A 57,671-nucleotide genomic window follows, 5' to 3' on the forward strand; every position below is an offset into this window, starting at 1 on the left:
TTTCGTTTATTATTGTCCTTTTTTCTATAGCAACAAGTGGTGCTATCATGATCCATAACCTTTCGGGTGCATTTGAGAAAGAATTTGGAGCACGAGCCATTGCTATCGCGAGAACCGTTTCACAACTGACAGATGTACAAAATAATGTTGGGAAGCCGAATGGATTTGAAGTTATTCAACCTATTGCGGAGAGAATTCGTTTAACAACTGATGTTGATTATATCGTGATTATTGATATGAATAAAATCCGCTATTCTCACCCTTCCGAGAGCAAACTCGGCACAGTTTTTGAGGGTGGAGACGAAATAGAAGCTTTTTCACAGCATGAATACATATCAAAAGCTCAGGGAGTGCTTGGCTATTCCATCCGTGCATTCGTTCCTATAATGAATGAAGAAGGTACACAACAAGTTGGTGTTATTACAGTTGGGTTACTCACCCCAAAATGGTACAACCTACTAGATGAATATCAATTTGATATATTGATTTCTCTTTTTTGGGGACTAGCTATTGGATTAGGTGGTTCAGTCTGGGTGGCTAATCACCTAAAGCGTCAAACATTTAACTTAGAACCATACGAAATCGCACGCTTAGTCGAAGAGCGATCTGGCATTATACAGGCAATGGATATCGGTATATTAGCAACTGACGAAAGCGGTAATGTATCATTTATTAACCGTCTCGCAAGGCAGTATACTCATTTCTTTGAACAGAGAATTTCCCGCAAAGAATTATTTAATGGGACATGGCTTGCGGAAGACATTTTACAGCAGCATGAAATATATAGACCTTTACTTATACATGACCAGATGTATTTAGTACGCACATTCCCTATTCGAATTTTAGATCAAAATGCTGGATACCTTATAATGTTAACGGATCGTAAAGAGGCAAATATGTTAGCTGAAGAATTAACAGGGATTAAAATGCTTGTGGATTCCTTACGAGCTCAACAGCATGAATATATGAACCGTTTACATAGTATTGCAGGATTAATTCAACTAGATCGTAATGATGAAGCTTTGAGTCTTATTATTGATGAAATTACGGATGAAGAGGAAATTATACAAATTTTACATGATAAAATACTTGATTACTCGATCCAAGGTTTATTGCTTGGGAAGTACTCGCGAGCAAAAGAACTCGGCGTGGAACTGACCATTGATGATGATTCAAAACTAGACGATATTATGAGCGGTTTTTCTAGTGGTGATTTGGTAACAATAATTGGGAATTTGCTGGATAACGCGATGGAAGCATGCTTTGAGTGTACGTATAAAGATGTACGATTAACGTTAATTGGCGATAAGCATTATCTATATATAGAAGTACAGGATAGTGGCTTGGGGATAATAGGTTTACCGCATCGAATTTTCGAATATGGTTTTACTACCAAACAAAAGGAAGGACATGGTATTGGCCTTGCACTTGTTAAACAAATTGTAGAATCTAATAACGGAAATATACAAGTTGAATCAACAGTCAATATCGGTACAAATATTACTATTGAGGTAGGGATGATAGAAGAACAATGAGCATACTTTCAGTTTTTATTGTAGAAGATGATCCAATGGTGCTTGAAATAAATAAAGGTTTTTTAAATAAAATGGTTGGTTTTCAGCTTGTAGGCGAATCGATCACTGGTCGTGATGCTTACGAAAAAATTAAAGTGAAAAAACCAGATTTAATTTTACTAGACATGTTTTTACCAGATATGACTGGTATGGAATTATTTTTAAAACTCCGTTCAGAAAGGATTCCCTCAGATATTATTCTGATAACAGCTGCGCGGGATGCTCCGACTGTTCAAGAGGCTTTACGATTTGGTGCAAGCGATTATCTCATTAAGCCCTTCCGTTTCGAACGTTTTGAAAAAGCTTTACAGCAATATAAAAATAGCTCTAAGTTATTTTCTAATTGCACGGCCTTAAATCAAGAGGATATTGATAATTGGCTAGGTATACAACAAGGGTCAAATGAATTACCTAAAGGCTTAAACAATTTAACGATGAAACAAATATTAGATTATTTAACAACATATCGAGTAGCTATAACCTCCGAGCAGCTGGCCCAAAATGTTGGAATGGCAAGGGTCACAGTTCGAAAATACCTAGATTTTTTAGCAACTAAAGGAACCGTTAGCATTGAACTACAATATGGAACAGTTGGACGACCAACGAAATATTATTCTATAAAATAGTTGAGCACAAATAGTTATTAAAATAAAAACTCATATAGAATCTGCTATTTTTCTTATTATGCATAGCTTTATGATGCTTTACTATGCACATTAATAAAAGAAAAGTAAGCAGATTCTTTTTTCTCTAGCAATCATCTTGTATTATAACAATTTATCAATATAACTAATTGTTATATACCATAAATACCAAAATGTTCATTAAAACCATAATATTGAATATTTATTCGTATAAAATACAATAGAAAGCGTTCACATCTTATACAGTTAGGAGTGAATTGACATGTGGCGTAACCCTATAAAAGTACTTTTCTTAAACTTATGTTTTTTAACCATCCTTATAGGCTGTCAACAGCAAACCTATCCAACTGACAATGAGCAATTAAGTCATGAAGAACAAATTGTCATTCGCTTTTCACATGTTGTTGGTGAAAACACACCTAAAGGAATGGCAGCAATTAAATTTGCGGAGCTTATTAAGGAACGAAGTAATGGTCATGTAGAGATTCAAGTTTTTCCGAATGGTGTACTGTACAAGGATGGTGAGGAGATGAATGCTCTTTTAAGAGGAGATATTCAGATGATTGCCCCTGCCATTTCAAAAATTACTACGTTTGTACCCGAATGGTCTGTCATGGATTTACCTTATGCATTTAAAAATGCACAAGAAGTTCATACATATGTTGAAAGCGAAGTTGGACAATCATTAATGAAGAGATTAAATAAACACAATCTAATCTCGATGGGCATATGGGATAGTGGCTTTAAACAGTTAAGTAATAGTATTCGTCCCATCCAAAACTTAACTGATCTACAAGGCTTACGCATGAGAATAATGCCAAGTGATATTTTAGCCGAGCAATTTTCCATTGCCGGTGCCTATCCTAGACGAATCGATTTTAATACGGTCTTCCATCAACTACAAAAAGGCAATGTTGATGGGCAAGAAAATACGCTCACTAATATTACAAGCAAAAATCTACATTCACTTCAAGATTACTTAACTATTAGTAATCATGGCTATCTAGGCTATTTGTTATTAATGAATAATGAATTTTGGAATTCCCTCCCTAAAAATGTACAGGAGCTTTTGATTGATACTCTTGAGGAAGTACAAACATGGGAGTGGCAACAAGCAGAGAATTTAAGTGCAGAAAGACTTCAGGAAATGGAAGCATGTCAATGCATACAAATTCATTATTTAACGGAGGAAGAAATAGAGGATTGGGAAAACGCCTTTAAACCTGTATACGACTATTATACAGAAAATTATGGTTTTAAATATATTGAGGCACTTCCTAAAAATCAATTTCATTAGCTAGGGTTTAAAAGGTTGCCCTTTTAACTATAAATATATATTTTAGGGGGATATAGAATGAAAAAATGGCTTTTCATGTCATTCATGGCTTTGCTTTTACTAGTACTTGCGGCTTGTGGTGGCGACAAAAAAGAACAAGCTTCTGCTCCAGCAGCTGAGGGAGATGGTGGCTACACCAAAGAAAAACCTCTTGTTATTAAATTCTCGCATGTAACTTCAATTGATAGTGTTAAAGGTAAAGCAGCTGAGGCATTTGCAAAATTAGTAGATGAAAAAACAGAGGGTAAAGTGAAAGTTGAGGTTTATCCATCCTCGCAACTTTATGGAGATAACGATGAATTAGATGCCTTAGTATCAGGAAATGTGCATATGATTGCTCCTTCTGTAACGAAAATGGTAAAAATCGATCCTCGTTGGCAATATGTTGATATGCCATACCTTTTTGAAAATCAAGAGCATGCTCGTAAGTTCTTTAATTCAGATGTTGCAAAACTGATTCTAGAATCTGACCAACTAGCAGCTAACGATATTAAAGGTCTCGTTTTCTGGGAAAATGGCTTTAAACACTTTTCCAATAACAAACACTCACTTGTGACAGTGGACGATTTTAAAGGACTAAAATTCAGAGCACAAGCAGGTAAAGTTTTAGAATCGCAGTTTAAAGCTTTGAATGCTGGTTCTGCGACAATTGCATTTGGTGAAACATACGCTGCCTTACAACAAGGAACAGTAGATGGACAAGAAAACACTTTTAATAACTTTGATACTCAAAAATATCAAGAAGTTCAAAAGTACTTCTCCGTGTCTGAACATGGTCGTCTAGACTATGCCATCTTTGTAAACAAAACATTCTGGGAAAAAATACCTTCGGAGCTATTGACAGCAGTTGAAGAATCATTAAATGAGGCAACAACGTTAGCTTGGGATTTAGCTGCGGAAGAAAACGAAAAATCATTCGAAAACATTAAAAACTCTGGTATTGAAGTCATTGAGCTATCAGATGCTGAAAAAGAAGCCATCAAAAAACAACTGGAACCAGTTTATGAAGAGTTTACTGATGTTATCACAGAAGAACTCATTAATGGTATTCGTGATTTAAAATAAACAGAGTTCTTAAAAAAACTTACTATTCCAACAATTGGTTGATGTAAGAAAATCGTAACAACTTCTTGGGTATTCTTTGTTAGGAAGTTGCACTGTAGTAGACGATTTATCGTCAATATCAATAATTTTATTAGTATATCGCTTACTTACAAACGGGTGCTAAGAAGCTCACTTCAAACTGCAACATTTACAGTGGGAATAAAAGCATCCGTTTTTAACTTTAAATAAAGGAGGCAACAACATGAAGACCGTTTATAAAATATGGGGCTACTTAGAAGAAATTCTTGCTGGAATTTTTTTCGTAGCAGGTGTTGTACTCATTTTTTATGGGGTTATTATGCGCTACATATTCAATGAACCACAAGCATGGGTAGAGGAATTAGCACGCTATTCTATAATTTGGGGTACATTTTTGGGGTTCGGGTTAGCTCTTCGCCACAATCAGCATATACAGGTGGATATTCTATATGACAAGTTAAAGCCATCAAAAAAACGTCTATTAGATTTAGTAGCAACAGGTTTGAGCATCGCCTTTTGCTTAATTTACACGTACTATGGTTTTGTTTTAGTGGAAAATCGCTATACATCTGGTATGGTTTCACTTGATATAGGGATTCCAATGTGGATTGTCTATTTAGTCCTACCTCTTTCAGGTATTTTATTTTTACTAAGATTCGTAGAACGATTAGTTAATATTCTACGAGGAAAGGATGAAGAATATGCTAATCCTCTTACTTAGTTTCTTTTTGCTATTATTTCTACGAGTTCCTGTTGCTATTAGCTTAGCACTATCAACAATTCTAGTGTTCTTCCAAATAGATTTTAATATGAATATGATTCCACAGCGCATTTTTACTGCATTAGATTCCTTCCCTATGATGGCCATCCCTGGATTCGTGTTGGCTGGCGTATTAATGGCGCGCGGTGGAATATCAAAATATTTAATTGAAGCTTTACGTGCATGGATTGGTCACCTGCCAGGTGGTCTTGCAGTTGTTACAATTGTTGCCTGTGCTATTTTTGCCGCTATTTCAGGCTCTTCACCTGCCACAGCAGCAGCAATCGGCTCTATTATGATCCCTGCAATGATTTCAGCAGGCTATAAAAAACGTTATTCGATGGGACTTGTTGCAGCAGGTGGTACATTAGGAATTTTAATTCCACCGAGTGTTCCATTAATTATTTATGGTATCACCTCGGAGCAATCAATTGGTGAATTATTTATGGCTGGGGTTCTTCCTGGATTAGCTTTAACAGGCATTTTAATTATTGCTGCCATCTTTTATGCGAAACGCAATGGATTTAATGGAGATCAACCAGCTTCTTGGGAAGAACGTGGGCGTAAATCTTTAAAAGCCATTTGGGGAGCCTTTTTACCTTTTTTAATTTTAGGAACAATCTATTCAGGAGTTGTGACACCAACTGAATCAGCGGTGATTGCAGTTTTCTATGGCCTTATTGTATCCTTATTTATCTATCGTGAAATGAAGCTAAAGGATTTCCGCGAAGTATTAGTAGAATCTATTAATATTACCGCTATGATTTTCTTAATAATAGGTGCCGCTTCTTTATTTGGGCTTTATTTAACTAATGCACAAGTACCACAACAAGTTGGCGCATGGATTGCTGAAAGTGATTTAAATAAGTGGATTTTTATGATCATTGTCAATATTTTGTTCTTTATTATGGGTATGTTCTTAGAAGCTGTCTCTATTATTTTAATCACTTTACCAATATTATTGCCAATTCTTGCACACTTCGATATCAATCTATTACACTTTGCCATTATTATGACGATTAATATGGAATTAGGTATGATCACACCACCAGTTGGATTGAATCTCTTTGTGGTAAGTGGGATAGCAAAAGAAAAACTTGGGGAAGTGGTAAAAGGCGTTATACCGTTTATCATTTTAATGATTATCTTCTTAGCACTTGTTGTCTTAATCCCACAACTTTCTCTCTGGTTACCAGAGCAAATGAAATAAGGCTTTAAGATGGGTATAAATACAAAGGGTTATTCAATAAGAGATCGCTCTTTTTGGACAATTGTCATTAGTTTGGGCGGGGCTTCCGTTTTTGTCTTTGCTGCAATGTATTCTGTTCAGCCCCTGCTCCCTTTCTTTACAGAGCAATTTCATATTTCTGTATCCGTTGCAAGTCTATCCGTATCTATGACTACTCTATCAGTAATTGTTGGATTAATCGTGCTAGGTTTTTTATCAGATCGTTATGGAAGAGTTTTGTTCATTCATTTATCCATAGTTTTTACTGTCATACCTTTTTTTTTCATGCCACTAACTGATTCTTTTTCTACTATTATTTTATTACGCTTTATTCAGGGCTTTGCTATTGCAGGTGTACCTGCAGCAGCACTTGCCTATCTTAGTGAAGAAATTGATCAACAATCAATGGGCTTTGCCACTGCATTGTATATTTCTTGTAATGCACTAGGCGGAACAATTGGTAGACTCATGATGGGGTATATCACTGAATATTTATCATGGAAAATGGCATTTGTTTCATTAGCCATTATGGGGTGCATCGTTATGGTAATTGTCTGGTGGATGCTACCTAAATCCAAAAATTTTTCGGTACAACAGCGTACGATTCAACAAGATTTACAAGGCTTTTGGTTCCATTTGAAAAACCCTCAATTATTAATACTTTTTGGTTTAGGAGTTATTTTACAATTATCCTTTACTGGGGTTTGGTCATTTATTCCCTATTACTTAACAGCGCCTCCTTTTCTATTATCTTTACAAAGCATTTCTTTTATCTTTTTAGCCTATGGTTTAGGTATTATTGGTTCGCCTATTGCTAATGCACTTGCAGGAAAAGTTGGATTAAATACCATTCGAACATTTGGTGTTTGTTTATTAACTGTGGGAATACTTTTTACATTAAGCAAGTCACTTTTCATTATTGTAATTGGACTTTGTCTAGCATGTTTAGGTTTTTTTACTGCTCATGCATTAACTTCCTCATTGGTAAGTCGGCTAGCTCTTTATCAAAAAGGAAGCGCCTCTAGTCTATATCTGGTCGCTTATTACCTTGGGGTGGCCTCTGGAAGTACAATACTAAGCCCTGTTTGGTCATTATTTCAGTGGCATGGTATCGTAATCATTACTGCTTTTCTGCCAATAACATACCTATTTATTTTAAATTCGCTACAGAAACAGCAAAAAAGAGATGTACTCAAAAAATGAGCATCTCTTTTTTTGCTAATTCATTGTTTTTTTACAAGGACAATTGCTTTCATTTCTTTATAATAAATACACAACAAAATTCCTACTAAAATTAATAAAGAGCCATATATTTGAACACTTGTAGGGAATTGTTTTAAAAATACCGCACTCAATAGCATGGCTATAGCTGGCTCAAAGTTTAACAACAGTGACGCATTTGTTGAGCCAACCTCCTTCATTTTTTGATTCCATATTAAATTGCTTACCCCGTGGATAATAATCGCTGATAAAATGAGCAAAAACCAATAGGGCATTGCAACTTGCCAATTCGTCTGCGGCAAAATAGTAAATGAAAACGGCACGAGCACCAGTAAACCTATTAAATTTGTATAGAACGTAATCGACTGGGCTGACATTTTCTGACTAAGATGATTGACAATAATGAGGAACAAAGCAAAGCTTAGCATTGTAATTAAGCTCAACACTTCACCCAAACCGATTGAAATGGTGATAAGTGCCCCTTTTGTAATGATGAGGCCAACACCAACAAATGAAAGTATTGCACCTAGCCAAAAAATGCCGTTCCGTGATTCATGATAGATCATTTTATTCAGTAGAGATGTAACAATCGGTGCACAGGCTAATATTAAAGCGGCAGTGATAGGAGAAGTGTGCTGGAGACTAGCATAAAAGCTATAGTGATTAATGGAAACGCCTAGTATTCCTGCAAGGATCAATAACAATAAATCATTTCTTGTAAATGTTGTTCGGAAAATTATTTTCCAACTAATACTTCCTAAAAACAGAACAATGACAATCAATCTAAAAATGGCGACTGTTAAAGGATCCCAATGGTCTATTAAAATAGAGCCAATAATGAAGTTACTAGCCCAAAAAAATACACAGCTAAATAAAATCATATAGATTGTTAGTTGTTTCATATTTTATCACACCCGCAAATAAAGAGATTTCTACATAAGTAATGGTAAATCTACTTTCCTTTATTCATCTTTTCTATTAAAACATAAGTATAGCAAACTAGAAAATTTCTAGTTTGCTATGTTATCTAAATAAGGGGGATTTAGATTTATGCTTTGTTGATAAACTTACCTTTAGACATAACCACTCGGTTGGATGGTTTACGTGCAATAACTTCAGCGCTTGAAACTGCGTCAAAGAATACAAAACTTGCTTCGTCCTTCACATTCGGCCAAACCTTCTGACCATTTGCATCCAATGATGTGATACCATTTGTAATATATTTTAATGTTTGTCGAATCGAACGTTCGTCAAGTTTACGAGAAATGTCTGCAAAAGTAGTCGCTTTTTCTAAAATATCTCCTGAGCCATTAGGACTCCAAGAATCATAAAAGCCGTCACAACCAAAGTGGACATCCACGCCGCGCTCTGCTAGTAATTCAATTGGTGGAATTAATCGTCGCAAATCAAATGGCACCGTTGACATTATTTTCACTTGTTGTTGTGCTAAACGATCTGCAATTTTATGCTGCTCCATGATAGATACATCACCAAGTGAAAAGGCATGACTTATCGCCGTTCTCCCCTGATATTTGGCATCCTCCACGATATCTATCCATTTATCGATTGTATAATACCCAACATGCCCACCATCATGTAAATGAATATCGACATCAACATTAAATTCCTGTGCAATATCCATCACTTCATAAAGAGAAGGCTCAATCGAGTTATCGATGCCAGCTGGATCTAGGCCGCCAATCATCGTCGCTCCATTGCGTAAAGCTTCACGCAATAATTTAGGGACATCATCTCTTAATAGACCATGCTGTGGAAAGGCAATGACTTCGGATGTCACGACATCTTTATAATCGTCCAATGCCGCTAGTACACCTTCTAAATTTTTCAAACCAATGTATGGATCGATATTGACATGTGTACGAATATGATTCGCACCATTCTTAAGGATTTTTTCAATCATTGCAGCCGCACGTTGTTTACCTGTTGTAGCAAGAACGGATAACTCTTGTGCTTCACGATCAAGTCGTTCCTTTAAATTCTTTACGGGCACACAAGCCTTCCACGGTAAAGATAAGTATGTTTTATCTAAATGATTATGCATTTCCTTAAAGGCAGGTAATAGCAGCTTCCCTTTCATATCTGTGACTTCGTTTTGAGAATCGATTGCGTCTGTTGCGGATACAATTTGCGAAATGAAGCCATCTGTAATTTCAAGGTGAAAAAGCTCCACTTTCGTTCCAACTGTATTATTTTCCTTTAGATATTCTCCTGTTTCAAGTAGAACATTTGTCAGCCAGTGCTTCATCTGAATTCTCCTTTCAACTCTCCTACATCCTGTTGGTGAATCATTTTGCCTTGTGAAATGACCGTAGTAATTGGGCATCTTCTTGCTATCACATGGGCAGTGCTCACGCCATCCACTAACAGCATATTCGCTTTATCACCAACTTGTGGCCAAACCCGTTCTCCAGCATCATTCAATGGTGTGATACCGCCCGAGGCGTATTTCCAAGCTCGACTTAATGAATATTCATCAATAAAACGGAATCTCTCCGCCATGACATTTAATTTCATAATCGTATTACCAGTACCATAAGGTGACCAATGATCTGTTAAGCTATCATGTCCGACTGATACCTTTACACCATTGTTATAAAGATAAGGAATTGGTAGGGTCGAACGGTTCAAATCGATTGGTACAGTTGTTGTTACATCCATTTGTACCTCAGCCATGGCTTGAACTAAATTTTCTAAACGTGACTGTTCTAAATCAGCTAGTGCCATCGCATGGCTAATTGTGATTTGACCTTCTTTTTTCGCCTGTTTCGTTAACTCAATCAGTTTATAAAATTCAAATTCGCCTAGTGTGTTCGCTGTGTGAATATGAATATCGATCCCTGCATTATAGTCTTGGGCAATACCCATCGTTGTTTGCAATGACTTTTCGATATTGCGATCTACAATGGATGGGTCAACGCCTCCAACAAGCGTTGCTCCCATCGCCATTGCCTCACGGATTAGTCCCTCTACATTGGAGCGTAATAAGCCATGCTGTGGAAAGGCCACAATATCATAGGTGATTTGATCTTGATAGTTTGCTAAAACCTGTTTTGTCATTTCAATATGCTTTGTCCCAATTTGTGGGTCAACATTACAATGGGAACGAATATGTGTGTGTCCTTGGGAAATGAGCCACTTCACCATTTCCTCAGCTCGATAAGCAGCTGTCGGCAATTGTTTAGGTAGTAGTGTTCTTTCTTCTTCAATGCGTGTTAAAATCCCTTTAGTAATGGGTCTTGGTGCCTGCCATTCTCCGCCGAAATACGTTTTATCAATATGAATATGCATTTCTCGGAATGAAGGGACTAATAGTTGCTGCTGTGCATCTATTACTTCTACATCTTCATCAGCCACTATATCCTTATCTACTTGTTGAACATGCCCATCTTCGATTAGAACATCATAAATACCTGTACGAGTAGCAACAATGTGTTCATTTTCGCGCTCATATGCTTCTTCTAATCTCACATTTTTCAGCAATAGTTTACTCATAGTTTCCTCCCAATTGGTATTTTTTCGTCTATCACCAAATTTGATTACTCTACAATTTCAACGCCACTGATCATCGTGTAGTTAGATGCATCTAACCAGAAACCTTTTACAGCATTGCTGTAAACTGCTAAATGCTCATAGTTACGCACTGGAATATACACAGCTTCGTCTAACTCGATTTGCATTGCTTTTTTGTAGATTTCATTACGTGCCTCTTGGTTTGCTTCAGAACGCCCTTGCTCAATTAGCTTGTCTACTTCTGGATTTGAATAGTAGAAATGGTTTCCTGGAGGCCCCATAGATGCAGTGTGGAATAGATTGTATTGGTTATAATCAGCATCACCCGTTGCATTACCCCAACCACTAATAAAGATTTGATGCTGTTCTTTCGTAATTTCAGAAATAAATGCACCATACTCCATTACTTGAATATCAACATCTAATCCGATTCCTTTTAATTGAGATTGAATAACCTCCGCCATGTTGATACGCTCTTTACGGTCACTTGTCAGTAATTTAACTTTTGTTCCCTCTTGAACGCCAGCTTCTTTTAACAATTCTTTAGCTTTCACTACATCATAGTCATACGGTTTCGTTTCACTAGAATATCCAATAATTTTTGGACTCATTGCAGAATTTGCAAGTGTTCCTACATTATCATAAATACCGCTAATAATTGCTTCACGGTCAACAGCATAGCTAATAGCTTGACGTACTTTTACATCCGATAATAACGTATCTTTCACATTGAATCCGATAAATTCTACAGCTAGTCCTTCTGCACGGAATAAATTCATTGTTGAAGAATTTTCAATACGATCAATCTCTGTTACAGGTACTTGTTCAGCAATATGTGCTTCTCCACTTTCAATCATTGCTAGACGAGTAGAATCCTCTGGTACAACTTTAAATGTTACTTTATCTAGTTTCGGTACAGTTCCCCAATAGTCTTCATTCGAAGTTAAAGTAATTTCTTGACCAGATTTCCAAGTTTCAAATACAAATGGGCCTGTTCCTACTGGATGAGTTGCTAATTCGTCCGCTGCTTCAGCAATCGCTTTTGGGCTCATCATACTCCCCTCTTGACTGGCTAAAATAGATAGAAGCGGAGCATATGGTTCTTTTAATTTCAACGTTACAACATATTCATCATCTACCACTACTTCACTAATCATAGATAATTTATCACGCTGTGGTGATCCAGTTGCAGGATCTAGAATTCGGTCAAATGTCGCTTTTACAGCCTCTGCATTAAAATCTGCTCCATCATGGAATTTAATGCCTTCATTCAATGTAAATGTCCAAGTGACTTCATCTTTTTGCTCCCACTCTTTTGCAAGTAATGGAACAATTTTACGATCTCTATCAAAAGCGACAAGTGTTTCATATACCTTGCCATGAATAATATTTGCTGATGGAATATCTGTAATAAAGTGAGGATCAAGACTTGTCGCATCTGCTGCTCTTAGAACAACTAATTCTCCTCCTACGCTTTTTGATCCCTCTTTGGAACCTTCTGTACTATTATTGCTAGCAGTAGAGCAGGCTTGCAGAATAAGTACAGTCATTAGTGCCATGAATAAAAACAACTTCATTTTCTTCATCAACATTTCCTCCTTGTGTGATTTGTTCCTTACATTTCGAATTATAAAGAAATAAAATTCACTTGTTTTTTAATATTTTTACGTGTTTTTTAAATTTTCTGACTAATAAGCCATAAAATATTTACATTCTTTACGCTTTTCACTAAATTGAAATCAACTCAAATAGAAAAGGAGTATTCGATATGAATAAAGTAGCAACTACTATTGATCGTTCTGTTTTAGTGAATGCACGCAAGGCATCTAGAAAAAAGAATCTTGTGTCTTTCCTAAACAAAATCAAAAAAAATAAAGCAGCTGTCGCAGGAGGCATCATCATTCTTCTATATATATTGATGTTTCTTCTCGGGCCCATTTTAGCCCCCTACGATCCCTACGACGTACAATTAGATCAAAAATTACAAGGGCCAAGCGTTGACCATCTAATGGGAACGGATGACAAAGGGCGAGATATTTTAAGTCGAATTTTATATGGAACCCGTTTATCAATTGGTGTTGGTATTTCAGCTGTTTTATTCGGCGGTACAATCGGCACTTTCTTAGGCCTTATTGCTGGCTATTATGGCAGATGGGTTGATTCTATTATTAGTCGAATTTTAGATATCATGCTTGCCTTCCCTGGTATTTTGCTAGCTTTAGCGATTGTCAGTGCATTGGGACCAAGCCTTATCAATGTCACAATTGCTGTTGGGTTTTTCTCTATTCCCATGTTTGCTCGTATAGTACGTGGTTCAACAATGGAAGTTAAAAAATTAGAATATATCGATGCTGTCAAAACACTTGGAGCAAATGATATGACGATTTTAATTAAGCATATTTTTCCAAATATTTTATCACCTATTATTGTACAAGCATCTATGCGCTTAGCAACCGCTATTCTATCTGCAGCAGGTCTATCATTTTTAGGTTTAGGTGCTCAGCCACCATCTCCTGAATGGGGTGCCATGCTTTCTAACGGACGAGATTTCCTATTTACCGCTCCTTATATGGCGCTATTCCCAGGTATTATGATTTCTATACTTGTATTAGGCTTTAACTTATTTGGTGACGGTTTACGCGATGCACTCGATCCAAGAATGAAAAATTAAAGGAGAGAAGACACATGACATTATTTATCTTAAAACGACTAGCTCAAATTATTCCTGTGACACTTGGTGTAACGCTTGTTGTTTTTCTAATTATGCAGATGATTCCTGGAGACCCAGCGATTATTTTAGCAGGAGAAGGAGCTTCTCAAGAAACAGTGGCAGAATTACGTGAAAATTTAGGACTCAATAAACCATTAGCAGTTCAATATACAGACTATATTAAAAATCTTCTACAAGGAGATATGGGTAACTCTTTAAAAAATAATCAACCAGTATTCGAGGAAATTACCTCCCGATTACCAATTACAATAGAGCTAGCCTTTTATAGTATTTTAATCACCATTGTTCTGGGGCTTATTGCGGGTATTATCTCCGCTATCCGTCCTTATTCATTGATGGATGTAGGATTAATGGTTGTCGCCTTATTAGGAATTTCCCTTCCAAGCTTCTGGTTAGGAATTTTATTAATGTATGTATTCTCTGTACAGTTACACTGGCTTCCTGTAGCAGGCTGGGATAGTGCCAAACATATTATTCTACCAGCTGTCACACTTGGTGCTGGTGGAGCTGCCATCGTCGCTCGTATGACTCGCTCTAGTATGTTAGAGGTTGTAAACCAAGACTATATACGAACAGCGAAAGCAAAAGGCTTAAAAGGGTACATCATCATTTTAAAACACGCATTACGCAATGCCTTGATTCCAGTTATTACAGTAGTAGGCTTACAGTTTGGTAGTTTACTTGGTGGAACAGTTTTAGTTGAATCGGTTTTCGCTGTAAACGGATTAGGACGAATGATTGTAGATGCCATTCGAACACGTGATATACCAGTCGTACAAGGTGGCGTTCTTGTTGCCTCATTAATATTTGTTTTCATTAATCTTTTTGTAGACATAATGTACCGATTCTTTAATAAACGAATGGATTTAAACTAAGGAGGGGATAAACGGATGAAACAAGAAACCGTGTTGGAAGTAAAAAATTTACAAACTTATTTTTATTCGAGTGAAGGGGTTGTCAAAGCTGTAGATGGGGTATCCTTTACGCTTCAAAAAGGAGAAACACTGGGCATTGTTGGTGAATCTGGTTGTGGGAAATCCATGACTTCCCTGTCATTACTTCGTTTAGTACCATCGCCTCCTGGTAAAATCATCAATGGCGAAATTTTATTAAATAATAGAGACATTTTGAAACTCTCTGATGAAGAGCTACGTAAAATTCGAGGCAATAAAATCTCGATGATTTTCCAAGAGCCTATGACAAGCTTAAATCCTGTGTTATCCGTTGGAGAGCAAATTGCTGAATCCATTCGATTGCACCAAGGCTTATCACGTAAAGAAGCATGGCAAAAGGCTGTCGATATGATTCGCCTAGTTGGGATTCCTGCACCCGAAAAAAGAGCGAAGCAGGAGCCTTATCAGTTAAGTGGTGGGATGCGACAGCGTATTATGATTGCCATGGCACTAGCGTGTACACCAGATGTGTTAATTGCTGACGAACCGACGACTGCTCTAGATGTAACTATTCAAGCTCAAATTATTGATATTATTCAAAACCTGCAAAAACAACTAGGCATGAGCATTATCTTTATTACCCATGACCTTGGTGTTGTAGCAGAAATCTGCGATAAGATTGCTGTTATGTATGCGGGGCAGGTGGTAGAAGAAGGCACAACAGAAAGTCTTTTTGAAAAACCGCTACACCCTTATACAAATGGATTAATTCAATCATTACCAAAGCTATACGAAGACCAAGAAGAATTATCTACTATTCACGGAACTGTCCCAAGTCCCTATAATTATCCAATTGGCTGCCGTTATGCAGAACGTTGCCCTTTTGCTACGGATTTATGTCGTGAACAACAACCTGAGCTTTTGACTGTTGAGCAAGGAAAAAAGGTAAGATGCTGGATGTACAGTAATGAATGGCAAGGAGAAACACTTTTGAAGGAGCTGACAGTATGACAACAGCGCAACATACACAACCACTATTACAAGTAAATGATTTAAAGCAGCATTTTTTCTTAAAAAAAGAAAAGCTCTTCGGTCCACAGCAGGTTGTAAAAGCTGTGGATGGGGTATCTTTCGACATCATGCCTGGTGAGACCCTCAGTATTGTTGGAGAATCTGGTTGCGGAAAATCAACAACTGGTCGTTCTATTTTAAGATTAGATGAGCCTACTGCTGGAGAGGTATTGTTATTCGGTAAAAATTTAGTGAATATGAGCAAAAAAGAGCTTCGTGCGGCACGCAAGGACATTCAAATTATTTTCCAAGATCCCTATGCGTCCCTTAACCCACGAAGAACGATTCGTAAAATGTTAAGAGAGGCCATGTCTATTCAAAAAATTGTACCACCTGAGCTACAAGAAGCACGTATGATTGAATTAATGTCCCTTGTCGGGTTACGTCCTGAATACTTAGAGCGTTATCCACATGAATTTTCTGGTGGTCAGCGTCAGCGTATTGGTATTGCTAGAGCCCTTGCTGTTAATCCTAAAATTATTATTTGTGATGAGTCTGTTTCTGCCCTAGACGTTTCCATTCAAGCTCAAATACTAAATTTACTAAAACAACTACAAAGAGATTTAGATTTAACCTTTTTATTTATCTCACACGATTTAAGTGTTGTTCGACATATTTCAGACCGTATTATGGTGATGTATCTTGGAAAGGTCGTAGAAATTGCTGATAAGCATTCTCTTTTTACTCAGCCACATCATCCTTATACAAAAGCACTGTTTTCTTCTATACCTGTCATTGATAAGCAGCATCGTAAGGAGCGTATTATTTTAAAAGGTGACTTACCATCACCTCTTAGCCCCCCTACTGGCTGTAGCTTTCACACACGTTGCCCATTCGCAACAGATAAATGTAAAGCAGAAGTACCAGCACTACGAGCGATCACTGCAACACATAAGGTAGCTTGCCATTTCGCAGAAAATTTAGTTTAATGTATCTTACACTTATAAAATAAACGGAGAGGTCATTATGTTACAACCAGAAACCTTCAACATATATATTCTCCTATGTGTAATTGCTCCAATTATTGGAGCTTTTCTGCTTACTTTTATATTTATTTTCGAAAAGCAAATCGATAGCCTTGAGGAGGAAAAAAGAAATTTAGAGCTTGAGCAGGATTTACAAAAAGCAAATATTCTCCAGTTGAATCAGCAAATACAGCCACATTTCTTTTTTAATGCATTAAATTCATTATTAAGCCTAGCTCGCATCAATCGGAAGGAAGATTTGGTTGCGGGCATTGAGGCATTGGCAACATTTTTTAAATTTAAATACAATAATCATGAGGTGTTAATTGCGTTAAAGAACGAGATACAATTTGTCGATAGTTATTTAAATATTCAACAATTGCGATTTGGCCATCGTTTGACTGTAAATAAATATGTTGATGATGAAGCACTATCCGTCCAAATACCACCTTTTATTCTGCAGACCATTATTGAAAATGCCTATAAACATAGCTTTGAAAAACATATAGGACCTGCAGAGCTATCCATTACAATCAAAAAAATGGATAATAGCTTATTAATTGAAATTAAAAATACACAGCCTTTAGAAAAAATAGAAATGACTACTGAACAGGTAGTAGACGAACTGCAGCAAGGTTATGGGCTCGAAAATATTAGAAAACGGCTTGAGCTTATCTATGGGCTAGAAAATATTTTATTCTCGATTCAAAACAATGAACAGCATTACATCGTTACCATCCATGTTCCTGCTTAGGCATTCTATCAACTGGAAGGAGAAAGGAGAATCTCACCATGAATATTTTAATCGCAGATGATGAGCCATTAGAGCTTGAGCAAATGATTTATTTATTAAAGCCACATTTTCCGAATTGGACCTTCCATACTGCCCAAGATGCCTCACAAGCTCTGCAATTAGCTAAGAAGCACCGTATGACTATCGCCTTTTTGGATATTCAAATGCCTGGGAAAGATGGAATCACGTTGAGCAAGGAATTAAAAGCGCTTTATGAGGTAGACATCATCATGGTAACAGCTTATCAAACCTTTGAATATGCCCAACAAGCATTGCGTATCGGGGTAAAGGATTATCTTACAAAACCAGTCATTGCAAGTGAATTAGATGCTATTGTGGAGAAATATAAGGTGTGGAGTTCTAACCATGATGCGATTCAAAGCGCACTTTCCTATATTCATGAAAACTATTATGAAAAACTGAGTCTCAATATTATTGCTGAAAAAATTCATTTGAATCCGAGCTATTTAAGTCGTAAATTTTTGGAGGAGCAGTCTATTGGCATTAATGAATATATTAATAATTATCGCCTAGAAATGGCTGTAAAGAAAATCAATGAAAATCTTGACACAAGTATGTCTGCAATTGCTGAGAGCTGTGGTTTTAATAGTCAGCACTATTTTAGTGTTGCGTTTAAGAAAAAATATAATCAATCACCACGTCAATATAAATCCTCTAAAATGAGTAAAGGTCTTTAGATAGTATGTTAAGGAAGTTTTCATTGCTTGTTCCATTTGCAAGTTTAAGCACAGCAGCAGGAGTCATTATTCTTTTAGCGAGATGGATTAATGGTAATTTATTATTGTCCTCTCCTTCAGCCCTTATTTCTTTTGGTTTTATGGCGGGCATTTGTTATACATTAGCAACAGCTATTTCGTTTATCATACTTGGCTCATTGTTGAATAAGAGCGACTACACACAAAATCAGCATACACAAAGTTTTTTGCTCTTTACCATACAGCGTAAATTGTCTGGAATGAATTTAAAGGTTATACGTCTATTTTACTTGTTAACAGGTATTGAACTTTGGCTTATTCAATTAATAAGCATTAGTGTATTGTCTGAAATTATGTTAAATATTCCAGTCCCTATAACACTTTTTTTCTTTTTAATCGGCATCTTACTTCTTGACCGCATCATGTCAGTGAAAAGTATACTATGGTTGGAAATTTTATTTATTATTGCTCTTTTTTCATTACTTATTTTTATCCCTATTTATTACTTTGTACTAAATGGGGCAAGCACAGTATATGAGGGTATTCGCTTATATCACCCTTATTTATTTTATTTTAAAAATAGCGAAATTCTGCTGTTCTATGTCATTATTCAACTAGCCGTTTTAGGACAAGTATTTTTTGATAAATCAACATGGTATTTAATTGCCTTTATAAAACCAAAAAAAGTACGTAGCAGTCTGTTTTCCTCAGGTGTAATTTTAGCGTTATTAACGCTATCATTTACGGCAATATTAATGATTGCCCTATACAGCGGATCATTTGGCCAATTCCAAGTACTGATTTTTACGTTTTTATATGAAGTGCAACCAGGCTTTCTGACATTTGCTTTTCTCGTCATTGTCCTATTAGCCATTATCACAACCTTGCTTGTAGACATGCGGGCAACGAAACGTTTTTTTGTGACGAAAAGACCCTATTATTTCTATTTGGTTGGCCTGATGATTATTTTATTCACCTGTTTCTTATCTATCGATTTAACGATTTTAGGTGTTATTTATTCTTTTGCCTTTCTGCACATTACCATGCTACCGTTTGTGTTAATCCTTTTATTTACGAATCGCCATGTTCATAAGCATAGTTGGCTTGTCATCCTGCTTTCCATGATCATTGGAATTGGTGTTGGTTTAAGCTTTAATACGCTTTACGGATTAGCTACCAGCTTTATGATCTCGAGTATTTATCAATTAATGCTTCAGACTGAAACGATAGAAAAAAATACCTGAACTCGAGATGATTCGGGTTCAGGTTTATTCGTTTATTTAACTAATATAATAAATGAATAGGATTAGGGATAGCACTCCGATAAAGGCTGAACTAATAGAAAGATAATGTCTTTTCTCCTCTCGGCCATAGTAATAGTCGACAAAAATAGAGCTGAAAAGGATGACAGCTAAATATCCTCCGATGATGATAGTAAATAAAATCCACCCTTTTAACATGAATAGCGGAAGCATAATGATATTCAAAATTTTAATAGCCCAAACAGCACGTCTATGATGACTATTGACATACTCCTTTGGTATATTAAACATTTTCCTCATTAGTTTATCGCCAAGCATTTGGATAGCTAGAAAAATAACTAGCATAACGATTAAACCTGACATTCCCAATTTAGCATCTTCTTTGAGAGCAAGATCTAAATAAGCCTTGGCCAGCTCTTTATTATCTACTTTATAAAATGAATGGTTGTCATAATCAACAATTCCGATATCCTCCTCGTTTATGAACATTTTCAGCTTTATAACCTGCCCTTTTTCAAACTCTACCCAGACATCACGTTGTAATCTAAAAAAGGTACGCTCATTCATTTGTGTCATTGTAGCTTGCTGTAATAGTTGATGTAATAACTCTTTTTCTGAACTTTGCTCCATTACCCGTTGTCCAATGACAAACCCAGGTCTTCCAGCCTTAAAGATCTCCTCATCCGAATTATAAATCATTGTATATTTTTTTATTGATTGCTGCTGTGCTAATTGAACAATTGAAGCATGTTGCGTTTGCTCTATCTGCCCTAATGGACCGATTTCTATTATCAATAGAAACATGACAATCGTGCCTATGATGATCAAGGGATATGTCCAGCGTCTTGTTTTTTTTGTTTTCCGCACTTGCCGTAAAATATCCTCCTGTAAGGATTGTGTAAATCGTGGTGCTTCGCCAAGTTCTTGATCCAATTTCTCTTTAAAAGTTGTCATCCATTAACACCTCCCACTCACTATTCACTAATTTTTCCTGTAACATTTTCCTTGCCCGATGCAATCTGGTTTTAACTGTATTTTCTGCACATGTAAGAATATCTGCAATTTCTCTAACCTTTAATTCCTGATAATAATAAAGAATGACGACTTCTCTATAAGTAATAGGTAACTCAAATAAAGCATTTGTTAAGGTTGTCCGTTCATCCTGTGCTAATAGCATCGTTTCTGGTGTTCGTTTACTTGCACCAATATGCAATTTTTCAAAAAGTTGATGGCGTTTATTTTTCCAGCTTCGTAAATAATCATGACTTTTATGTACAGTTATTTTAACTAAATAGGTTTTTAGAGATGCTCTTTGTTCAAAGCGATCCTGTTGCCGATAATAAGAAAAAAAGACATCCTGGACTATTTCTTCAGCTATTGCCCAGTCCTTTACATAAAGATAAGCCACTCGTAAGCAATATTCTCCGTGTTCTTGCATAATGGTCGCTAAATGCTCACTCACCCAAACACCTCCTATTCACATTCACTCTATAGTCGTAACCCAATCTTAGTTGGTTTCAAAAAAATCCAAAAAGTTGCATTAACACGATGGACATAAAATGAAAAAATCTTCACACAATAAAAGGGTATTTTATCTTGAATTATTCTGGCAACCATAAATATGGATAGTCACTACCAAAGATAGAACGAACATTTTTTACACTGAATTTATTCGTATGCCATGTCGCATACTTTTTTTCTATTATCTATTGAATAACTAGCGAAAAAACTGTTATAGTGAGATTGTTTGTCTGACGTCTGACTAATTAAGATCTTTAGCTGTTCTTCTGAAATTGGAACATCAGGACAAAAAATCACAGATACTTATGGAGGAACTTATGAGATACTTAATTTCCCTTTGTGGATTGTTACTTGTTTTTACCTTAGCTTTATTAATGAGTAAAAACAAAAAAGAAATAAAATATAAATATATAGCAGTTATGTTGATCATCCAATTTTTATTGGCAGCTTTATTACTTAATACAACAGTTGGCTATGTGCTAATTAAAGGAATCACCAAAGTATTTGATCACTTATTGTCCTATGCAAATGCGGGTATATCATTTGTTTTCGGTGGCTTAGCAAATGAAGGAGAATCACCCTTCTTTTTAGCAGTTTTATTACCGATCGTCTTTATATCTGTTCTGATTGGGATCTTGCAGCATTTTAAAATTCTTCCCTTTCTAATGAAATGGGTAGGCTTATTTTTAAGTAAAGTAAGTGGTATGGGGAAGTTGGAATCCTATAATGCTGTTGCTTCTGCTATGGTAGGCCAATCAGAAGTGTTCATAACTGTTAAAAAGCAATTAGATAAGATTGCACCTCAACGAATGTATACATTATGCGCATCTGCTATGTCGACTGTTTCGATGTCAGTAGTGGGGGCTTATATGACGATGATTGAGCCAAAGTATGTTGTTACAGCCATTGTATTAAACCTGTTTGGTGGATTTATTATTGTTTCCATCATTAATCCATATACTGTGGATGAAAAAGAAGATATCTTAACAATTGAAGATGAACAGAAGCAAGCGTTCTTTCAAATGATTGGCGAATATATTATGGATGGCTTTAAAGTAGCCATCATTGTTGGGGCGATGCTTATTGGTTTCGTAGCATTAATGGATTTAATCAATTCACTATTCGATATGATAATTGGTATATCGTTCCAAGAAATATTAGGCTATATCTTTGCACCAGTCGCTTTCCTAATGGGTATCCCATGGGCAGATGCTGTTGCTGCTGGCGGTATTATGGCAACCAAATTAGTGACAAACGAATTTGTTGCTATGATTAACCTTGGCGATGTTGCCGAGTCCATGAGTGAACGTACATTAGGTATTATTTCTGTATTCCTCGTATCTTTTGCCAACTTTTCATCAATCGGAATTATTTCGGGAGCTGTAAAAGGTTTGAATGAAAGGCAAGGGAATGTCGTTGCTCGATTTGGTTTAAAGTTGTTGTACGGCGCTACACTCGTAAGTATCCTAACAGCTATTATTGTGGGATTGATTATTTAAATTGTTTCAGGAACTATTTAACTGCACTCAGATAGAGGGGTGCAGTCCTTTCTTATTGCTTAAGGTTACTCCAAATTAAAAAATGTACATTACTAAAATTGAATTTAGTAATGTACATTTTTACTTTATATCTCTTTATTTTACGACAATATTGACAAGTTTGCCTGGAATAACGATGATTTTCACTAAGCTCTTTCCTGCCATGTATTCTTGAACCTTTTCATCGGCAAGTGCTACTTTTTCAATATCCTCTTTTGAAGCATCTTTTGCTACGACGATCTTAGCACGTACTTTACCAGCAACTTGTACTGCAATTTCTACTTCATCATCCACAAGCTTTGCTTCATCATATGTTGGCCATTGCTCATATGAAAGTGTTGAATCGTGTCCTAATAGCTGCCATAGTTCTTCTGCAATATGCGGAGCGATTGGAGCTAGCATTTTCACAAAGCCTTCAGCATAAGTCGTTGGAATCACATCAGCTTTATAGCAATCATTAATAAAGACCATCATTTGTGAAATAGCTGTGTTAAAGCGGATGCCTTCATAATCCTCTGTCACTTTTTTCACTGTTTGGTGGTATGATTTTTCAAGTGATTGATCGTTAGATACTTGAATTTTTGCTGAAATTGCGCCATCTTCCTCATTGACAAATAGACGCCAGATACGGTCTAAGAAGCGGCGTGCTCCATCTAAACCATTTGTCGACCATGCAACAGAAGCCTCTAGTGGGCCCATGAACATTTCATATAAACGTAATGTATCGGCACCATGTGACGTAATGATTTCATCTGGGTTGACAACATTGCCCTTAGATTTAGACATTTTCTCGTTACCTTCACCTAGAATCATTCCCTGGTTAAATAATTTTTGGAATGGCTCTTTTGTATGAACAACGCCTAAATCATAGAGAACTTTATGCCAGAAGCGAGCGTATAGTAAATGCAATACAGCATGCTCCGCACCACCAATATAAATATCCACTGGTAACCAACGTTTTAGTAACTCTGGATCTGCAATCGCCTCTGTATTTGTAGGGTCGATATAGCGTAGGAAGTACCAGCTCGAACCTGCCCACTGCGGCATTGTATTTGTTTCACGACGCCCTTTTTTACCTGTCTCCGGATCGACAATATTTACCCATTCATCAATATTTGCTAATGGTGATTCACCAGTACCTGATGGACGGATATTATCTGTTTTTGGTAGCATTAATGGTAATTCTGATTCTGGAACTGGCGTTATCGTGCCATCTTCCCAATGAATCATTGGAATTGGTTCACCCCAATAACGCTGACGGGAGAATAACCAGTCACGTAGACGATAAGAAATTTTCTTCTCCCCTACACCTTTTTCCGCTAACCATTCAATGGCTTTCGCAATGCCATCTGCTTTATTTAAGCCATTCAGGAATTCAGAGTTAATATGTTGACCATCACCTGTAAATGCTTCTTTACTGATGTCTCCACCTTCAAGGACAGGAACGATGTCTAAGCCAAATTCTGTTGCGAATTCATAGTCTCGTTCATCATGCGCTGGCACCGCCATAATAGCACCTGTACCATAAGACACTAACACATAGTCAGCAATCCAAATTGGCACTTTTTTACCGTTAATCGGATTCACTGCATAAGCACCTGTAAATACGCCTGTTTTTTCTTTCGCTAAATCTGTACGCTCTAGGTCCGATTTCATTTTAACTTTCTCTAAATAAGCCTCAACAGCTTGGCGTTGGTCAGCTGTTGTAATTTGTTCCACTAATTTATGCTCTGGTGCAAGCACACAGTATGTAGCACCAAATAAAGTATCTGGACGTGTTGTGAAAACTGTGAAGTTTTGATCTGAACCATCAATGGCAAATGTCACTTCTGCCCCTTCTGAACGGCCAATCCAATTGCGTTGCATATCTTTAATAGATTCAGGCCAATCAACTTCTTCTAGGTCATCGATTAAACGATCAGCATAGGCTGTAATTTTAAGCATCCACTGCTTCATTGGTCGGCGTTCTACTGGATGACCACCACGCTCTGATTTCCCATCAATTACTTCTTCGTTAGCTAATACCGTGCCAAGTGCTGGACACCAGTTAACAGCTACTTCATCCACATAAGCTAAACCTTTCTTATAAAGCTGGATAAAAATCCATTGTGTCCATTTATAATACGCTGGATCAGTTGTGTTAATTTCGCGATCCCAATCATAGCTGAAGCCTAGCTCTTGAATTTGACGTTTAAATGTCGCAATATTTTTAGCTGTAAATTCAGCTGGATCATTCCCTGTATCAAGTGCATATTGCTCAGCTGGTAAACCAAAAGCATCCCAGCCCATTGGATGAAGTACATTATAGCCTTGCATACGTTTAAAGCGTGATAGAATATCAGTTGCCGTATACCCCTCTGGATGGCCTACATGTAGTCCTGCGCCAGATGGATAAGGGAACATATCTAATGCATAAAATTTAGGCTTCGCTGTTTCATTTTCAGTTTTAAATGTTTTGTTATCAGCCCAATATTGCTGCCACTTTTTTTCAATTTGTTCATGATTAAAACTCATTTTTTTTCCTCCTTCAATTGATCGTGCTGCTCTTCATCATAATTGACAAAATATTTGAAAAATAAAAAAACTCGCCCCTTTCTTATAGAAGGGACGAGAGAATTTGTACTCCCGCGGTACCACCCAAATTAGTGATTACACTCGGCTCAAGCTTCCTTAACGCGGAAGAAACGACACACGCTGTTTCACGCGGGCAGACTCAGAAGGCGAGTTCAACTTGCATTCTTACTAGCTCCCACCAACCGCTAGCTCTCTAAAAAGAACCACAAATCTACTATTCCTCATCACAGTCTTTACATGATATTGCATTTATTCTAATGGAAAGTATTGAAAAGCACAAGCCTTTGTTTACAGCTTACCCATTACTGAACAATTAAATCCTTTTCTTTATTAGACTTTGATAAATCCTTACATTCATGAAAAGCAAAATGCTGACAACCAATGCATTGATTGGCGTTCAAATAATGGAAAGCTTTTGTAATCGCTTCTCCTGTATGCTGAAAAAAATGTTGCGCGCCTATTTTATCGTAAAGACCATTGTGCTGAAGAGCACCCTTTAAATCTCCTTGCACACCCGTCACCAAAATAGTACCGCCCTTTGCTGTATAATTTTCAATGATATTGCTAAAATATGCTTCTCCAGTAGAATCCATAAAGGGCACTTTCCCCATCCGTAATATCAAAACTCTTGGCTGCTGATGCAAAGTACTTTCAATCGTTTGTTCAAACATTTGTGCAGCACCAAAAAACAACGGCCCTTCAATTGTATACATACTAATTTGCGGGCAATCATGCTGCTGATGCACTACATGTGGCTGTACCTTTTCACTTTTATTTGAATGATCTGGAAGTACTTTTGTAACAACAAGCTTTTCACTCATGCGTTTCGCAAATAATAGCACAGCCAGCACAAGCCCTACCTCAACTGCTAATGTAAGACTAGTGAATACCGTTAATAAAAAGGTAATCAATAATACTAGTGTGTCGCCTGATTTTAATTTTGCGATATGTGAAAAATGATGTCGTTCACTCATATTCCAGGCTACGACCATCAGTACCGGAGCCATGCTTGCTAACGGAATATGAGATGCATATGGAGCTAATAACAATAATGTGATTAAAACAAACACACCATGAATGATACCCGACATGGGGGATACTGCGCCTGTTTTGATATTGGTCGCTGTGCGTGCAATGGCGCCTGTTGCTGGAATACCACCGAATAAAGGCGTCACAATATTAGCAATCCCCTGACCAATTAACTCACGATTACTGTTATGCTTACTATTTGTCATTCCATCCGCCACAACTGCCGATAATAGAGACTCAATACCACCTAGCATTGCAATGACAAACGCGGGACCAATAAGTTGTTGTAATCGTTCGAGCGTGATGTTCGGTAAGGCGAAATGAGGTAATGTATTAGGAATTTGACCATAAGCGGTTGCAATAGTAGCAACTTGTCCTGAAAAGAAGAAAGTTGCCATCAATGTAGAGACAACGATACCAGCTAATGCTCCAGGAACCTTTGGAAAAAACTTTGGTGTTATCATTATTGTCGCCAAGCATACGACGGCAGTAAGAATACTATACGTATTTGTCGTACCAAGCTGCTTAATGATTTCCTGTATGTTGGCGATAAAATATTCATGTCTTTTAACATTTATTAGTCCTAGAAAGTTAGCGATTTGACCTGTAAAAATAATCACAGCTATCCCTGCTGTAAAACCAACTGTTACAGGACGTGGAATAAACTTAATTAAAGTCCCTAACTTAAAAAAACCCATGACACAAAGCAATACCCCTGCCATTAAACCGGCAAGTAATAAATCTTCATAGCCATAGGTAAGTACAATCCCCAATAGAATTGGCACAAATGCCCCCGTAGGCCCACCTATTTGATATTTAGAACCGCCAAAGAGAGAAATAAGAATACCTGCAATGCAAGCCGTATAAATCCCATATTCTGGTTTCACACCCGATGCTATGGCAAAGGACATGGCAAGCGGAATAGCAACAATTCCCACAATAATCCCTGACAATAAATCCTTCTTTACATGTTGAACTGAATATCCTTCAAAGCGTCCTGTAAACAGTGACTTCATAGATAAATCTTCCCTTCGAAATAATAAGCAAAGCCCAATTTGTCATCATCATTGATTTACTTATTCTCTTTGTCACCTTCATTACTTGTCATTTCCTCTAATCTCGAAATGGTATGAACCAAATGGTTATTAAAAATATCCTTTGCCACCCCAAGTAATGCACCAATCATTGGGTCACTTAAAGAATAATAAACTTTTTTTCCTTCCTTGACGCCATAAACGATGTTTTTAGCACGCAATACACTTAATTGCTGAGAAACAGCAGAACCCTCTTTCTCTAAGCAATCTTGAATCTCATTGACACTTTTCTGTCCATCTACAAGGAGTTCAAGTATTCTAATGCGTAACGGATGTGCTAATGCTTTAAAAAAATCCGCTTTAAACTGTTGTAAGCCCTCTTCCATAAAAACCCCTCCATATAACTACATATTCAAATATTTGAATATGTATGATTGTAATCCTGTCATAACATTTTTTCAATATCTACTATAAAAAAAGAACAAAAACAAGTGCTTAACACTCGTTTTTGCTCTTTTTAAGTGCGATATTATTAATCTGCTACTATTTTGTTCTTCTTTAAAGGATAATCGTATGTTAAACATGGAATAATCGCCAATAGTACGATCACCACCAATGTTAAAACGAGAGGAATCATGCCAAATTGATCTACCATAATACCACCAAATAGTGGACCAATCATCCGTCCTCCAGTAGCAGCACTATTGATAATCCCTTGATAGAATCCTTGACGACCTTTTGGTGCCAGTTGATTAGCAATCGTTGGTAATGCTGGCGTATAAAACATTTCCCCAAATGTTAAGACAAGCATCGCTGCTCCAAACATTTTAAAATCGTTTGCAAAGGCAATAATACCAAAGGAAAGTGCGATCAGCGTTACACCAAATACTAACTGACGCTTTAAATTGTTTTCCCAACGCTTTACGAGCGGTGCAATGAGCGGTTGCCCAATGACAATTAGAAGACCGTTGATTGTCCAAAGTAGGCTGTATTGCTTTAATCCCAATCCTAAATCTTGTGTATAAGATGAAATGGTTGCACTCCATTGAGAATATGCTAGCCAGCATAAAACAGAGGATGCACTAATTATTAACAAAGCATAGAAAGGTGCCTTGTTTACGATTCGTTTACTTTCACTCAAGACATTTTTAGGTGCAATACTGCCCTCCTCCAAACGCTTAAATGTAAATAAGGCAATGAAAAAGAATAAAATATACATACCTAAATTTACTTTAAACACATAGTCAAATTGATAATCTGCCACTATACCTGCAAGGGCAGGACCTACGGCAACACCGACATTTTGTGCTAAATAGATCGTATTAAAAGCCTTACGTCCACCTTCGGGCCAGGCAGCTCCAGCTAAGGCAAACATACCCGGAAAAACAATGCCCCCACTAAAGCCTAGTATCGTTAAAAACCACACATAATGTGGCCAACCATGCCAAATTGTTAAGCCAATTAATGAAGCAATCGTTAACAGAATACCAAGCATAATAGCTTTATAGCCACCAATTCTATCAAATAAGTAACCGCCTAATAGATTGCCTATTACTCCAGCAGCAGAATTCAGCATTAAGACAAAACCAGCCATAGCTAAAGATTTACCTAAATAATCATGCATATAAATGGCATTCAAAGGCCATAAAAAAGAGTTGCCTGTTGTGTTCACAAGCATTCCGATAATTAAAAACCAAACACGTTTTGGCATAGAATGACCTCCATTATTTCGCTTCTCTAAATAGCTAGTGTATGCTGAAATACTTAAAAGTACAAGGAAAATAAATTTACCTTTTTTACAAGACTTCTATCCTATTTTCCATCATATTTAGTTTTGTTCTTTTCCATTTTTCTTTATCCAAATCTTGATAATACCCTTACCCCATGACGGAACGAAATGCACATGATAGAATAGAGCGTTAGAGGAGTGAAATAAATGACAGAGACGAATTTTCCTTTTCCTTCAGAGGGGAAAAGATACTATACATGGAATCGCTATTTACGTGACCAATTTGGTCATAAAGTATTTAAAGTGGCCTTAGATGCAGGCTTTGATTGCCCTAACCGCGACGGCACAGTCGCTTTCGGTGGCTGTACATTTTGCAGTGCTGCTGGTTCTGGTGACTTTGCTGGCAATAAGGTAGATCCAATTGATGTTCAATTTGCTGAAATCCGAGACAAAATGCATCAGAAATGGAAGGATGGCAAATACATGGCTTATTTCCAAGCCTACACAAATACACATGCCCCTTTGCCAGTTTTAAAAGAAAAATTTGAAGCAGCTTTAGCGCAAGAAGGTGTAGTAGGTCTTTCTATTGCTACTCGCCCTGATTGTTTACCTGATGATGTTGTCGAATATTTAGCAGAGTTAAATGAGCGGACGTATTTATGGATTGAGCTCGGTCTACAAACGGTACATGAGAAAACGGCTAATCTTATTAATCGCGCCCATGATTATGCAACGTATGTGGAAGGCGTTGAAAAATTGCGTAAGCATGGCATTCGTGTTTGCTCACACATCATTAATGGGTTGCCTCTCGAAGACTATGACATGATGATGGAAACGGCACGAGCAGTTGCTCAATTAGATGTCCAAGGCATTAAAATCCACTTACTTCATCTATTAAAAGGAACGCCTATGGTGAAGCAATATGAAAAAGGTATGCTAGAATTTTTAGATCAAGATGTCTATACAAAACTAGTAGCAGACCAATTGGAAATTTTACCACCAGAGATGGTGATTCATCGTATTACAGGTGATGGACCGATTGATTTAATGATTGGACCAATGTGGAGTGTCAATAAATGGGAAGTACTGAATGGCATTGACGCTGAGCTTGAACGTCGTGGTAGCTGGCAAGGGAAGTTGTATAAGACAGAGGTTACGAAATGAAACTACAACGCGTTTTACAATATGCCCAGCAGTTATTAAAAGATAATATAGAAGAGGGAGATACAGTTGTTGATGCAACTGCTGGAAACGGTCATGACACATTGTTTCTGGCACAGCTTGTTGGGGATGAAGGGCAAGTTTATGCCTTTGATGTCCAAAAAGAGGCGGTTGACGCGACACTCCTCCGACTTTTAGATCATGGTTTAGAACATCGAGCGCTCGTTTTAAATAAAGGACATGAAGAAGTCACACAGTTTGTACACAAGCCAGTAACTGCGGCAATCTTTAATCTCGGCTATTTACCTGGTAGCAACCATGATATTATTACAAGACCTAATACAACAATCCAAGCTATTGAAAATATATTAAAGCTCTTAAAAGTGGGCGGTTTGATTGTTCTTGTTATTTATCATGGACATCCAGGTGGAAAAGAAGAACGTGATAAGATCATTGATTATGTAAGTCAACTTCCACAAAAATATGTCCATGTCTTAAAATACGCATTTCTTAATCAACAAAATGATCCACCATTTGTCATTGCATTAGAGAAAATGAAAGAATACCCTATTTAATAGTAATGTGGAGAACATACTAAAAGGCGATCAGCTAGTTGCTATAAAACTAGCTGATCGCCTTGCTCTTTATCTACTTGTTATTTCGTTTTTCGTTATAGTCAACCCAGAAATCTGCACCTTTAATTCCTAATTTACGAGGATCAAATACTGGATCTTTTCCTTCTTTTTTCTGTTTCTCGTAATCTTTTAATGCAACAATAGCTGGTTTCATAATAATTAAAATAGCTATAACGTTAATCCAAACCATCAGACCAAGGCCCACATCACCCATTGCCCATGCTAGACCAGACGTACGGATTGTACCATAGAAGGCCGCAACTAAAATGGCAATTTTGGCAATCCAGATGAATACCTTTTCTGTGCTACCTCTAAATAAGTAAGCAACATTTGTTTCTGCAATATAGTAGTAAGCCATAATTGTTGTAAAGGCAAAGAAGAATAACGCTATGGCTACAAACGGAGCTCCAAAGCCAGGTAATGATGAGTCAACTGCATATTGTGTATACGCAGCTCCTGCTTCAATACTTTTTGCAAAAGTCATTTGCTCATCACCAGCTAACCCACCACTATTGAATTCTCCAACATGAATAAATGGATCTGCGCCTTCAGCTGCCTTTTCATCTTGTACATTGTACATACCCGTAAATAAAATCATAAATGCGGTAGCAGAACAAATTAATAATGTATCAATATACACAGATGCTGCTTGAACAATTCCTTGCTTAGCAGGATGCGATACTTCCGCAGCTGCCGCAGGGTGGGCCCCAGTTCCTTGACCAGCTTCATTGGAGTAAATTCCACGTTTAACACCCCAAGCAATCGCTGAACCAATAACCCCGCCAAAAATTTCTTGAGCACCAAATGCACTAGAAAAAATTAATCCGATAACTGTTGGTACTTGTGAAATATTCATAAAAATAATGACTATTGCCATAATGATATAAGCTAATGCCATAAATGGTACAATAATTTGAGCAGCGTTTGCAATTGATTTAATACCACCAATGATAATAGCACCTAGTAACACAACAATTATAAGTCCTGTGATCCATGTATCCAAACCAAAAGCGTTTTCAACAGCACCTGCGATGGCATTTGACTGCACACCAGGCATCAAAATTAACATTGCAATTAAAGCAGCTACAGCAAAAATAACTGCAAACCATTTTTGACCCATTCCTTTTTCTATGTAAAAGGCCGGTCCACCACGATATTCTGTATCTTTCTCTTCTTTATAGATTTGAGCTAATGTTGACTCTACATACGCGGTAGCCGCACCAATGAAAGCGATTGCCCACATCCAAAAGACAGCACCAGGTCCTCCCATTCCAATTGCTGTCGCAGTACCAGCAATATTACCTGTGCCTACACGTCCTGATAATGCGATAGACATTGCTTGGAAAGAGGATATTCCCTTTTCCGATTTCTCCCCTTTAAACATTAAAACAAACATATCTTTAATGTGCCTTACCTGTAGGAACCTTGTGATAATTGAGAAAAATAACCCAATCAATAAGATACCATAAATAAACCATGGTCCCCATAAAATACCATTCAACTTCTCCACAATTACATCCATTTTACCCCTCCAATTTAAAATACCTTACTTTAGTTCATTATAGTATTACACTTTTCAGAAAATTACAATATTATTTTTGAGTAACAATATTTAAGTAAGTAACCTAGTAAATGGAAGGGTATAAACCTATTTAATTATATAACCAATTCTTCGAAGAGCATTATTAATAAAGTCTCGTGTATACATAAAAATCTCTTCGCGCTCTCCCTCATGAAATAAATTATGATAACAATTTGCCCATTCTTTAAACTGAAATTCTGTGAATTCCTGTTGATGAAGCCAATTTCGGGTGTGGCGAGTGTCCGTAATTTTATCCTTCTCAGCTGTCATAATGAGCATAGGCATATTTGGCATTTCACCTTTAGGCAGCATCACTAAATTTTTCATCATCTGCTGAAGCTCTCGGTACCATTTCACAGAAACAACCGACATGAGCGGTACCTCATCTTTCATTTCTTCTCTGCCTTCAACACTACGCGTTAATTTCTCTAATGTAATATCATGTGTTAGTTTCACATTGGCTGTTAACGCACTTAGACTTGTTAAAGCATTTGTTAATTTACCTGGTAATAGCTTTAGTTGCAACCAAGGTGATGTTAAAATAATGCCTGCACATTCATATTGTCTCTTTTGCAGTGTATGGAGGATTAATGTTGCACCTAGTCCATGACCTATTACAAAGGTTGGTAAATTATATGAAAAAGCATTCTCAATCAGGTTTCTTGTATACTTATTGTACAATTTGAAGTCTTCATCATGGACTCGAGCAAACCTTGCATTACCCCCATGATTCGGTAAATCCCCCATGACTATGTGGAAGCCTTCTAATCTTAATTTTTCTATCAGCCATGCATACCAACGGTGATTTTCATAAGCACCATGAAGAATAGCAATCACAGCTTTTGCTTGTCCATCAGCTTCCCATTTCCACATTTACATAGTCCTCCTAAAAAATAATTACACTTTGATTATATCGAAATAAATAGCATATTTTAATTTTATATTTCCATAAAGTTGCGTATTTGATACGATAATACTACATTATAGAAAGAAAAGAGGCGATTTTCATGATTTATCCATTTAAAGATAAAACGCCAAAGATCGATCCGTCTGTTTTCATTGCTGATTACGCAACTGTTACGGGCGACGTAACAATTGGCGCCGAAACAACCATTTGGTTTAATACGGTTATTCGTGGTGATGTTTCCCCAACGATTATCGGTAAACGTGTCAGTATTCAAGATCTTTGCTGTTTACACCAAAGCCCAAAATATCCGCTCATTATTGAAGATGAGGTAACAGTTGGACACCAAGTCACTTTACATAGTTGTACAATTCGCAAAAATGCCTTAATTGGTATGGGATCCATTATTTTAGACGGAGCTGAGATTGGAGAAGGTGCATTTATTGGGGCAGGAAGCCTAGTACCTCCTGGTAAAGTCATTCCTCCAAATAGTCTAGCATTAGGTCGTCCAGCAAAAGTTGTCCGAGAATTAAATGCTGAGGATAAAGAGGATATGGAACGCATCGTACGAGAATACGCAGAAAAGGGTCAATATTATAAATCAATTCAGAAATAAATAATCTACACAAAAAAATTAATACCAACGAAAAAATCCCTCGCGTTTTCGTGTACCGAATACGTTCACGAATCCTAGCGAGGTATTTTTTATAAAAAAACAAAAGGAGCAATATTGCTCCTTTGTTTATTAATACATTAGAATAATTTTTTAATGACTTCATTACTTTAGTTCAATAGTTTATAAACGTGCTTTTTCTCGTAACGCGTCTGCTTTATCAATTTGCTCCCATGGTACATTTAAATCTGTACGACCAAAATGTCCATACGCAGCAGTTTGTTTATAAATTGGACGACGAAGATCAAGCATTTTAATGATACCCGCTGGGCGTAAATCGAATAGCTCGCGTACCCATTCAACGATCTCGCTTTCTTTCACTCTACCTGTTCCAAATGTATCGACAGCAATCGAAACAGGCTGCGCAACGCCAATCGCATAGGCAAGTTGCACTTCAGCACGCTCTGCTAAGCCAGCTGCTACGATGTTTTTCGCTACATAACGTGCTGCATATGCCGCTGAACGGTCTACCTTGGTTGCATCCTTACCTGAGAAGGCACCACCACCGTGACGTGCATAACCACCGTATGTATCAACAATGATTTTACGTCCTGTTAATCCAGCATCACCTTTTGGTCCACCAATTACAAAACGGCCAGTTGGATTGATAAAGTATTTCGTATTAGCATCTAATAATTCACTTGGTACAACTGGTGCAATAACAAATTCTTTTAAATCTGCTTGAATTTGTTCAAGTGTTGCTTCTTCATCATGCTGTGTTGAAATAACAATTGTATCCACGCGAACCGGTACATTATTGTCATCATATTCTATCGTTACTTGCGTTTTACCATCAGGACGTAAATAGGCAAGTTCACCGGATTTACGTACTTCTGTTAAACGGCGTGCTAATTTGTGTGCCAAGCTAATTGGTAATGGCATTAGCTCTGGTGTTTCATTACATGCATAGCCAAACATTAAGCCTTGGTCACCAGCACCAATTGCTTCAATATCTGCATCTGTCATAGAGCCTTCACGTGCCTCTAATGCCTGATCAACACCTTGAGCAATATCAGGTGATTGTTCACCAATAGCCACAAGCACCGCTAAGTTCTCAGCATCAAAGCCATATTTACCTCGTGTATAACCAATTTCAGCTACAGTGTCACGAACAATACCTTTAATATCTACATAAGTAGAAGTTGTAATTTCTCCTGCTACTAATACTAATCCTGTTGTTACAGTTGTTTCACACGCTACACGTGCATTTGGATCTTCTGCTAAAATAGCATCTAAAATGGCATCCGAGATTTGGTCACAAATCTTATCTGGATGTCCTTCTGTTACACTCTCTGATGTAAACAGTCGACGGTTTGTCATTTGGTTTTCCTCCTAAATACTCTTACAATAAGTAGTTGTGTATGAATACGGTACTCATTACCCATGTCAAGTCCGCTCCTAAGGATTGAACTCTCAAGCCGTTACTGCTGCTTTTAACACGAGGATTTCGAAAGATCCGTCATTATAATAAGGAAAGAACTACATATACTTACCTTTACATTAATTTTTAACAATAAAAAAATCCTTTTCTCACGTTACTTTACATGAGGAAAGGAATAATGACTGCGTAACCTTTCACTCTTATCGTTCAAGGGATGTTCCCTTGCATCAGGTTGGCACCAACGCATGTCGTGAAATAGTTCATGCAGGTTGCCGGGTTTCACAGGGCCTGACCCTCCACCAGCTCGGGATAAGAGTATCCGTTCAATCTCATGTTACTGAAAAGGTCGAACGTTGTCAAATATTTTCTTATGTATTACTGTATAGAAAGGAAAGAACTTATTACACAAAAACTTTTCATACTTGGATGATGATGTAAATAGAAGCAAATTAATCCCTACAACATACCTAGCTACTTGTGGTAACATATGTGTGGCTCAATTTTCATGCCTAATTACAGTAGGATTGATGGTATTCTCCTCGAAAAACATTATTTTTTGTCAGTTTATTGAAAAGTGGTAAAAACTCTAAAATAATTTCTTAATTAGTATAGATTATTTAAGCAATTGTGTTATACTATTTTTGAAATTAAGAAAAAATCCCTCTAAATCAAGGGAATACTATAAAAAAGGATGGTATTTAATCGATGAATTCAGTAGAAATTGCAAACGAACTGAAGGAATTATTAAACGGCGGTAACATTAATGTTCAACTTTCAGTACCACAATTAGCAGAAAAAGCTACATCTCGTGGTGAAGCAATGTTAACAGTAGATGGCGCAGTTCGTGCAGAAACTGGCAAATACACTGGTCGTTCACCTAAAGATAAATATACGGTAGAAGAAGAAAGCACAAAAGATCAAATTGACTGGGGTAAAGTAAACCAACCAATTTCTTCTGAAGTGTTCGATAACCTATATGTAAAAGTAATAAAATATTTAAAAGAACGTGACGAGTTATTTGTATTCAAAGGCTTTGCAGGTGCTGACAAAGATTCACAATTAAGCATTCAAGTTATTAATGAATACGCATGGCACAATCTTTTTGCTCATCAATTATTTATCCGTCCAACAGCAGATGAATTAGCTTCTCATGTTGCTGACTTCACTGTCATCTCAGCTCCTAACTTTAAAGCAGATCCTGCGGTTGATGGCACTGCTTCTGAAACATTCATCATCGTATCACTTGAAAAGAAAATTATTTTAATTGGTGGTACAGAATATGCTGGTGAAATGAAAAAATCTATCTTTGGTATCATGAACTACTTATTACCACAACAAGGTATTCTTTCAATGCACTGCTCAGCAAACGTTGGTGAAGCTGGCGATGTGGCGTTATTCTTCGGTCTATCTGGTACTGGTAAAACGACGTTATCAGCTGATCCTGATCGTAAGCTAATCGGTGACGATGAACACGGTTGGTCTGATAATGGTGTGTTCAACATTGAGGGTGGTTGCTATGCAAAAACAATCAACCTTTCTGCTGAAAAAGAACCAGAAATCTACAATGCAATCCGCTTCGGCTCTGTATTAGAAAACGTAGCTGTTGATCCAGAAACTCGTATTTGTGACTATGACGATGGTTCACTAACAGAAAATACACGTGTAGCTTATCCAATCCAATACATCGAAAATATCGTTGATCCTTCTGTTGCAGGTCATCCAAAAACAATCATCTTCCTAACAGCTGATGCATTTGGCGTGTTACCTCCAATCAGTAAATTAACAAAAGAACAAGCAATGTATCACTTCCTAAGTGGGTTCACTTCTAAACTTGCTGGAACTGAACGTGGTGTGACTGAGCCAGAACCAGTATTCTCTACTTGCTTCGGTTCTCCATTCCTTCCGCTTCCTGCAACAGTATACGCAGAAATGTTAGGTCAAAAAATTGACGAGCACGGTGCACAGGTATACTTAGTAAACACTGGTTGGACTGGTGGCGAATATGGCACAGGTAGCCGTATGAAACTTTCTTACACACGTACAATGGTCCGTGCAGCAATCGATGGTAAATTAGCAGATGTTGAAACAACACAAGATGCTGTGTTTGGTTTACACATTCCAACAGCAGTTGAAGGAGTACCTTCAGAAGTGTTAAATCCTCGTGAAGCTTGGGCAGATAAAGCTGCATACGATGCAAAAGCTGCTGAGCTTGCAGGCTTATTCAACGAAAACTTCAAGAAATTCTCAAACGTTTCTGAAGCCATCACTGCACTTGGTGGCCCATTAAAGTAACGTCTATATAAAAGACAAAGGGAACAAATTATTCGTTCCCTTTGTCTTTTTGTTTTCTCTACGCTTTATTGTTGTTTCATCCACTTGCAAAGAGCACGGACAGTTTCACGATTTTTTGCTGGTGGATATTGATGTGCATAGTGAAGATCATACCAAGTTTCGAATGATTTATTTGCTTCCTCTAAAAAAAATGCCAATTGTCTGGCATGTTCAATATCCACATTTTCATCACGATAGCCATGAATGATAAGAACGGGAGCTGTTATTCGCTCTATCTCAAAAAGAGGTGTTCTTGCATCATATGCTTCTGGTACACGATTAGGTGTTCCTCCAATAACGCGCTTCATCATCCTTCGCATATCTGTACGTTCCCAATAGGTGGCCGTTGCATCAGAAACACCTGCCCATGTTACAACAGAAGTAATATCCCTTCTTAAAATGGCTGTCCACAGAGCCATAATACCACCTCGTGAAAAACCAAAAACATGGATATTGTCATTGCAGAATTGTTTGAGTACATCTACGGCATAGACCGCATCGTAACGGTCTGCCCCTGCAAACTCGTCACGACCCTCTCCCCCACGATTCCCACGATAATATGGGGCAAATACGATAAAGCCCTGCGCCGCAAATTGTGCAATACGAGAGGGTCTTACCATCCCAATGCTTTGCATGCCGCCTCTTAAATATAAAAAGCCATCATATGTACCCTCTGTCTTTGGCTCTGCTAATAGTCCTTTTATACGTAAGCCTTGTGAAAGATAGGTTATTTCCGTTAAACTTATAGCTGGATTTGGTGAAGGATAGGGGCGTTTTTCGATAATATCACCATTGTGTGTCACGATGTTTCAGCTCCTCCAGCATTTTCTTCATCCCATCATCCTTCATGTGAAAACTCAAGTTAGGATGCTGAACAAATTCTTCATCGGTTAACCAAAGCATGCCTGACGTTTCTAAATCAAATTCTATATCCTCTTGCGCTAAAAATTGTGCAGTGAAAACGGTTTTACAAAAAACGATTTCATCATACACTGCATACTCTGCAAACCATTGAAGATTTTTCACATGAACACCCGTCTCTTCAAAAACTTCTCGAATCGCCGCCTCCTCTAATGTTTCGCCTTCTTCTAATTTCCCCCCTGGCACTTCTACACCACGTCGTTTATGGACAGTACATAACCATTTATTTTCATACTTTAAAAGGACAAGGACGTGTTTAGGTTCTACTTTAAATTCGCCTCTTGTAAAACTCAAATCTACTTGTAGGCCATGTAAATCTGTAAATGTTAACATCTCTTCACCCTCACGTTCTTTCTTGTTGCAAAACAAAAGTAACTTTCTTCATCATTACTTCTATTTTATGGACAGAATTTAATCATCATTCCTATTCCTATCTATATTAACTATATTGTAAACCTACAATGACAAGCAACCCTAAGCTACAGTCTTATAAAGCATGAAAAAAGCGTGCTTCATAGGAAGACACGCTTTTCTTTAAATTACTTGCTGACCGTCAAAATAGACGATAGGACTTTTCACAACACAATCAATATGAACATCTGACGCATTGGCTCCACCAAATGGCGCATTACTACCAAAAGCGATATGGATGGTCCCATACACCTTCTCATCCTCTAATACATTGCCACATAGGATAGCACTTTTATTGGCTCCGATGCCAAACTCAGCAATAACTCTACCATTGCCTTCACCAAGTAATGCCAGTAGTCGTGGACCATCAGGACCGATTGCTTCTTCTAAGCGACCATTCTTTATTTTTAATAATAATGGCTCTTTTAAGACACCAATATTAGCAATAGAGCCATCTACTAAAATCTCTCCATTCGCAGATGTTTCTATTGGTGCAATATAGGATTCTCCTGAAGGAATATTCCCATACTCACCAGGTTGACGAATAACCCCTGTGGAACGAATGCCAAAACGACCTTCTACACTAAACGTCAGCTCATGACCATCCTTGACAATACGAATATCTTTTGTCGTATTAAGTAAAAGGACATATTTTTCTACCGTAGCTTCGATCTCCTGTGCATCTGCATGAAGGGCACCTTGCTCCAGCATCTCCAATGTTACCCCTGGCATTGTTGCTACACGTCCACCCTTTTCACAGGCATGTTTACGAGCTAGTGTATGTGTTAGGGAGTGGGAGGTAATACACAGTGTAACATCGGTATTTGCCATAAGCTCAGAAACTGCATGGATTGGTTCCTGCCCAGATTTCTCTAACAGGGGCATCACCATAAACATTGTATTTGCAGTAATTGACAGTCCAGCTTCATAAAAAATTTTCGCGATGTCTTGTTTGTGGCTATCTGTCAAAATTAATAGTGACTCAGAAAATTGAACATTTAAATGGCCTTTTAAAACATTTAGTGCAATATCATGTAAATGATGCATAATAGGGCTCCTTAATTAAAATTCAAATGATATCTACGAATAATTCCTTCTATTTCATTTCTAGCTTCCGTTAAAGGTCCCAAAAAATCTGGAACACGTTGCTCTGTAAAACGATAAATTGGTCCAGAAACGGTAATAGACGCTACGACCTGTTCCTCACTATTAAATATAGGCATAGCTAGCGCCAATACATCGACCGAATACTCACTGTTACTAAGTGCATAGCCACATGTTCTAATTTTTTCTAGCTCTGCCCTTATTTCTGTGGCATCTGTCATCGTATTATTTGTATAAGCTGTTAATGGTTCATCTATAACCTTTGCAATTTGCTCTTCATTTAAAAAAGCAAGCATCGAACGATAAGATGCTCCTACATACAGTGGCGATCTACTTCCTCTTGAAACTGTAAACTTCACCTTATTTACAGGCTCTGCTTTTAGTAATGTTAACGCTTCCAGTCCATTCAGTACGGTAAAAATAGCTGTTTCACCAGTGACATCCTTTAATTTCTCAAGAACTGGCATACATAGCTGATCTATGTTTAATGAATCATACATATTCATACCTATTTCCCATAATGCAATACCAAGAGAATATTTTTTTGTTATAGGATCTTTTGTTATAAACCCATTATTTTCGAAGGTTTCAAGAATGCGATATAAATTTGTATGATTCATGTTCATCGCCAGTGCTAACTCTCGACCACCCCATGTGGGCTTTTCCTTTGTAAACATTTTTAAAACCGCAATTGATAAATTTAATGTCTTTAGCATATCTCTCATCCCTCTGAACTATTTATCTGTACAAACGGCTGCAAATCTCTCTCTTAAGGGGGAAATAATCGACAGATTTAGCAGCCGTCAGCACCTGATATCACTTTATCAAAAGTAAGAGAGTAGCTAATCTCTTACTTTTGATATAGGAAATCAACAGCAGCAGTTATATAAACTTTTGCACAGCGTACGATATCCTCAACACGCACTTTTTCATTATAACCATGAATACTTGGTAAATAAGCTGGGCCGTATTGCAATACAGGAATATCATATTGTCTGAAATGACGAGCGTCACTGCTTGCCCATTGCATGACACCATATGCCTCTTGCCCTGTCACATACGATATATTTTCCACTATCGATTGGCATACAGGATTTTCAGCAGGCGTATAATTGGCGACGCTTTTGAAGCCAAAACGTTGGATTGAATAATCGATAGCCAAGCCATCTAGTTTAGTTGTCAAGATTTCAGTTACCTCTTCTTGTGTAATACCAAATGGTAAACGACAATCGACCTGGACCTTACAGTAATCTGGGATTACGTTTGACTTCGTACCTCCCTCAATTGTACCAATATTTACAGTAATTTTCTCTAAAACTTCTTGATATTTCAAGCGATCTTTCTCCACTTCACGCATGTATTTTTTTGATACCTTAATAAGTGGCTGTACCTCTTCAGGAATTGTGATTTCTACATCCCATAGTGTACGAATCTCTTCTATAGCTCGAATTGCATCGACAATGGCATTTCGTCCAGCCAATGGTGATAGACTTCCATGACCAGGTTCCCCACGCACCTCTAATTCAAACCAGTAAGAGCCCTTTTGTCCAATGGTTGGGTTTAAAGGTGAAGAGGGCTCAGCGATTAAACAACCATCTCCCTGCACATAGCCTCTCTCTAACAGCCAAGGAACACCGAATTCACCGCCAGTTTCTTCATCTGGTACGATCGCCAAAGTTAATTTCCCTGGTAGTTCAATGTTCAGTTTCTTTAATAGCTTTGCTGCAAAAATAATACCTGCTAAACCGGCTTTCATATCACTCGCCCCACGTCCAAGCATCCAGCCATCCTTCACTTCTCCTGAAAACGGATCAAAATCCCATTTTGATAGATCACCGACAGGAACAACATCGGTATGGCCACAATAAACGAGTTCTTTTCCTTCCCCATTTCCAATAGAAGCTACTAAATTAAACATTTTATCAGCAGCTTCATATTTTTGATAAGTAATGCCTACATCATTTAAATAGTTTTCGATAAAAGCTGTTATTTCAGTCGTATCCCCTGGAGGATTGACACTTGGAATTTGAATGAGCTTTGAACAAAACGCTATCAATTCATCTTGATGATTTTCAACTGCCTCTACTAATTGCGCTTTAAGTGCTTGTAAATCATTCATGTGTGTGTACCTCGTTTCCTTTCGTTTGTAAATGACTCATGCTACCATATAAGCCTTTCATATGTGTAAATTGTGTTTCATCAAAGAAAGAGCATTTATTAGCACCATAAGTTTTTGCTACCTCTAACACAAATCGCACAACATTTTCTACATCTGTGACATGGGTTGCACCTGTTGCACAGCCTGCCACAACAGATTCAGTTGTAATCGCTACACCTACAACAGGGCTAGATGTTGCAACTGCTGGTTGTAAAATACTATTGATATGGAATAAACCATTACCATACGGTGTAATGTCTTGCATCGTGATTGGCAGGACAACTGGAGAAATGCCAGCAGATTGTGTATATACGTGCAATAAATCATCACTAATTTTTAATATGTAACCTTCTTTGACAGTTGGCGTTATCGCAAATCCTTTATGGTTACATACTTGATTGCCTTTTGTTGTATCAATGGATAGAATAGCATCCATTGTATCTTCTACTTCATTTTCGTTCATGACACTAATATCCACTGGCGAGTTCATAAATGGCACTGGCTCATGTGGTAAGGTTGGAGCTGTTGGACAAATATGTGTGGAGAAAATAACGTCACCCTCTAATTGATCACCCTTTAAGGCCATATCAATAGCTTTTGCTGCTCCTGCCAGACATGCCAGTGCGCCGTCTCCATCTGATACAAAGCCTGTCATTTCAGGGCGTGCTCCAATACCACCTAATCGTCCTATAATTCCTAATGTAGGTGCATTCCCGCCAGAGGATTTGCCGTTCTTTCCTTTCACGAGGACGCGAACAAAATCAGTTGAGCCGCTTTCGCCTTGAATAGTTTTTACCTTGACATCTGCTGTGGAATCAATATTGTGTAAATACTCTTTAATCGTGTCTCCGTTTACATAAATACTATCCATTACCTCGTATAATTCAATAACATGCTTCAATGACATAATCAGTCCGCTCCTTTTTCTGCTTCAATAAATTTTATCTTTCGTTAAATGGATGATACTTCTTGCTGTATCGACTTAAATAAATGACACGATACTTGATGTGTAGCTGATACTGTATCAAGTGTCGGTTGGACCTCTGCACATTTTTCTGTAGCAAAACGACAACGCTTATGGAATGCACAGCCACTCGGAGGATTAACCGGGCTTGGAACATCGCCAGATAAAATAATACGGTCCTTTTTATCAAAAGGATTTTCCTTAGGTATGGCCGATAACAAGGCTTGTGTGTAAGGATGCTGAGGTTTCTCATAAATTTCCTTGTATGAGCCAATTTCCACTATTTTTCCTAAATACATGACAGCAATACGATCACACATGTAGTTCACCACATTCAAATCATGTGAAATAAAAATATAGGTTAAACCGAATTCTTTCTGTAAATCTTTTAATAGATTGATAACCTGAGCCTGTACAGAGACATCTAATGCGGAAACTGGTTCATCACACACCACAATATCTGGATTCAGTGCAAGAGCCCGAGCAATATTAATGCGTTGTCTCTGTCCACCAGAAAATTCATGTGGATGACGCTTTGCATGGTAGGCACTTAATCCGACCGTTTCCAGTAATTCAACTACTCGCTTTTTACGAGATGCCTCATCACCAATCCCATGAATCACTAATGGCTCAGCAATAAGATATTCAATCGTTTTACGAGGATCGAGTGATGCATAAGGATTTTGGAAAACCATTTGGATGGATTTTCGAGCAGAACGGATATCTTTTGAATTTAAGCTTGCTAAATCCGTTCCCTTAAATTCAACTATTCCCTCTGTTGGTGAAATTAGCTGGTTGATTAAACGGGCGACTGTCGATTTACCACACCCCGACTCTCCCACAATCCCCAGTGTCTCACCTTTATATAACTCAAAACTTACACCATCTACCGCCTTCACAAATTGTGTTGGTTTTTTAAAAGGAATTGAACTTTTAATGGGAAAATGCTTTTTTAAATTACTGACCTTTAAGACAAGTTCATTGTACTGTTGCATTAAAAATTCCCTCCTTCCTTGGGACAATTTGATCTTTTGCTTGTAAATGGCAGGCTACAAAATGGTTGTCCTGTACTTCCACTAAGTCAGGCACCGTACTACGACAAATATCTGTTGCTAAAGGACATCGTGCTGAGAAGTGACAGCCACTATGTGGCATTGTTAAATCTGGCGGACTACCTGGAATAGCTGGCAGCCTTTGTTGCTCTTGTGTCCCCATTGTAATTTGAGACTCTAATAATCCCCACGTATAGGGATGTAAAGGTTTTTCATAGAGCTGTCTTGTTGTAGTAGACTCTACTGTACGACCTGCATACATAACATTTACTTTGTCACATAGCTCCCAAACCACACCTAAATCGTGCGTAATCATAATAATGGCTGTATCGTGTTCTTGTTGTAATTTTTTCATTAAATCAAGAATTTGAGCTTGTACAGTTACATCTAGTGCAGTTGTAGGCTCATCAGCAATGAGTAGTTTCGGGTTACAAGCCAGGGCAATAGCAATCATGACACGCTGACGCATTCCACCTGAAAATTCGTGAGGATACATTTTTAATCGTTTCTCTGGCTCAGGAATCCCAACCATTTTTAACATATCAACGGCTTTGATAGCAGCATCTTTCTTCGATATTGTCTCATGTGCTTGTATCACTTCAATAATTTGATTGCCCACTGTTAATACAGGATTCAAACTTGTAATAGGATCTTGGAAAATCATTGAGATGTCATTGCCTCGCACATTGCGCATTTCCCTTTCAGAAATTCCGATTAAATCGCGGCCATTAAATAGAATTTTTCCATTCGTTATTTTTCCTGGCGGAGATGGAATTAAACGCATGAGAGCAGTGGCTGTAACACTTTTTCCTGATCCTGACTCTCCCACAATACCTAGTGTTTCCTTCTTATTTAATTGTAAATTTACTCCATTAACAGCTTTCATTGTAGAGCCGCCACTTTTAAATTCTACTGTTAAGTTTTCTACATCTAGTAAACGTTCAGTCATGACTCCACCCCCTTCCATTAAACTTTCATTTTCGGATCTAATGCATCGCGCAGTCCGTCCCCTAATAGGTTAATCCCAAGAACTGTTAATAAAATACAAATGCCTGAAAATGTCGCCATTTGGGGATTTAATACTAAAAAGTCTTTGCCATCTTTTAAAATACTGCCCCATGAAGCTGTCGGTGGTTGAACACCTAATCCTAAAAAGCTAAGGGCAGCTTCTGAAATAATAGCGCCAGCTGTACTCATCGTTCCATATACAATTAAAGGGGCTAAACAGTTCGGTAATATATGGCTAAAAATGATCCTCGTATGTGTAGCACCTAAAGAATGCGTTACTTCAACGAATTCTTCCTCTTTTACACTTAACACCTGTCCTCGAACAAGTCGTGCGAAACCTGGAATATTAGCAATACCAATCGCAACAATAACATTGACAAGTCCTTGCCCTAATACCGTCATTAATGTAATAGCTAGTAATATAAATGGGAATGCGAAAAGACCATCCATTGTGCGCATAATAATGGAATCAATGCGTCCACCAAAATACCCTGCCACTAAGCCTAACAGTGTGCCAAACACAGCACCAAATAGCACCGCCGCAATCCCAACAATCATTGAGATTCGTGTACCGTAAACTAAGCGACTAAACAGATCACGACCATAGTTATCTGTTCCTAATAAATGTCCTTCTGTATTCATCGGTAAAAACGATTTACCGACAATCATTTCATTCGGTGGATGGGTAGCAATCAATGGGGCAAAAATAGCAACAATACCCATTAAAGTGACAATGATTAACCCAATTGTCGCTAATTTATTTTTTAGCAACTTGCGCAATAACGTATTTCTTTTTTTCGTTTCTTGGACGATTGCTTGAGTCATTGTTATTTTTTCCCCCCATCCGATTCTAAATTGACCTTAGGATTGACCACTTTATAAAGTACATCGACTACTAAGTTAACAAGCACAAAGATAAACGCAATGAAAATAACAGTACCTTGGACGACTACAAAGTCACGTTTATCAATGGCATCTACAATTAATCGACCCATCCCAGGCCAACTAAAAATTGTTTCTGTTAAAACCGCTCCGCCCAGTAAATTAGAAATTTGCATTCCTAACACGGTTAAAATCGGTGTTAGCGCATTCTTAAATGCATGTTTACCAATTACTAAATATTCTTTAATACCTTTAGAACGAGCTGTTTTAATATAATCTTGCGAAATAACCTCTAACATACTTGAACGGGTAATCCGTGCAAATGTCGCCATTGGAATCGTTGCTAAAGCAAATGCTGGCAAAATTAAATGCTTCAAATAGGTCCATAGGCCATCGCTGATATTCCCCATCCCAGTTGCTGGGAACCAACCAAGGTTAACACTAAAGAATAAGACAAGCATGATGCCCAACCAGAAAATTGGCATAGATACACCAACTAATGACACAAGCATTACAACATAATCAATGATGGTATTTTGCTTTCTCGCTGCAAATATTCCTGCTGGGATGCCAATCACGACGGCTATTAACAGCGCTGCCAATGCCAATATCACTGTATTAGGGAACCTTTCGAGAATAAGTCCGATGACAGACTCACTATAAGAATAGGAATATCCTAAATTTAACTGTGCTAGATCTCCTACATATGAAATAAATTGCGAAGGCATGGATTTATTTAATCCTAGCTCTTCTCTTAAATTCTCTACATCTTCTACACTCGCTTGTGGTCCAAGCATGACTGAAGCCGGGTCACCAGGAATCATTCGCGTAATAATAAAGACGATAATTCCTACTACTAGCAGTGTCGGGATGAGGTTAACTAATCTTTTTAAAATAAATGAGCCCATCTTAGCAAGACCTCCTTTTCATTATTAGAATCAGTGGTTCATATTGTGAATAATCAAATAGTACACCACTCATTAATTGTTTGTAAATATATTTTTTTCTGAATCTTTGTAATTTTATATTTACTTTCTATTTACAAGTGTGCTAATTTTAATCTCGAACCTACCATTTTTGAATCAACGGTTCATATTGTGAAACAAAAACTAAGGAGGCTAGTGCATATGAAGAAATTAAACGTAAGAAAGTCTTTACTACTACTCTTATTAACTTTACTAATTGGTGTTTTAGCTGCTTGTGGTGGAAATGAGAAAAGTACTTCAACGGATGAAAAAGAGGGAGAAGCTACTTCTGGAGGCACATTAAATATCGGTCTGTCAGCCAATGCAAAAACATTTGATCCGATCAAATATACAGGGGTTTATGAATCACAGGTGATGCGCCAAATGGGTGATACGTTAGTTGTTTATAACAAAGATCTATCTGATATCATCCCTTCGTTAGCAACTGAATGGAATGTATCAGAGGATATGTTAGTCTACACATTCAAATTACAAGAAGGTATTAAATTCCAAAAAGGTAAATATCAGGATGGACGTGAAATGACAGCTGAAGATGTGAAATACTCTTTAGAACGCTCTGCTAAAGAATCTGCTATGAATCGTTTAAGTGGTGTAACAGAAGTGAAAGTGTTATCGGATTATGAAGTAGAGATTCACTTAGCTACGCCAAATGCTGCCCTACTTGCTATGCTAACGGATGCAGGGAATATTATTATTCCAAAAGAAGAAGTTGAAGGATGGGGCGATAATTTTTCTGAACACTTTGTTGGTACAGGTCCATTCCAACTAACAGAATGGAAAAAAGACCAAGAAGTAAAATTAGTTCGTCACGATAATTACTGGGGCGATAAGCCAAATGTCGATAACTTAACAATGAAGTTTATCTCCGATCAAAATATGATGACAAACGCATTACGTTCTGGTGATATTGATATTGCCATGGACGTTAAAGGTCAAAACCGAGAAATCATCAACCAAGATAGTAGCCTTGAGCTTTTAACAAATCCAGGTCTATCCATTGTTTATCTTGACCTTAATAACAAAGTAGGTCCAACTGCTGACAAACGCGTTCGTGAAGCGATTTATATGGCAACAAATGTAGAAGAAATTATTTCTGGCGTTAACCAATGGGGTGGCGGCGATGTTTCTTATTTACCATTACCACCTGGTTCATGGGGATATGATCAATCGTTAGTTGATATGGTACCAAAATATAATCCAGAAGAAGCAAAAAAATTACTAGCAGAGGCTGGTTACGCTGATGGCTTCAAGACAGAGATTTTCGTATCAGAAGCACGTGTTCCTTACGCAACGATTTTCCAAAGTCAGTTAAAGAAGAACTTAAATATTGATGTGGAAATAAAAGTGCTTGAATGGGGTACTTACAGTGATACTGTGGCAAAGGGTAATGCGCCGATGAATATTGGTGGCTGGACTTGGTACCCAGATCCTTATTTCTTCCTTTATCAATTATTCCACACAAATCAAATTGGTGCGTTAGGAAATGGTAAAGGCTACAGCAATCCAGAAGTGGATAAATTATTAGACCGCGCCGTATCAGAAACAGTAGTGCAAGAAGAACGTGCAAAATTATACCAAGAAGCATTAAAGCTGATTTTAGCGGATGTTCCTCGTATTGAATTAGAGGCAACACAAACGGTTGCAGGTGTAAACAAAAAAGTACAGGGCTTTGAGGTTTCTGCTGATAACTCCGTACAAATTGTGCATCCAAATGGTACAAACGTATCCATTACTAAATAATTAAACTTGAAAAGTGGAGATACCAGTCTCCGCTTTTCTCTTCATAAGGAGAGATTTGACCCGATGACACGCTATATAAATGGACTTGTTTTTAATTCTGAGACTCGTAGCTTTAATAAGCAATCTTTTCAAGTGCAAGGGCAATACTTTGAACCCGCTACTCATTCACCTGAAACAGAGTTGGATTTAGATGGCTACTATATTACACCAGGTTTTATCGATAGCTGCTCACAAATCGGTCTAGCTGAAATAGGGATTCGTTGGGAAGGAGATGATAGCTATGAATTTGACTCACATCTGCAATATTCTGTAGTTGATGGCATATACCCCTTTGATACTGCTTTTCAAAAAGCTGTTTCTCATGGGGTGACGGCATCTCATATTGTTCCCTCTCCTAAAAGCTTGATAGGTGCAAAAACGGCTATTATTCATCATACACATACAACGGTTGATGAAATGGTTATTTCAAAAGATGTGGCTTATTCCTTCTCTATTGGACATCAGGCAAAAAGTACATTTTTCGCTGAAAAGAAAAAACCACTCACACGTATGGGCATCGCTAAAATTTTAAGAGAAACATTACAACAAATTCAGCAACAAGAGCCGTCCATTACGAAAATCGTTATTCGAGCACACAAAGCCGTTGATCTTGAATTCATTAGCCGCCTTCAACAAGAATTTGGGTCAATTTTTGATTTTCATATTATCCATGGCACTGAAATTACATTCCTTCATGAAACATCCTTTAATACGGTTATAGCTGGTCCTACATTTCGATATATTGAGCACAATGAGATGATGGCACTATCACCCAAACTGTATCATCAGCTGTATAAGAACAATATTCCATTCGTTTTTTGTACGGATCATCCTGTTAGTAGCACCTCGCATCTAACATTAGAAGGATGCTTAGCTGTAAGAGAAGGTATGGCACGCCAGGACGTGCTATATGCTCTGACAACCGGGGCTGCAAATTTTCTAGGGATTGCCCATAAAACAGGTGCTATTCGTGATGGTCTTCTTGCTGATTTTGTTATTTGGGATAAGCATCCATTAAATTTAGATGCCCAGGTTGTCGCAACCTATATTAAAGGAACAAAAGTTTATGCACGGGAAGAAGGGTTTACACAATGATTATTTATCATCATGCAAAGTTTCATACAGTCAATGAGCAGAACGATACTTGTGAACAGTTATGGATCGAAGATGGGCGTATTGTCTATATTGGACCAGCCAAAGAATTTCCCCCACAAGCAGAGCTTGTTGATCTACAGGGAGCTTATGTTACACCAGGATTAATTGATATTCATGCACATGTCGGAACATGGGCTGAAGTCACTGAAGACATTAATGATGCCAATGAATATAGCGAACCCTTTACACCTCTTATGCACGCTTTAGACAGTGTAGATATCCGACACTTTTCCTTTCAACATGCGTTAGAAGGGGGCGTAACCACTGTGCAAACTGGGCCAGGTAGTGCCAATGTCATAGGTGGTATTTGGAGCATTCTTAAAACAGCAGGACCTACCCTTTCCTCTCGTGTTTTAGTAGAGCGGAGCGGTTTAAAGGGGGCCCTAGGGGAAAATCCGAAAAACGTCTTTGGCAATCAGTATAAGCGCAAGCCGATGACTCGTATGGCCATTGCACAGCTTTTACGAGATGGTTTCCAACGTGCAAGTCACCTCAATGAACAACAACAAACTGAGCAAATTAAAGAAAATGCTGAGTTACGCCCGTTTATTGAAGTACTTCGAGGCGACATGCCACTTCGCCTTCACTGCCATAGAGCAGATGACATTATGACAGCAATTAGAATTGCCAAAGAATTTAATGTGAAGCTTCATTTAGAGCACTGCACAGAAGGCTATCTCGTAGTGGATGCCGTTAAAGAAAGTGGATTCCATGCAACGCTTGGGCCCTATATGTTAACGCCATCTAAATACGAAACGCGTCATTCTACACCAGCAATTGCTGCCGTTTTTAAAGAACATAATATTCCATTTGCTATCATGACAGATCATCCATTTGTACCAATTCAATACTTAAAGTATTGTGCCACAGAAGCGATTCGTTATGGTTTAGATAAAGACACAGCCCTCAAAAGTATTACGATCAATGCAGCTAAGCTTGTACAGCTTGATCACCGCATTGGCAGCCTTGAGGAAGGCAAAGATGCTGATTTTGTTGTTTGGTCGCACCCTATTTTTGAAACAGAAGCAAAGGTTTTACAAACTTATGTAAATGGACAAAAATATTACGAAGCGGAGTGAGCGCAATGCAACATTCGAAAATTGCCGTTGTAACAATTGGTCAGGCACCTCGTAAAGATATGGCAGAGGATATACAGCAATTAAGAGAAGCAGGTTTAGATGTTCATGAATTCGGTGTACTTGATTTACTATCCTCAGAGGAAATTGCTACACTTTCGCCTTCTCTTGAGGACTCAGATGTTTTAGTGACACTTCTTACCAATGGTCGACAAGTAAAGCTCAGTAAACAAAAGCTCATGCCTTATATTCAAAGCTGCATTGATGATCTACATGAATTCACTTGGATACTACTTATGTGTACAGGAGATTTTACGAATAAATTATCCTATAAAAATCTTTTACTACCTGATCGTATGATGACTAATTTAGTGAAGGGCTTACATACAGAATTAGCCATTGGTTTAATAGGCCCCGAACCCCAACAACATCGAACGGTTGCAGAGAAATGGCAAAAAGCACAGTTCGATGTAACTTTTTCAGCAAGCTCCCCATACCACTTTGATAACCAACATTTATTGTCAAAAGCACAACAATTAGAAGAGCAAGGAGCCGATTTGCTTATTCTTGATTGTATGGGCTATTCCACAACAATGAAAAACATGATTAAAGATCAACTCACTATCCCCATCATCGTCCCTCGAGAAGCGGTTTTTACAATTTTAAAAGCCATTTGTTAATAGAAGAAAAGGTCACTTCTGATTCAGTGACCTTTTCCCCTATTCGCTAGACACGTTTGTTGAAATAAGGAAGCTGCTCAACGAATGCCTTTGTATCATCATCTCCATATTCATGAACAAGTGCATAGATTTTCATTAATCTTTTATCTATTTCATCATTTTCTCTGTCTTGGTGATACTGTATATACGGTAACTGTGCACGCCATGCATTCGAAATTTCTAACAGTTGCATTTGCTGAAAGATTCTCTCAAATACATCTAATGCTTGTCGATCTACATTGAGTTCGAAATTCCATGGCCCTGCATATGGGTTGGTATAATACGTTCTATTGGCAAGTGAAAAATATACGCGCTGACGATCCATCTTTACGATTCACTCCTTTTTCCATAGTATGGGGTGATAGGTGGTGTTTTATTCGCTTTTATGTCAAACTTCCTTCACAATTAATAGAACCAGATAATTTATAATAGGTATGATGAATAAAGAACGGAGTGAATACTATGAGTTTAACTACGCTCTTAATAGTCGCAGTTATCATCGTTATTTTAATCACCATTGCGACAATTATCAGTGTCAACCGTGCCTATGCCTTTAAACATACTGTTGATGAAAAACCGAAGCAAAACTATCATCAAGAGGAAAATTAAATACCATTACCGAATTTGGAGTGAAAGAAATGGGCGTACCTTTACCAATTATCATTATGATTGCGATGATGATGCTAATGTTTGGTGTTTCTGTCATTATCATTATGAAGAAAAAAAATAATATTTTTACACAAACAATTGATCCAAAGCCTGAACAACATACGTCTCAGCAAAAGGAAGAGCAACGATGAAATACCCCTTTATTTGGCTCATCCAGTTTTATAGAAAATTTATTTCACCTATGACGCCACCTACTTGTCGTTTTCATCCTACCTGTTCTTCTTATGGGCTCGAAGCTTTTCAAAAGCACGGTGCATTCAAAGGCTTCCTCTTAACCATTACACGTATATCCAAATGCCATCCATTTCATCCTGGTGGCTTTGATCCTGTGCCTGAAAAATGGCCTTCGAAAAAGAATTAATTTCGGAGGGCATTTTTTTCTTGTACTTTTTTAAGTTGTGCGTTATCATAATAACTGTTCTAAAAAATAAATCGTAATGATTACTATTTAAGAGAGGTATCTTACTTATATGAAAAAACTATCTGTATTACTGTTAGTCGCAGTTCTTGCTTTATTTACTGCCGCTTGTGGAGACAAATCGTCCACATCCCAAAAGACTGAGGAAAAAGATAAATTAAGTATTTATACAACGGTTTATCCATTAAGCTATTTTGCACAGCGCATTGGTGGAGATTATGTTGAAGTAGCTTCAATTTACCCAGCTGGTGCGAATGAACACACCTTCGAGCCAACTCAAAAAGATATGATGAAATTAGCAGATGCTGATATCTTTTTCTATATTGGTTTAGGACTTGAAGGCTTTGTAGAAAACGCTAAAAAAACTTTAGCGAACGAAGATGTCACAATGGTGGCAACTGCTGATGACGTTTCAGATGATAAATTAGCTGTAAGCACAGGACATGTTCATGCAGAAGATGAAGAACATGAAGCAGACGCTCATGATGAGCATGAGCACGGTACAACCGAGGAAGAGCATGAACATGAAGGTGAAGAACATGGACATGATGAGCATGAGCATGGCGATATCGATCCGCATGTTTGGTTATCTCCTACAATTAGTCAAGACTTAGCACTGGCTATCAAAAACACACTAGTTGAAAAAATGCCAGCTCAGGAGGCAACTTTTAACACAAATTATGATGCATTAGTAAAAGAATTACAGGATTTAGATCAAGATTTCAAAGCAATGACTGACAAAGCACAAAATAAAACATTCTTTGTATCCCATGCTGCATTTGGCTATATTGCTGGTCAATACGGCTTAACTCAAGTGCCGATTGCTGGCTTGAATTCACAAAATGAGCCATCTCAAAAGGAATTAACAAAGATTGTAGACAAAGCAAATGAATTGCACATTCACTATATTTTATTTGAACAAAATGTCTCTTCCAAATTAGCAGAGATTATTCAAAAAGAAGTTGGTGCAGAATCTCTTGTCTTGCATAATTTAAGCGTATTAACAGCTGATGATGAAAAAAATAAAGAAACCTATTTCACATTGATGCAAAAAAATATTCAAACATTAGAAAAAGCTTTAAGCGTTCAATAATATGAGTAAGGAGGTGCCCCGCTATTGGGACACCTCCTTTATTATGACGTATTTTTCTTGTGGCATTCGTTTTCCCGTTCGATAAAAAGACGTTTGCCACTTCATTGTTTTTTGCTTAGTTACATGCTTAGCTTTTGGCTGAAGGACAACAAAAGTCATTATACTACTTTCTACTAGTATCGGTGGCCACTCCGTAAAGTTAAACTGAATTGAATTGTCTTGTTTATTTGTTTTTTGAGTTACAAGCTTCATCGGCTGTTCCACTAATGGTTGTACGGCTAACCGATTTTCTTCGATGATTGATAACCCTATAATTTGATTCAATTGATGTTGTATAGGCGTTGCTAAACTTTGTCTTTTTATTTCTTCCTGCAAATCTATAAATTTCTCGCTTGTTGCAGCGGGGAAACTTGCATAATCCCATGTATGATCTTGTGCTAATTGGCGATCCGACACTAAAAAATATTGATAGCGCACTTCTCCTTTACGATCAGGCAAAGGGTCATCCCATGTCACATCAATATGATACCAAGCATGATCAAGTTTCACTAATACCCAGGCATGTAGCTGTTCTCCTACTTTTCCAGGTACATATTGTACCTCAAAACCCAACATTTCTAACATTCGATATAGCACTAAAGCATATGCCTGACAGACGCCCTTATTCTCCGTTAATAATGTATAAGGAGAATATTGACTTCCTTCTGTTTCCTTAGAGTATTCCGCGTACAATACAATAAAATCATGTGCAGCCTGTAGTTTTTCTATGTCACTTAATCCATGCATAGGTGCAATAATATTTTCCAAAGTTTGCTCGACAAATAATGCCTCTGTTTGTGAGAGATGATACGTAAATGCAAAGGCAATGACAATATTATTGCTATAACCTTCGTACTTCCATTGGAAACTTGAAATATTAGTATAAATATAAGAGTTTTCAATTGCATTTTTAGTAATTTCTGTTAGTTCATCCTTTATCTCGGATAAGTCTCCAGTATAACGAATCGAGAATTCGGATGATAGATGCATAACTTCTTTATTAATGAGAGATTGTAGTGTTTCAATTGAATGAGCTGTTGCTACATCTTCTTTTTCATAGTTTGCAAATACTTGCACATGACTCATTTGTAGAACAAATAATATAATGACAACATTATATATATATTTCCTCATATGAGTCATTCTCCTTTACTAAATAGTTTATGCCTCTCTTTTTTTATTATGTTAATAAATGATTAATTTCATGCTAAAAGTTCAAATAAAAAAGAAGCCTCCTTTTAAGAAGACTTCTTTCAAAAATTTTTTATTGTAATAATTTCCGTCTCAACAATTTATCCGCACCATTGCGCGGAAGACTGTCTGTAATAATCATTTCTTTAGGTACTTTATATTTAGCAAGTTTTTGTAAACAAAAGGCCTTTAGTTGCTCAACAGATACCTGCTCATTTAACACGATAAATGCGATGGGTACCTGTCCCCATTGTTCATCAGGCATACCGCATACACCTGCCTCTTTGACAGCTGGGTGTGTGAGTAGTACATTTTCTATTTCTGCAGGATAAATATTTTCTCCCCCTGAAATAATTAAATCAGCCCTTCGATCAATGACGAATAAATAACCCTCTTCATCCAAATAACCAATATCACCTGTATGAAGCCAGCCAGCCTTCGTTGCATTTTTTTGCACAAAACGTCCAATATAGCCAGGTGTGACATGGGGACCTCGAATGCAAATTTCCCCTTCACCTTTAGCATTTGGCTCAGCAATCATTATTTGATTAAAAAATAAAGGCTTTCCAGCAGAACCAATTTTCCGCATAGCATCTTCACTTGCCAATGTGGCAGTTTGTGAGGAGGTTTCTGTCATCCCATACGTTTGTGCTACAGCTAAATTTAACGCATGTGCTCTCGCTAAATAATCAACGGGAACAGGTCCACCTCCAGCTAACATTAACTTAAAATAAGATGAAGCTTTCGCCTTGCGTTGCTCTAGCGTATGTAGAATTCGTTCCAAGGTCACCGCTACAACAGACATATGGGTGACATCCCCATCCATAATATTTTGTGCGATAGCTTCTACATCAAATTGCTCATATAAAAAGATTTGATTTCCATATAGCAGTGAACGCACTAAAATGGAGAATCCACTAATATGGAATAAAGGGACCGCACATAGCCAAACATCCTGAGCCTGCAGCCCAATATTTAAAACGGAGGCAGTGGCACTAGCCTGATGATTTCCAACTGTTTGGCGAACCCCTTTTGGAAAGCCTGTTGTACCCGACGTATACATAATCGTTGTTGTTTGATGAAGAGGCCATTCCTTGACAATATCTACTGCACTCTCTGCACCCTTTTCAATTGCTGAAAATAAATGATAGGTTGTTTCAGATGGCAGCTTTTCTACATCCTCATCGGCAACCAATACTGCTACAGCCTCTGAATCCTCTAACTGATAAGCCAACTCATCCTGTGATAGTCTACGATTAAGCATCACCATTTCACATTGCAGATGCATGCAGGCATACATCATGATCACAAGCTCAGGCTTACTTGGCCCCATAATAGCAATTCGATCACCCTGTTGAATACCGAGTGTCACTAATTGTCGAGCACGTTTTATCGATTCATCATTTAATTCTTGAAAAGTCCAGCTTTGCTTTTTAAAAGTAAGTGCCTTGCGCAAAGGTGTTAAATAAGCTCTCTGTAAAATCCAGTTAGGATACATCTTTGTCACTCCAATCACCCTACATCTTAACGCTTTCCCATCTAGTTTGTCTATTACTCCATGTAGTATCTAGCTTTTTAGTGAATACCTCTATCCTTCACATATTGAGTTCTATCCGCTACTTTAAGAATTTTATCCACCTTTTAGCCGCTTCTATCCCCTACTTTTAGATTTTTATCCTCAATCTGCTCAAGACATATAAAAAGCTCGTATCTCCAAAAGATACGAGCTTTCAACCCTATACTAATCAAGGGAATCTTGGGAATTGACCGAAATCTGGTTGACGTTTTTCTTTGAATGCATCGCGGCCTTCTTTTGCTTCATCAGTTGTGTAGTAAAGAAGTGTAGCATCTCCAGCCATTTGTTGAAGACCTGCTAAACCATCTGTATCTGCATTCATTGCTGCTTTTAAGAAGCGTAGTGCAGTCGGTGACATCTGAAGCATTTCTTCACACCATTGAACTGTCTCATCTTCCAATTGCGCATAAGGCACAACTGTATTGACTAAGCCCATATCAAGTGCTTGTTGTGCATCGTATTGACGGCATAGGTACCAAATTTCACGTGCCTTTTTATGACCAATAATACGAGCAAGATAGCCTGAGCCATAACCAGCATCGAATGAACCTACTTTTGGTCCAGTTTGTC

The 57,671-nt window shown here is 37.6% G+C and carries 54 protein-coding genes, 1 riboswitch and 1 other annotated feature (1 of these 56 cut by a window edge); of the genes, 27 read left to right on the forward strand and 27 right to left on the reverse strand.

Features of this window, described 5'->3' with window-relative positions; all coding sequences use genetic code 11:
• Positions 1 to 47 precede the first annotated feature (47 nt).
• The 7 genes from LCP48_RS17550 (at position 48) to LCP48_RS17580 (ending at position 7,828) form a co-directional block, all read left to right on the forward strand.
• Complete coding sequence (locus tag LCP48_RS17550; protein ID WP_004226051.1) at positions 48 to 1,535, forward strand: ATP-binding protein; 1,488 nt, start codon at positions 48 to 50, stop codon at positions 1,533 to 1,535.
• Positions 1,532 to 2,200 (forward strand): response regulator, encoded by a 669-nt coding sequence (locus LCP48_RS17555; RefSeq protein WP_004226048.1) that lies wholly within the window; start codon positions 1,532 to 1,534, stop codon positions 2,198 to 2,200. Before LCP48_RS17550 ends, LCP48_RS17555 begins: the two co-directional genes overlap by 4 nt.
• Before the next feature lie 280 nt (positions 2,201 to 2,480).
• On the forward strand, positions 2,481 to 3,515 hold the full coding sequence (locus LCP48_RS17560; RefSeq protein ID WP_004226046.1) for a DctP family TRAP transporter solute-binding subunit: 1,035 nt from the start codon (positions 2,481 to 2,483) through the stop codon (positions 3,513 to 3,515).
• Between the two features lie 57 nt (positions 3,516 to 3,572).
• A complete protein-coding gene (locus LCP48_RS17565; protein WP_004226044.1) occupies positions 3,573 to 4,619 on the forward strand; it encodes a DctP family TRAP transporter solute-binding subunit in 1,047 nt (348 codons plus the stop codon).
• A gap of 241 nt (positions 4,620 to 4,860) precedes the next feature.
• Positions 4,861 to 5,358: a TRAP transporter small permease gene (locus LCP48_RS17570; RefSeq protein ID WP_004226043.1), complete on the forward strand. Its 498-nt coding sequence runs from the start codon at positions 4,861 to 4,863 to the stop codon at positions 5,356 to 5,358.
• Positions 5,339 to 6,607 carry a TRAP transporter large permease gene (locus LCP48_RS17575; RefSeq protein ID WP_004226042.1) on the forward strand — a complete coding sequence of 423 codons (1,269 nt, stop codon included), beginning with the start codon at positions 5,339 to 5,341 and terminating at the stop codon, positions 6,605 to 6,607. The genes LCP48_RS17570 and LCP48_RS17575 overlap by 20 nt, the downstream gene beginning before the upstream one ends.
• A gap of 9 nt (positions 6,608 to 6,616) precedes the next feature.
• Complete coding sequence (locus LCP48_RS17580) at positions 6,617 to 7,828, forward strand: MFS transporter (RefSeq protein WP_004226041.1); 1,212 nt, start codon at positions 6,617 to 6,619, stop codon at positions 7,826 to 7,828.
• 20 nt (positions 7,829 to 7,848) lie between these two features.
• Here the strand turns inward: LCP48_RS17580 and LCP48_RS17585 are convergent, their stop codons facing one another.
• The 4 genes from LCP48_RS17585 to LCP48_RS17600 form a co-directional block, all read right to left on the reverse strand.
• Positions 7,849 to 8,748, reverse strand: coding sequence for a DMT family transporter (locus tag LCP48_RS17585; RefSeq protein ID WP_009371424.1), 900 nt, complete (start codon positions 8,746 to 8,748; stop codon positions 7,849 to 7,851).
• A gap of 146 nt (positions 8,749 to 8,894) precedes the next feature.
• The gene (locus LCP48_RS17590) at positions 8,895 to 10,112 is read right to left on the reverse strand and encodes an amidohydrolase (RefSeq protein ID WP_225340398.1); all 1,218 of its coding nucleotides are present in this window, start codon (positions 10,110 to 10,112) and stop codon (positions 8,895 to 8,897) included.
• Positions 10,109 to 11,359, reverse strand: a complete 1,251-nt coding sequence (locus LCP48_RS17595) for an amidohydrolase family protein (protein WP_225340399.1) — start codon at positions 11,357 to 11,359, stop codon at positions 10,109 to 10,111. The genes LCP48_RS17590 and LCP48_RS17595 overlap by 4 nt, the downstream gene beginning before the upstream one ends.
• Before the next feature lie 44 nt (positions 11,360 to 11,403).
• Positions 11,404 to 12,963 carry a glutathione ABC transporter substrate-binding protein gene (locus LCP48_RS17600; RefSeq protein ID WP_004226035.1) on the reverse strand — a complete coding sequence of 520 codons (1,560 nt, stop codon included), beginning with the start codon at positions 12,961 to 12,963 and terminating at the stop codon, positions 11,404 to 11,406.
• Between the two features lie 182 nt (positions 12,964 to 13,145).
• On the opposite strand from LCP48_RS17600, the gene LCP48_RS17605 reads away from it, so the two are divergent.
• Genes LCP48_RS17605 through LCP48_RS17635 form a run of 7 tightly spaced genes read left to right on the forward strand, consistent with a single transcriptional unit; the run spans position 13,146 to position 19,790 of the window.
• Positions 13,146 to 14,048, forward strand: coding sequence for an ABC transporter permease (locus LCP48_RS17605; protein ID WP_009371432.1), 903 nt, complete (start codon positions 13,146 to 13,148; stop codon positions 14,046 to 14,048).
• Positions 14,049 to 14,062: 14 nt separating this feature from the next.
• On the forward strand, positions 14,063 to 14,983 hold the full coding sequence (nikB, locus tag LCP48_RS17610; protein WP_004226032.1) for a nickel ABC transporter permease: 921 nt from the start codon (positions 14,063 to 14,065) through the stop codon (positions 14,981 to 14,983).
• A 15-nt stretch (positions 14,984 to 14,998) separates the two neighbouring features.
• Positions 14,999 to 16,012, forward strand: a complete 1,014-nt coding sequence (locus LCP48_RS17615; RefSeq protein WP_225340400.1) for an ABC transporter ATP-binding protein — start codon at positions 14,999 to 15,001, stop codon at positions 16,010 to 16,012.
• Positions 16,009 to 17,001 (forward strand): ABC transporter ATP-binding protein, encoded by a 993-nt coding sequence (locus tag LCP48_RS17620; RefSeq protein ID WP_004226029.1) that lies wholly within the window; start codon positions 16,009 to 16,011, stop codon positions 16,999 to 17,001. The genes LCP48_RS17615 and LCP48_RS17620 overlap by 4 nt, the downstream gene beginning before the upstream one ends.
• A gap of 37 nt (positions 17,002 to 17,038) precedes the next feature.
• Positions 17,039 to 17,791 carry a sensor histidine kinase gene (locus tag LCP48_RS17625; RefSeq protein WP_009371436.1) on the forward strand — a complete coding sequence of 251 codons (753 nt, stop codon included), beginning with the start codon at positions 17,039 to 17,041 and terminating at the stop codon, positions 17,789 to 17,791.
• 38 nt (positions 17,792 to 17,829) lie between these two features.
• Positions 17,830 to 18,528: a response regulator transcription factor gene (locus LCP48_RS17630; protein ID WP_004226027.1), complete on the forward strand. Its 699-nt coding sequence runs from the start codon at positions 17,830 to 17,832 to the stop codon at positions 18,526 to 18,528.
• Positions 18,529 to 18,551: 23 nt separating this feature from the next.
• Positions 18,552 to 19,790, forward strand: a complete 1,239-nt coding sequence (locus LCP48_RS17635; RefSeq protein ID WP_004226025.1) for a hypothetical protein — start codon at positions 18,552 to 18,554, stop codon at positions 19,788 to 19,790.
• Between the two features lie 36 nt (positions 19,791 to 19,826).
• On the opposite strand, the gene LCP48_RS17640 is transcribed toward LCP48_RS17635, so the two are convergent.
• Entirely contained in the window at positions 19,827 to 20,762 is a 936-nt protein-coding gene (locus tag LCP48_RS17640) for a DUF4181 domain-containing protein (RefSeq protein WP_216485358.1), read from the reverse strand.
• Entirely contained in the window at positions 20,749 to 21,270 is a 522-nt protein-coding gene (locus tag LCP48_RS17645; RefSeq protein WP_202341382.1) for a sigma-70 family RNA polymerase sigma factor, read from the reverse strand. The genes LCP48_RS17640 and LCP48_RS17645 overlap by 14 nt, the downstream gene beginning before the upstream one ends.
• 376 nt (positions 21,271 to 21,646) lie before the next feature.
• Here LCP48_RS17645 and LCP48_RS17650 point away from each other — a divergent pair, with 376 nt between their 5' ends.
• Positions 21,647 to 22,828 carry a NupC/NupG family nucleoside CNT transporter gene (locus LCP48_RS17650; protein WP_301281691.1) on the forward strand — a complete coding sequence of 394 codons (1,182 nt, stop codon included), beginning with the start codon at positions 21,647 to 21,649 and terminating at the stop codon, positions 22,826 to 22,828.
• A gap of 135 nt (positions 22,829 to 22,963) precedes the next feature.
• Here the strand turns inward: LCP48_RS17650 and leuS are convergent, their stop codons facing one another.
• The 4 genes from leuS to LCP48_RS17670 form a co-directional block, all read right to left on the reverse strand.
• On the reverse strand, positions 22,964 to 25,381 hold the full coding sequence (leuS, locus tag LCP48_RS17655; RefSeq protein WP_004226007.1) for a leucine--tRNA ligase: 2,418 nt from the start codon (positions 25,379 to 25,381) through the stop codon (positions 22,964 to 22,966).
• Between the two features lie 86 nt (positions 25,382 to 25,467).
• Positions 25,468 to 25,678: a binding site (T-box leader), on the reverse strand.
• Between the two features lie 65 nt (positions 25,679 to 25,743).
• The gene (locus LCP48_RS17660; RefSeq protein WP_004226004.1) at positions 25,744 to 27,486 is read right to left on the reverse strand and encodes a SulP family inorganic anion transporter; all 1,743 of its coding nucleotides are present in this window, start codon (positions 27,484 to 27,486) and stop codon (positions 25,744 to 25,746) included.
• Positions 27,487 to 27,542: 56 nt separating this feature from the next.
• Entirely contained in the window at positions 27,543 to 27,890 is a 348-nt protein-coding gene (locus LCP48_RS17665; RefSeq protein ID WP_009371446.1) for an ArsR/SmtB family transcription factor, read from the reverse strand.
• A gap of 146 nt (positions 27,891 to 28,036) precedes the next feature.
• Positions 28,037 to 29,215: an MDR family MFS transporter gene (locus LCP48_RS17670; RefSeq protein WP_216485357.1), complete on the reverse strand. Its 1,179-nt coding sequence runs from the start codon at positions 29,213 to 29,215 to the stop codon at positions 28,037 to 28,039.
• Between the two features lie 225 nt (positions 29,216 to 29,440).
• Between LCP48_RS17670 and LCP48_RS17675 the strand changes: the two genes are divergently transcribed.
• Together LCP48_RS17675 and LCP48_RS17680 are read left to right on the forward strand one after the other, a co-directional pair.
• Positions 29,441 to 30,397, forward strand: a complete 957-nt coding sequence (locus tag LCP48_RS17675; protein ID WP_004225990.1) for a tRNA modification radical SAM protein MnmL/YtqA — start codon at positions 29,441 to 29,443, stop codon at positions 30,395 to 30,397.
• Positions 30,394 to 30,969: a tRNA 5-(aminomethyl)-2-thiouridylate-methyltransferase MnmM gene (locus LCP48_RS17680; protein ID WP_004225988.1), complete on the forward strand. Its 576-nt coding sequence runs from the start codon at positions 30,394 to 30,396 to the stop codon at positions 30,967 to 30,969. Before LCP48_RS17675 ends, LCP48_RS17680 begins: the two co-directional genes overlap by 4 nt.
• A gap of 73 nt (positions 30,970 to 31,042) precedes the next feature.
• Here the strand turns inward: LCP48_RS17680 and LCP48_RS17685 are convergent, their stop codons facing one another.
• Together LCP48_RS17685 and LCP48_RS17690 are read right to left on the reverse strand one after the other, a co-directional pair.
• A complete protein-coding gene (locus LCP48_RS17685; RefSeq protein ID WP_004225986.1) occupies positions 31,043 to 32,551 on the reverse strand; it encodes an alanine/glycine:cation symporter family protein in 1,509 nt (502 codons plus the stop codon).
• 126 nt (positions 32,552 to 32,677) lie between these two features.
• Complete coding sequence (locus LCP48_RS17690; protein WP_004225984.1) at positions 32,678 to 33,484, reverse strand: alpha/beta hydrolase; 807 nt, start codon at positions 33,482 to 33,484, stop codon at positions 32,678 to 32,680.
• Positions 33,485 to 33,618: 134 nt separating this feature from the next.
• Between LCP48_RS17690 and LCP48_RS17695 the strand changes: the two genes are divergently transcribed.
• Positions 33,619 to 34,131, forward strand: a complete 513-nt coding sequence (locus LCP48_RS17695; protein WP_004225983.1) for a gamma carbonic anhydrase — start codon at positions 33,619 to 33,621, stop codon at positions 34,129 to 34,131.
• Between the two features lie 180 nt (positions 34,132 to 34,311).
• On the opposite strand, the gene metK is transcribed toward LCP48_RS17695, so the two are convergent.
• Positions 34,312 to 35,508 carry a methionine adenosyltransferase gene (gene metK, locus LCP48_RS17700; RefSeq protein WP_004225981.1) on the reverse strand — a complete coding sequence of 399 codons (1,197 nt, stop codon included), beginning with the start codon at positions 35,506 to 35,508 and terminating at the stop codon, positions 34,312 to 34,314.
• A 258-nt stretch (positions 35,509 to 35,766) separates the two neighbouring features.
• Positions 35,767 to 35,885: riboswitch (SAM riboswitch) on the reverse strand.
• Between the two features lie 389 nt (positions 35,886 to 36,274).
• On the opposite strand from metK, the gene pckA reads away from it, so the two are divergent.
• Positions 36,275 to 37,861: a phosphoenolpyruvate carboxykinase (ATP) gene (gene pckA / locus LCP48_RS17705; protein WP_009371451.1), complete on the forward strand. Its 1,587-nt coding sequence runs from the start codon at positions 36,275 to 36,277 to the stop codon at positions 37,859 to 37,861.
• A gap of 65 nt (positions 37,862 to 37,926) precedes the next feature.
• On the opposite strand, the gene LCP48_RS17710 is transcribed toward pckA, so the two are convergent.
• The 10 genes from LCP48_RS17710 to LCP48_RS17755 form a co-directional block, all read right to left on the reverse strand.
• Positions 37,927 to 38,703 (reverse strand): alpha/beta hydrolase family protein, encoded by a 777-nt coding sequence (locus tag LCP48_RS17710; RefSeq protein ID WP_009371453.1) that lies wholly within the window; start codon positions 38,701 to 38,703, stop codon positions 37,927 to 37,929.
• Entirely contained in the window at positions 38,687 to 39,154 is a 468-nt protein-coding gene (locus LCP48_RS17715; RefSeq protein WP_004225966.1) for an NUDIX domain-containing protein, read from the reverse strand. Before LCP48_RS17715 ends, LCP48_RS17710 begins: the two co-directional genes overlap by 17 nt.
• Positions 39,155 to 39,355: 201 nt before the next feature.
• Complete coding sequence (locus LCP48_RS17720; protein WP_004225964.1) at positions 39,356 to 40,279, reverse strand: aminopeptidase; 924 nt, start codon at positions 40,277 to 40,279, stop codon at positions 39,356 to 39,358.
• A gap of 11 nt (positions 40,280 to 40,290) precedes the next feature.
• Positions 40,291 to 41,052, reverse strand: coding sequence for an IclR family transcriptional regulator (locus tag LCP48_RS17725; RefSeq protein ID WP_004225962.1), 762 nt, complete (start codon positions 41,050 to 41,052; stop codon positions 40,291 to 40,293).
• A gap of 134 nt (positions 41,053 to 41,186) precedes the next feature.
• Positions 41,187 to 42,455: a M20 family metallopeptidase gene (locus LCP48_RS17730; protein WP_004225960.1), complete on the reverse strand. Its 1,269-nt coding sequence runs from the start codon at positions 42,453 to 42,455 to the stop codon at positions 41,187 to 41,189.
• Positions 42,448 to 43,401 carry a DUF1177 domain-containing protein gene (locus tag LCP48_RS17735; RefSeq protein ID WP_004225958.1) on the reverse strand — a complete coding sequence of 318 codons (954 nt, stop codon included), beginning with the start codon at positions 43,399 to 43,401 and terminating at the stop codon, positions 42,448 to 42,450. The genes LCP48_RS17730 and LCP48_RS17735 overlap by 8 nt, the downstream gene beginning before the upstream one ends.
• Before the next feature lie 44 nt (positions 43,402 to 43,445).
• Positions 43,446 to 44,453: an ABC transporter ATP-binding protein gene (locus LCP48_RS17740; protein WP_004225956.1), complete on the reverse strand. Its 1,008-nt coding sequence runs from the start codon at positions 44,451 to 44,453 to the stop codon at positions 43,446 to 43,448.
• On the reverse strand, positions 44,437 to 45,459 hold the full coding sequence (locus LCP48_RS17745) for an ABC transporter ATP-binding protein (protein WP_004225953.1): 1,023 nt from the start codon (positions 45,457 to 45,459) through the stop codon (positions 44,437 to 44,439). The genes LCP48_RS17740 and LCP48_RS17745 overlap by 17 nt, the downstream gene beginning before the upstream one ends.
• Positions 45,460 to 45,476: 17 nt before the next feature.
• The gene (locus tag LCP48_RS17750) at positions 45,477 to 46,343 is read right to left on the reverse strand and encodes an ABC transporter permease (protein WP_004225950.1); all 867 of its coding nucleotides are present in this window, start codon (positions 46,341 to 46,343) and stop codon (positions 45,477 to 45,479) included.
• A 2-nt stretch (positions 46,344 to 46,345) separates the two neighbouring features.
• Positions 46,346 to 47,308, reverse strand: coding sequence for an ABC transporter permease (locus LCP48_RS17755; protein WP_004225947.1), 963 nt, complete (start codon positions 47,306 to 47,308; stop codon positions 46,346 to 46,348).
• 219 nt (positions 47,309 to 47,527) lie between these two features.
• Here LCP48_RS17755 and LCP48_RS17760 point away from each other — a divergent pair, with 219 nt between their 5' ends.
• From LCP48_RS17760 to LCP48_RS17775, 4 genes are all read left to right on the forward strand, one after another.
• Positions 47,528 to 49,126, forward strand: a complete 1,599-nt coding sequence (locus LCP48_RS17760) for an ABC transporter substrate-binding protein (RefSeq protein ID WP_004225944.1) — start codon at positions 47,528 to 47,530, stop codon at positions 49,124 to 49,126.
• Positions 49,127 to 49,189: 63 nt separating this feature from the next.
• On the forward strand, positions 49,190 to 50,260 hold the full coding sequence (locus LCP48_RS17765) for an amidohydrolase family protein (RefSeq protein ID WP_009371458.1): 1,071 nt from the start codon (positions 49,190 to 49,192) through the stop codon (positions 50,258 to 50,260).
• Positions 50,257 to 51,399, forward strand: a complete 1,143-nt coding sequence (locus LCP48_RS17770) for an amidohydrolase (RefSeq protein WP_009371460.1) — start codon at positions 50,257 to 50,259, stop codon at positions 51,397 to 51,399. The genes LCP48_RS17765 and LCP48_RS17770 overlap by 4 nt, the downstream gene beginning before the upstream one ends.
• 5 nt (positions 51,400 to 51,404) lie before the next feature.
• Positions 51,405 to 52,076, forward strand: a complete 672-nt coding sequence (locus tag LCP48_RS17775) for an AroM family protein (RefSeq protein ID WP_225340401.1) — start codon at positions 51,405 to 51,407, stop codon at positions 52,074 to 52,076.
• Between the two features lie 46 nt (positions 52,077 to 52,122).
• Here the strand turns inward: LCP48_RS17775 and LCP48_RS17780 are convergent, their stop codons facing one another.
• A complete protein-coding gene (locus LCP48_RS17780) occupies positions 52,123 to 52,440 on the reverse strand; it encodes a hypothetical protein (RefSeq protein ID WP_009371464.1) in 318 nt (105 codons plus the stop codon).
• 137 nt (positions 52,441 to 52,577) lie between these two features.
• On the opposite strand from LCP48_RS17780, the gene ytzI reads away from it, so the two are divergent.
• From ytzI to LCP48_RS17800, 4 genes are all read left to right on the forward strand, one after another.
• Positions 52,578 to 52,724 (forward strand): YtzI protein, encoded by a 147-nt coding sequence (ytzI, locus tag LCP48_RS17785; protein ID WP_004225932.1) that lies wholly within the window; start codon positions 52,578 to 52,580, stop codon positions 52,722 to 52,724.
• Positions 52,725 to 52,753: 29 nt separating this feature from the next.
• The gene (locus LCP48_RS17790; RefSeq protein ID WP_004225927.1) at positions 52,754 to 52,915 is read left to right on the forward strand and encodes a hypothetical protein; all 162 of its coding nucleotides are present in this window, start codon (positions 52,754 to 52,756) and stop codon (positions 52,913 to 52,915) included.
• Positions 52,912 to 53,145, forward strand: coding sequence for a membrane protein insertion efficiency factor YidD (gene yidD, locus LCP48_RS17795; RefSeq protein WP_016992521.1), 234 nt, complete (start codon positions 52,912 to 52,914; stop codon positions 53,143 to 53,145). The genes LCP48_RS17790 and yidD overlap by 4 nt, the downstream gene beginning before the upstream one ends.
• A 109-nt stretch (positions 53,146 to 53,254) precedes the next feature.
• Positions 53,255 to 54,295, forward strand: a complete 1,041-nt coding sequence (locus tag LCP48_RS17800; RefSeq protein ID WP_225340402.1) for a metal ABC transporter solute-binding protein, Zn/Mn family — start codon at positions 53,255 to 53,257, stop codon at positions 54,293 to 54,295.
• Between the two features lie 21 nt (positions 54,296 to 54,316).
• On the opposite strand, the gene LCP48_RS17805 is transcribed toward LCP48_RS17800, so the two are convergent.
• The 3 genes from LCP48_RS17805 to menB form a co-directional block, all read right to left on the reverse strand.
• Positions 54,317 to 55,468: a transglutaminase domain-containing protein gene (locus LCP48_RS17805; protein WP_004225921.1), complete on the reverse strand. Its 1,152-nt coding sequence runs from the start codon at positions 55,466 to 55,468 to the stop codon at positions 54,317 to 54,319.
• Positions 55,469 to 55,598: 130 nt separating this feature from the next.
• Entirely contained in the window at positions 55,599 to 57,023 is a 1,425-nt protein-coding gene (locus LCP48_RS17810; RefSeq protein WP_216485363.1) for an o-succinylbenzoate--CoA ligase, read from the reverse strand.
• A 247-nt stretch (positions 57,024 to 57,270) separates the two neighbouring features.
• Positions 57,271 to 57,671: the 3' portion of a 1,4-dihydroxy-2-naphthoyl-CoA synthase gene (menB, locus tag LCP48_RS17815; RefSeq protein ID WP_004225917.1), read on the reverse strand. Its footprint extends 418 nt past the window's final position; the window shows 401 of its 819 coding nt (coding positions 419–819); its start codon lies off the right edge, out of view; its stop codon occupies positions 57,271 to 57,273.

The organism is Lysinibacillus capsici, from assembly GCF_020217405.1.
Taxonomy (GTDB): domain Bacteria; phylum Bacillota; class Bacilli; order Bacillales_A; family Planococcaceae; genus Lysinibacillus; species Lysinibacillus capsici.

Excerpts from the sequence above, each read along its gene's own strand:
- LCP48_RS17550 (WP_004226051.1), top strand. The coding sequence starts at position 48 with ATGATCCATAACCTTTCGGGTGCATTTGAGAAAGAATTTGGAGCACGA.
- LCP48_RS17555 (WP_004226048.1), top strand. The coding sequence starts at position 1,532 with ATGAGCATACTTTCAGTTTTTATTGTAGAAGATGATCCAATGGTGCTT.
- LCP48_RS17560 (WP_004226046.1), top strand. The coding sequence starts at position 2,481 with ATGTGGCGTAACCCTATAAAAGTACTTTTCTTAAACTTATGTTTTTTA.
- LCP48_RS17565 (WP_004226044.1), top strand. The coding sequence starts at position 3,573 with ATGAAAAAATGGCTTTTCATGTCATTCATGGCTTTGCTTTTACTAGTA.
- LCP48_RS17570 (WP_004226043.1), top strand. The coding sequence starts at position 4,861 with ATGAAGACCGTTTATAAAATATGGGGCTACTTAGAAGAAATTCTTGCT.
- LCP48_RS17575 (WP_004226042.1), top strand. The coding sequence starts at position 5,339 with ATGCTAATCCTCTTACTTAGTTTCTTTTTGCTATTATTTCTACGAGTT.
- LCP48_RS17580 (WP_004226041.1), top strand. The coding sequence starts at position 6,617 with ATGGGTATAAATACAAAGGGTTATTCAATAAGAGATCGCTCTTTTTGG.
- LCP48_RS17585 (WP_009371424.1), bottom strand. The coding sequence starts at position 8,748 with ATGAAACAACTAACAATCTATATGATTTTATTTAGCTGTGTATTTTTT.
- LCP48_RS17590 (WP_225340398.1), bottom strand. The coding sequence starts at position 10,112 with ATGAAGCACTGGCTGACAAATGTTCTACTTGAAACAGGAGAATATCTA.
- LCP48_RS17595 (WP_225340399.1), bottom strand. The coding sequence starts at position 11,359 with ATGAGTAAACTATTGCTGAAAAATGTGAGATTAGAAGAAGCATATGAG.
- LCP48_RS17600 (WP_004226035.1), bottom strand. The coding sequence starts at position 12,963 with ATGAAGAAAATGAAGTTGTTTTTATTCATGGCACTAATGACTGTACTT.
- LCP48_RS17605 (WP_009371432.1), top strand. The coding sequence starts at position 13,146 with ATGAATAAAGTAGCAACTACTATTGATCGTTCTGTTTTAGTGAATGCA.
- nikB (WP_004226032.1), top strand. The coding sequence starts at position 14,063 with ATGACATTATTTATCTTAAAACGACTAGCTCAAATTATTCCTGTGACA.
- LCP48_RS17615 (WP_225340400.1), top strand. The coding sequence starts at position 14,999 with ATGAAACAAGAAACCGTGTTGGAAGTAAAAAATTTACAAACTTATTTT.
- LCP48_RS17620 (WP_004226029.1), top strand. The coding sequence starts at position 16,009 with ATGACAACAGCGCAACATACACAACCACTATTACAAGTAAATGATTTA.
- LCP48_RS17625 (WP_009371436.1), top strand. The coding sequence starts at position 17,039 with ATGTTACAACCAGAAACCTTCAACATATATATTCTCCTATGTGTAATT.
- LCP48_RS17630 (WP_004226027.1), top strand. The coding sequence starts at position 17,830 with ATGAATATTTTAATCGCAGATGATGAGCCATTAGAGCTTGAGCAAATG.
- LCP48_RS17640 (WP_216485358.1), bottom strand. The coding sequence starts at position 20,762 with ATGACAACTTTTAAAGAGAAATTGGATCAAGAACTTGGCGAAGCACCA.
- LCP48_RS17650 (WP_301281691.1), top strand. The coding sequence starts at position 21,647 with ATGAGATACTTAATTTCCCTTTGTGGATTGTTACTTGTTTTTACCTTA.
- leuS (WP_004226007.1), bottom strand. The coding sequence starts at position 25,381 with ATGAGTTTTAATCATGAACAAATTGAAAAAAAGTGGCAGCAATATTGG.
- LCP48_RS17660 (WP_004226004.1), bottom strand. The coding sequence starts at position 27,486 with ATGAAGTCACTGTTTACAGGACGCTTTGAAGGATATTCAGTTCAACAT.
- LCP48_RS17665 (WP_009371446.1), bottom strand. The coding sequence starts at position 27,890 with ATGGAAGAGGGCTTACAACAGTTTAAAGCGGATTTTTTTAAAGCATTA.
- LCP48_RS17670 (WP_216485357.1), bottom strand. The coding sequence starts at position 29,215 with ATGCCAAAACGTGTTTGGTTTTTAATTATCGGAATGCTTGTGAACACA.
- LCP48_RS17675 (WP_004225990.1), top strand. The coding sequence starts at position 29,441 with ATGACAGAGACGAATTTTCCTTTTCCTTCAGAGGGGAAAAGATACTAT.
- LCP48_RS17680 (WP_004225988.1), top strand. The coding sequence starts at position 30,394 with ATGAAACTACAACGCGTTTTACAATATGCCCAGCAGTTATTAAAAGAT.
- LCP48_RS17685 (WP_004225986.1), bottom strand. The coding sequence starts at position 32,551 with ATGGATGTAATTGTGGAGAAGTTGAATGGTATTTTATGGGGACCATGG.
- LCP48_RS17690 (WP_004225984.1), bottom strand. The coding sequence starts at position 33,484 with ATGTGGAAATGGGAAGCTGATGGACAAGCAAAAGCTGTGATTGCTATT.
- LCP48_RS17695 (WP_004225983.1), top strand. The coding sequence starts at position 33,619 with ATGATTTATCCATTTAAAGATAAAACGCCAAAGATCGATCCGTCTGTT.
- metK (WP_004225981.1), bottom strand. The coding sequence starts at position 35,508 with ATGACAAACCGTCGACTGTTTACATCAGAGAGTGTAACAGAAGGACAT.
- pckA (WP_009371451.1), top strand. The coding sequence starts at position 36,275 with ATGAATTCAGTAGAAATTGCAAACGAACTGAAGGAATTATTAAACGGC.
- LCP48_RS17715 (WP_004225966.1), bottom strand. The coding sequence starts at position 39,154 with ATGTTAACATTTACAGATTTACATGGCCTACAAGTAGATTTGAGTTTT.
- LCP48_RS17720 (WP_004225964.1), bottom strand. The coding sequence starts at position 40,279 with ATGCATCATTTACATGATATTGCACTAAATGTTTTAAAAGGCCATTTA.
- LCP48_RS17725 (WP_004225962.1), bottom strand. The coding sequence starts at position 41,052 with ATGCTAAAGACATTAAATTTATCAATTGCGGTTTTAAAAATGTTTACA.
- LCP48_RS17730 (WP_004225960.1), bottom strand. The coding sequence starts at position 42,455 with ATGAATGATTTACAAGCACTTAAAGCGCAATTAGTAGAGGCAGTTGAA.
- LCP48_RS17735 (WP_004225958.1), bottom strand. The coding sequence starts at position 43,401 with ATGTCATTGAAGCATGTTATTGAATTATACGAGGTAATGGATAGTATT.
- LCP48_RS17740 (WP_004225956.1), bottom strand. The coding sequence starts at position 44,453 with ATGCAACAGTACAATGAACTTGTCTTAAAGGTCAGTAATTTAAAAAAG.
- LCP48_RS17745 (WP_004225953.1), bottom strand. The coding sequence starts at position 45,459 with ATGACTGAACGTTTACTAGATGTAGAAAACTTAACAGTAGAATTTAAA.
- LCP48_RS17750 (WP_004225950.1), bottom strand. The coding sequence starts at position 46,343 with ATGACTCAAGCAATCGTCCAAGAAACGAAAAAAAGAAATACGTTATTG.
- LCP48_RS17755 (WP_004225947.1), bottom strand. The coding sequence starts at position 47,308 with ATGGGCTCATTTATTTTAAAAAGATTAGTTAACCTCATCCCGACACTG.
- LCP48_RS17760 (WP_004225944.1), top strand. The coding sequence starts at position 47,528 with ATGAAGAAATTAAACGTAAGAAAGTCTTTACTACTACTCTTATTAACT.
- LCP48_RS17765 (WP_009371458.1), top strand. The coding sequence starts at position 49,190 with ATGACACGCTATATAAATGGACTTGTTTTTAATTCTGAGACTCGTAGC.
- LCP48_RS17770 (WP_009371460.1), top strand. The coding sequence starts at position 50,257 with ATGATTATTTATCATCATGCAAAGTTTCATACAGTCAATGAGCAGAAC.
- LCP48_RS17775 (WP_225340401.1), top strand. The coding sequence starts at position 51,405 with ATGCAACATTCGAAAATTGCCGTTGTAACAATTGGTCAGGCACCTCGT.
- LCP48_RS17780 (WP_009371464.1), bottom strand. The coding sequence starts at position 52,440 with ATGGATCGTCAGCGCGTATATTTTTCACTTGCCAATAGAACGTATTAT.
- ytzI (WP_004225932.1), top strand. The coding sequence starts at position 52,578 with ATGAGTTTAACTACGCTCTTAATAGTCGCAGTTATCATCGTTATTTTA.
- LCP48_RS17790 (WP_004225927.1), top strand. The coding sequence starts at position 52,754 with ATGGGCGTACCTTTACCAATTATCATTATGATTGCGATGATGATGCTA.
- yidD (WP_016992521.1), top strand. The coding sequence starts at position 52,912 with ATGAAATACCCCTTTATTTGGCTCATCCAGTTTTATAGAAAATTTATT.
- LCP48_RS17800 (WP_225340402.1), top strand. The coding sequence starts at position 53,255 with ATGAAAAAACTATCTGTATTACTGTTAGTCGCAGTTCTTGCTTTATTT.
- LCP48_RS17805 (WP_004225921.1), bottom strand. The coding sequence starts at position 55,468 with ATGAGGAAATATATATATAATGTTGTCATTATATTATTTGTTCTACAA.
- LCP48_RS17810 (WP_216485363.1), bottom strand. The coding sequence starts at position 57,023 with ATGTATCCTAACTGGATTTTACAGAGAGCTTATTTAACACCTTTGCGC.